Below are 56,370 nucleotides of genomic sequence, written 5' to 3'. Positions count from 1 at the left end.
CAAACCCCTGGGCTCGTACATCCTCTCCAACATGAGCCGCCAGATGATCCACCTCGGCCGCCCCGAGGACGCCCTGGAACTCATCCACCTCGCCCAGTACGGCAGCCGCGACTGCGCCGGCCCCCGCACCCAGGCCATGCTGTATGCGATGGAGGCCCGCGCCTACGCCAACATGGGCCAGCCCAGCCGCTGCAAGCGGGCCGTCCGGATGGCCGAGGACACCTTCTCCGACATCGTCTTCGCGGACGAGCCCGAGCCCGACTGGATCGGCTTCTTCTCCGAGGCCGAACTCAACGGCGAGAACTCCCACTCCTACCGCGACCTGGCCTACGTCGCCGGCCGCAGCCCCACCTACGCCTCGCTCGCCGAACCGGTCATGCAGAAGGCCGTCGACCTCTTCGCCAAGGACGAGGTGCACCAGCGCTCGTACGCCCTCAACCTCGTCGGGATGGCCACCGTCCACCTCCTCCAGCGCGAACCCGAGCAGGCCACCGTCCTCGTGGACCAGGCCCTCGACGTGGCGCGAAAGGTGCGCTCCGAACGGGTGAACACCCGCCTGCGCAAGACCGTCGACACCGCCGCCCGCGAATACGGCGACGTCGCCGAGGTCGTCCGCCTCACCGACCTCCTCGCCTCCCGCCTGCCCGAGGCCGCCGAGGCCGTATGAGCCGTCCGGGCCGTCCGGCCCGTGGGCCGGCGGATCCCGGCCGGGGCCCGTCGCGCGCCCGGGCCCGTTCATGGACGCGTAACACGTCCGACCTCTTCGTCACCGCCGCGAAACAACCGGCGGCGCCGCCGGAAACCGGCCTGCGCGAATCTCATGGCCAATAACCGGCCGGCGCGGCCGGCCCACCCACAGGCCGCCCGCCCCCGCGCCGCCGAGGTTCCACGGTCGCCCGCACGCGAACGTACCGACGACGAGGAGACGCCGATGGCATCAGCCATCACGACCCTCGCGGCAGACGCGCCCACGCTCTCCGCCGCGAACACCGGGTTCATGCTCATCTGCTCCGCCCTGGTCATGCTGATGACCCCGGGACTCGCCTTCTTCTACGGGGGAATGGTCCGGGTCAAGAGCAGCCTCAACATGCTGATGATGAGCTTCGTCAGCCTGGGGATCGTCACGATCCTGTGGGTGCTCTACGGCTTCAGCCTCGCCTTCGGTTCCGACATCGGCTCCGTCATCGGCTGGAACGCCGACTACGTCGGCCTCAGCGGCATCGGCCTGACCGAACTCTGGGACGGCTACACCATCCCGGTCTACGTCTTCGCCGTCTTCCAGCTCATGTTCGCCGTCATCACCCCCGCCCTGATCAGCGGCGCCCTCGCCGACCGCGTCAAGTTCGGCGCATGGGTCCTGTTCACCGCGCTGTGGGTGACCGTCGTCTACTTCCCCGTCGCCCACTGGGTCTGGGGCGCCGGCGGCTGGCTCTTCGAACTCGGCGTGATCGACTTCGCCGGCGGCACCGCCGTCCACATCAACGCGGGCGCCGCCGCCCTCGGCGTCATCCTCGTCATCGGCAAGCGCGTCGGCTTCAAGAAGGACCCGATGCGCCCGCACAGCCTCCCGCTCGTGATGCTCGGCGCCGGCCTCCTGTGGTTCGGCTGGTTCGGCTTCAACGCCGGCTCCTGGCTGGGCAACGACGACGGCATCGGCGCCGTCATGTTCGTCAACACCCAGGTCGCCACCGCCGCCGCGATGCTCGCCTGGCTCGCCTACGAGAAGCTGCGCCACGGCTCCTTCACCACCCTCGGCGCCGCCTCCGGCGCGGTCGCCGGCCTCGTCGCCATCACCCCCGCCGGCGGCTCCGTCAGCCCGCTGGGCGCGATCGCGGTGGGCGCCATCGCCGGTGTGCTGTGCGCCATGGCCGTCGGCCTGAAGTACCGCTTCGGCTACGACGACTCCCTCGACGTGGTCGGCGTCCACCTCGTCGGCGGCATCGCCGGCTCGCTCCTCGTCGGCCTCTTCGCCACCGGCGGCGTCCAGTCCGACGCCGCGGGCCTCTTCTACGGCGGCGGCCTCGAACAGCTCGGCAAGCAGGCCATCGGCGTCTTCGCCGTCCTCGCCTACTCCCTGGTCGTCTCCGCCGTCCTCGCCCTGCTCCTCGACAAGACCATCGGCATGCGCGTCAGCGAGGACGTCGAGGTCTCCGGCATCGACCAGGCCGAGCACGCCGAGACCGCCTACGACTTCAGCGGAGCCGGCGGTGGCGCCTCCCTCCGCTCCACCGCCGCTGCCGCCCCCGCACCCGCCGCGAGCAAGAAGGTCGACGCATGAAGCTGATCACCGCCATCGTCAAGCCCTACAAGCTGGACGAGATCAAGGAAGCCCTCCAGGCCTTCGGGGTGCAGGGCCTGACCGTCACCGAGGCCAGCGGCTACGGCCGCCAGCGCGGCCACACCGAGGTCTACCGGGGCGCCGAGTACACCGTGGACCTCGTCCCGAAGATCCGCATCGAGGTCCTCGTCGACGACGACGACGCCGAGGAACTGATCTCCGTGATCGTCAGCGCCGCCGCCACCGGCAAGATCGGCGACGGCAAGGTGTGGAGCGTCCCCGTGGACTCGGTCGTACGGGTCCGCACCGGCGAGCGCGGCGCCGACGCGCTCTAGGTGACGGGAGCTCCTGGGTGACGAGTGTCGAGAACACGACCACCGACCCGGTCGAAGGACCGGACGGCTCGGGAGCCGGCGGATACGCCGAGGCCCGGCTGCGACTCCTCGGACAGGAGTCGCGGCCCGGGCCCGCCCGGCGTTCCGCCCTGTCCGGGCTCACCGACCGCTGGCTGACCGGACTGTTCGCCCCGGCCGCCCGCGACAGCGGCGTACGGGGCGCGGCCCTCGTCGCCGTCGGCGGCTACGGCCGGGGCGAACTCTCCCCGCGCAGCGACCTGGACCTGCTGCTCCTGCACGACGGCAAGGCCGACCCGGGCGCGCTGGCCGCGCTCGCCGACCGGCTCTGGTACCCGGTGTGGGACCTCGGCCTCGCGCTGGACCACTCCGTACGCACCCCCGCCGAGGCCCGCCGCACCGCCGCCGAGGACCTCAAGGCCCACCTCGGCCTGCTCGACGCGCGGCTCGTCGCCGGGGACGCCGGGCTCCTCGCCGGGCTGCGCACCTCGATCCTGGCCGACTGGCGCAACCAGGCCGCCAAGCGGCTGCCCGCGCTGCACGCCCTGTGCCGGGAGCGGGCCGAACGCTCCGGGGAACTGCGCTTCCTGCTGGAACCCGACCTCAAGGAGGCCCGCGGCGGCCTGCGGGACGTCACGGCGCTGCGGGCCGTCGCCGCGTCCTGGCTGGCCGACGCCCCGCGCGAGGGACTGGCCGAGGCCCGGCGGCGACTGCTCGACGCCCGGGACGCCCTGCACCTGGTGACGGGCCGGGCGACCGACCGGCTCGCCCTCCAGGAACAGCCCCAGGTCGCCGCCCGGCTGGGGATGCTCGACGCCGACGCCCTGCTGCGCGAGGTGTACGAGGCGGCGGGCGTCGTCGCGTACGCGGGCGACGTCACCTGGCGCGAGGTCGGTCGGGTCCTGCGGGCGCGGGCCGCCCGGCCGAGGCTGCGCGGGCTGCTGGGGACACGGGGGGTCCCGGCGGCCGAGCGCGCGCCGCTGGCCGAAGGGGTGGTCGAGTCCGACGGGGAGGCCGTCCTCGCCCTGGCCGCCCGCCCCGACCGGGACCCGGTCCTGCCCCTGCGCTTCGCCGCCGCCGCGGCGCAGGCGGGGCTGCCCGTCTCGCTCCACGCCGTACGCCGGCTCGCGGCGCAGGCCCGGCCGCTGCCGGTGCCCTGGCCGGCGGAGGCCCGGGAACAGCTCGTCACCCTGCTGGGCGCGGGCGAGCCGACCGTCGGGGTGTGGGAGGCCCTGGAGGCCGAGGGGCTGATCGCCCGGCTGCTGCCCGACTGGGAACGCGTACGGTGCCGGCCGCAGCGCAACCCGGTGCACACCTGGACCGTGGACCGGCACCTGATCGAGACGGCCGTGCGGGCCTCGGCCCTGACCCGTCGGGTCGGCCGCCCGGACCTGCTGCTGATGGCGGCCCTGCTGCACGACATCGGCAAGGGATGGCCCGGCGACCACTCGGTGGCCGGCGAGACCATCGCCCGCGACGTCGCCGTCCGCCTCGGCTTCGACGCCGCCGACACCGCCGTCCTGGGCACGCTCGTACGCCGCCACCTGCTGCTCGTCGACACCGCCACGCGGCGGGACCTCGACGACCCCGCCACCGTCCGGGCCGTCGCCGAAGCCGTCGGGTCCACCGGCACGCTGGAGATCCTCCACGCCCTCACCGAGGCCGACGCCCTCGCCACCGGCCCGGCCGCCTGGAGCACCTGGCGGGCCTCCCTCGTCGCCGACCTCGTGGCCCGGGTGGCCGCCGTCCTCAGCGGGGCCCCGCCCGCCGCCCCGGAACCGGAGATCCCGACCACCGACCAGGAACGGCTCGCGGTGGAGGCGCTGCGCACCGGGGAGCCGGTCCTCGCGCTGCACGCCCGCAGGGAGGAGGACGAGGCCGTCGGGGTGGAACTCGTCGTCGCCGTCCCCGACCAACCCGGGGTGCTCCCGGCGGTGGCCGGGGTGCTGGCCCTGCACCGGCTGACCGTACGGGCGGCCGACCTGCGCTCCCTGGAGCTGTCCGACCTGCCGGGGGAGGTCCTCGTCCTGCGGTGGCGGGTCGCGGCGGAGTTCGGCGCCCTGCCCGAGGCCTCCCGGCTGCGCCGCGACCTCGTACGGGCCCTGGACGGCTCCCTCGACGTCCCGGCGAAGCTGGCGGACCGCGAGGCGGCGTACCCGAGGCGGCGCGGGGTGGTCCCGCCGCCGCCCCGCGTCACGGCCGTCCCGGACGTCTCCTCGCTGGCCACCGTCCTGGAGGTGCGGGCCCCCGACGCGGTCGGCCTGCTGCACCGCATCGGGCGGGCCCTGGAATCGGCCGGCGTGCGGGTGCGCAGCGCGCACGTCTCCACGCTGGGCGCCGACGCCGTCGACACCCTCTACGTGGTGGACGCCGACGGCAAGCCCCTGCCCCCGCCCGAGGCCGGCGCCCTGGCCCGCAGGGTGCAGGAGGCCCTGGGCTGAGCGCCCCCGCCCGCCCGGACACCGCCCGGCGGGATCGCCCCCGTACCTTCTTCGCGACGGTCGGGGGCGGGCCCGCCCGGCGGCCCGATACCCTGGGGGCGACCACAACACCCCCGACCCGAGGAATCGCGACCACCGTGTTCGATACGCTCTCCGACCGCTTGGCGAATACCTTCAAGGGCCTGCGCGGCAAAGGCCGGCTGTCCGAGGCTGACATCGACACCGCGGCCCGGGAAATCCGTATCGCGCTCCTCGAGGCCGACGTCGCCCTTCCGGTCGTCCGCGCCTTCATCGCGAACGTCAAGGAACGCGCGCGCGGTGAAGAGGTCAGCAAGGCCCTGAACCCGGGCCAGCAGGTCCTCAAGATCGTGAACGACGAGCTCGTCACGATCCTGGGTGGCGAGACGCGGCGCCTGCGCTTCGCCAAGACCGCCCCCACCGTGATCATGCTCGCGGGTCTCCAGGGTGCCGGTAAGACCACCCTCGCGGGCAAGCTCGGCCTCTGGCTCAAGGGCCAGGGCCACACCCCGCTGCTCGTGGCCTGTGACCTCCAGCGCCCCAACGCCGTCAACCAGCTCTCGGTCGTCGCCGAGCGCGCGGGCGTCGCGGTCTACGCGCCGCAGCCCGGCAACGGCGTCGGCGACCCGGTCCAGGTGGCCAAGGACTCCGTCGAGTACGCCCGCACCAAGCAGCACGACATCGTCATCGTCGACACCGCCGGTCGCCTCGGCATCGACGCCGAGCTGATGCAGCAGGCCGCCGACATCCGCGACGCGGTCTCGCCCGACGAGATCCTCTTCGTCGTCGACGCCATGATCGGTCAGGACGCGGTCAACACGGCCGAGGCCTTCCGCGACGGCGTGGGCTTCGACGGCGTCGTGCTCTCCAAGCTCGACGGCGACGCCCGCGGTGGTGCCGCGCTCTCCATCGCGCACGTCACCGGCAAGCAGATCATGTTCGCCTCGAACGGCGAGAAGCTCGACGAGTTCGACGCGTTCCACCCCGACCGCATGGCGGGCCGGATCCTCGACATGGGTGACATGCTCACCCTGATCGAGCAGGCCGAGAAGACCTTCAGCCAGGCCGAGGCCGAGAAGATGGCGGCCAAGCTGGCGAAGGGGCCGAAGGAGTTCACGCTCGACGACTTCCTCGCCCAGATGGAGCAGGTCCGCAAGATGGGCTCCATCTCCAAGCTCCTCGGCATGCTGCCGGGCATGGGCCAGATCAAGGACCAGATCAACAACATCGACGAGCGCGACGTGGACCGCACGGCCGCGATCATCAAGTCGATGACCCCGGCCGAGCGCCAGGACCCGCACATCATCAACGGCTCGCGCCGCGCCCGTATCGCCAAGGGTTCCGGTGTCGAGGTCAGCGCCGTGAAGGCGCTGGTCGAGCGCTTCTTCGAGGCCCGCAAGATGATGTCCCGCATGGCCCAGGGCGGCGGCATGCCCGGCATGCCCGGCATCCCGGGCATGGGCGGCGGCCCCGGCCGGCAGAAGAAGCAGGTCAAGCAGGCCAAGGGCAAGCGCAAGAGCGGCAACCCGATGAAGCGCAAGGAAGAGGAGGCCGCGGCCGCGGCCCGGCGCGAACAGGGTCCGCAGGCGATCGAGCCCGCCGGCAACCCGTTCGGCCTCCCGGCGGGCGGCGGTCAGCCGGGCCAGGACTTCGACCTGCCGGACGAGTTCAAGAAGTTCATGAAGTAGCGGGGACGGGCGCGGCGGGCACGCGTCGCGCGCGAGGGCCCCGGCCGGGGCGGTGACCGATACGGTCCCCCCGGCCGGGGCCCTCGGCCTTTCCCGGCCCCCCACCCCGGAAGGTGTCGGCCCCCGGCCCCGGTGGGCGTCGGCCCCGGCCCTCCGTCCCCGCGCGGGCAGGCAGTCGATTTGTCGCTTATGGTCGGCCGGGAGGACGGCATAAGGAGGCCCCGTGCCCAGCCCCACCCCCGTACCGCCGCGCGACCGGGCCGACACCCCCTGGCGCTCGGAAGGCGCCCCGCCCGCCCCGCCGCCCAAGAAGAAGATGCCCGGCGGCTGGCGCGGACTGATCCTCGCCGCCCTGATCGTCTACCTGATCACCAACGTCGTCCTGTCCTTCTTCAACGAGGGCGACGGACCCACGATCTCGTACACCGAGTTCAGCAAACAGGTGACCGACGGCAACGTCTCCAAGATCTACTCCAAGGGCGACGCCATCCAGGGCGAGCTCAAGAGCGCGCGGCCCGTCCCCGGAGGCAAGGGCGACTACACCAAGTTCGTCACCCAGCGCCCCGCCTTCGCCGACGACCAGCTCTGGGCCGGCCTCACCTCCAAGGGCGTCACCGTCACCGCCTCCCCGGTCGTCGAACAGCGCAGCTTCCTCGCCAACCTGCTCATCTCGCTCGCCCCGATGCTGCTCCTGGTCGGCCTGTGGCTGCTCATCGCCCGCCGGATGGGATCCGCCATGGGCGGCGCCGGCGCGCTCGGCCGCAAGACCCCGCCCAAACCCGTCGAGCTGGAGGGCGGCAAGCGCACCACCTTCGAGGACGTGGCCGGCATCGACGAGGTGGAGGGCGAGCTGAGCGAGGTCGTCGACTTCCTCAAGAACCCGCAGCAATACCACCGCATGGGCGCCCGCATGCCCGGCGGCGTCCTGCTCGCCGGCCCGCCCGGCACCGGCAAGACCCTGCTGGCGCGCGCCGTCGCGGGCGAGGCCGGGGTGCCGTTCTTCTCGGCCTCCGCCTCCGAGTTCATCGAGATGATCGTCGGCGTCGGCGCCTCCCGGGTCCGCGAACTCTTCTCCGAGGCCCGCAAGGTGGCCCCCGCGATCATCTTCATCGACGAGATCGACACCATCGGCCGGGCCCGCGGCGGCTCGGCGGCCATGGGCGGCCACGACGAGCGCGAGCAGACCCTCAACCAGATCCTCACCGAGATGGACGGGTTCTCCGGCTCCGAGGGCGTCGTCGTCCTCGCCGCCACCAACCGCGCCGACGTCCTGGACCCCGCCCTCACCCGCCCCGGACGCTTCGACCGCACGGTCGCCGTCTCCCCGCCCGACAAGGCCGGCCGCGAGGCCATCCTGCGCATCCACACCCGCGACATCCCGCTCGGGCCCGACGTGGACCTCGCGCAGGTGTCCCGCACCACCCCCGGCATGACCGGCGCCGAACTCGCCAACCTGGCCAACGAGGCCGCCCTGCTGGCCGTCAAGCGCAAGCAGGACGCCGTCACCCAGGCCGACCTCTCCGACGCCCTGGAGAAGGTCCAGCTCGGCGCCGAACGCCCCCTGGTCATGCCCCTGGAGGAGCGCCGCCGCACCGCCTACCACGAGGGCGGCCACGCCCTGCTGGGCATGGTCCAGCCCGGCGCCGACCCCGTACGCAAGATCACCATCGTGCCCCGGGGCCGGGCGCTCGGCGTCACCCTGTCCACCCCGGACGCGGACCGCTACGCGTACACCGAGCCCTACCTGCGCGGGCGGATCATCGGGGCCCTCGGCGGAATGGCCGCCGAGCACGTGGTCTACGACGTGATCACCACCGGCGCCGAGAGCGACCTCGAACAGGTCACCAACATCGCCCGCGGCATGGTCGGCCGTTGGGGCATGAGCGAGCGCATCGGCCGGCTCACGGCGATCCCCTCCGACGCCCAGAGCGCCTACGGGCTCTCCGCCGCCCCCGCGACCCTCGACGCCGTGGACCACGAGATGCGGCGGATCGTCGACGAGTGCTACGAGGAGGCCTGCCGCCTCCTGCGCGAGCACCGCCCCAAACTCGACGCCCTCGCCGAGGCGCTGCTCGCCAACGAGACCCTGGACGAGCGGGCCGCGTACGAGGCCGCCGGCATCCCCCGGCTGATCAAGTAGCCCGGGCGGTCGGCCGTCCCGGGCCCGTTACGCCACCCGGGCGACGACGTACCGGAAGATGTTCGGCAGCCAGACGGCGCCGTCGGTCCGCTCGTACGGGTGAAGCGCCTCCGCGAGCTCCTTCTCCGCCAGGGCCGGATCGGCCGCGCCGTCGTAGAGCCCCGTCGACAGCAGGCCCCGTACGGCGCTGTCCGCGTCGGCGTACCCGAACGGGCAGAACACCCGCCCCGAGCCGTCCGGCACCAGCCCGGCCCGCGCCACGGCCGCGTCGAGGTCCCGGGCCCGCGGGCCGCCGCCCAGCACCGCCGGGACCGTGCACCGCTCCGCCGGGCCCCAGTCGGCCAGCACCACCGCACCGCCCCGGCGCACCGTCGGCAGGGCCGCGGCCAGCGCCCCCGGGGCGGGCGAGAAGGCCAGCAGGACGTCGTAGGGGCGCGCTCCGGGCGCCGTGGGCACCGGGGGAGCCGCCACCACCTCCAACAGCCGCTCGCGCGCGAGGGCCCGGCGCGCCGGATCCGCCTCCACACCCGTGGCGGCGGCCCCGCGCCCGGCGGCCAGCAGCAGGGCCAGTCCGGCCCCGCAGTCCAAACCCAGCAGCCGGTCGCCCGGCCCGATCTCCAGCCGGTCGTAGACCGCCTCGTACAGCGGTACCAGCATCCGTTCCTGGATCTCCGCCCAGTCCCGGGCGACGAGCGTCGCCGTCGGCGTCGGTGTCATCGAAAGAGCGCTCCTGATTCCGTCTCGCCCCCTTGCCCCCGTTGCCAGAGAACTCCCCATTCGCCCCCGCGTCCATAGGAGCGCGCCACCCGATTCACGCTCGACGCGCCGGGCGCCGTACCATTCGCGCCATGGCAAAGGCACCCGTTCTCACCCCGCAGGCGGAGGATTTCCCCCGCTGGTACCAGGATCTGATCAACAAGGCCGAGCTGGCCGACAACGGTCCGGTCCGCGGCACCATGGTCATCCGACCGTACGGCTACGGCCTGTGGGAGCGGATGCAGCAGGAGATGGACGCCCGCATCAAGGGCGTCGGCGCGCAGAACGCCTACTTCCCGCTGTTCATCCCGCAGTCCTACCTGACCCGTGAGGCGGAGCACGTCGAGGGCTTCGCGCCCGAGCTCGCGGTCGTCACGCACGGCGGCGGCAAGGAGCTGGAGGAGCCGGTCGTCGTCCGGCCCACCTCCGAGACGATCATCAACGACTACTTCTCCAAGTGGGTCCAGAGCTACCGCGACCTGCCCCTGCTGATCAACCAGTGGGCCAACGTGGTCCGCTGGGAGATGCGCCCCCGCGTCTTCCTGCGCACGAGCGAGTTCCTCTGGCAGGAGGGCCACACGGCCCACGCCACGTACGAGGACGCCCGCGACTACGCCGCGCGCATCCACACCGAGGTCTACGGCGACTTCATGAAGAACGTGCTCGGCATCGACGTCGTGCTCGGCCGCAAGACCGCCAAGGAGCGCTTCGCCGGCGCCATCAACACCCTCACCCTCGAGGGCATGATGGGCGACGGCAAGGCCCTCCAGATGGGCACCAGCCACGAGCTGGGCACCAACTTCGCCAAGGCCTTCAACACGCAGTACCTGTCGAAGGAGGGCAAGCAGGAGCTCGTCTGGCAGACCTCCTGGGGCGTCTCCACCCGCATGGTCGGCGGTCTGATCATGTCCCACGGCGACGACAACGGTCTGCGGGTCCCGCCGCGCCTGGCGCACGTCCAGGTCGTCGTCATGGCGATCAAGGGCGACGAGGCCGTGGCCAAGGTCCGCGAGCTGGGCGACCGCCTGAAGGCCGCCGGCCTGCGCGTGTTCGTCGACGACCGCGTCGACACCCCCTTCGGTCGCCGCGCCGTGGACTGGGAGCTCAAGGGCGTACCGGTCCGCATCGAGATCGGCCCCCGCGACCTGGAGGCCGGCACCGCGATGCTCGCCCGCCGCATCCCCGGTGGGAAGACCCCGGTCAACATCGACGAGCTCGCCGACCTGCTGCCCAAGGTCCTCGACGAGGACCAGGCGCAGCTGCTGCGCGAGTCCCGCGAGCGCCGCGAGTCCCGCACCACGGACGTCGCGACCATCGAGGAGGCCGCCGAGGCCGCCGTCGCCGGCGGCTGGGCGCGCATCCCGTGGGCCGACCTGGGTCCCGAGGGCGAGGCCAAGCTGGCCGAGCAGGCCGTCTCCGTACGCTGCCTGATCGCCGAGGACGGGTCCGTGCCGACGGCCGACGACGCCCCCGGTACGCTCGCGATCGTCGCGCGCTCCTACTGATCGACACCGGCACCCCCGGCGCGCGGCGAACGGCCGCACGCCGGGGGCTGGTTTTTGTCCGTCGGCGTTACGTACCGACTCCTCCTGGGATCGACGCACCCGTCCTCGTCAGGACGCATCAGAGTGAACTGACTGGTACGTGCAAAAAATTTGGAATGGCCCGGAATCGGAACACCGAGGCCCCTCGGCTCGTTGTCACGACGTGAGCACGACACCACCTGTTCTCGCCGCAGAGCTGGCGCAGGCGTGGGCCGACATTCAGCGGTACCACCCCGAGCTGCCTGACCTTGCCGCGCCCGAGTCCCTGATCGGAGAGTCCTCGTCCGCCTGTGGCGCGGCGCTCTCCTTCGAGCGACTGCTGCACGAGGCAGTCCACGGAATCGCCGCAGCCCGCGGCGTCCGGGACACCTCGCGAGCCGGCCGCTACCACAACCGCAGATTCCTCGCGATCGCCGAGGAGATGGGGCTGGACCACTCCGACGAGCCGCACGCCAGCAGCGGCTTCTCGCTGGTCACCCTCAACCCCGAGGCGAAGAAGCGCTACCGCCCCACCATGGAGCGGCTCCAGCGCGCCCTGAAGGCCCATACGGTCGCCACCGCGGCCGACACCAAGCGCAGCTTCCGCGGTCCGGCCGCCCGGCACGGATCCTCGGGCGGCGGCGTGCGCGTCAAGGCCGTCTGCGACTGCGGGCGCAACGTGCGCGTGGTCCCCTCCGTACTGGCCCAGGCGCCGATCGTGTGCGGCGGCTGCATGAAGCCCTTCCGGATCCCGGAGGTCGCCACCGCGGCGGCTTCCTGACGCCGCCGGCACGACGACGGGGCGCAGGGCCGTGAGGGCGATCGTGCCGCCGGGTCCGCGCGCCGCCGCGGGCCCGGGTGTCACCCGGACGCGGGGAGGTCCGCCCGGCCGGACCTCCCGACCCCGCGCGGGCGGGCGTGCCGTGGGCGTATGGCACAATGGACAGCTGTACTCGACAGTCGCATAGGACCCCTCTCTCCTCCGGCTGACGCGTCCATCGGGCATCCGAGTACCGCAACCCCACGTGGCATCTCAAAGTGCCCAACCACGTCAAGTTCAGGAGACACCACTCCAGTGGCAGTCAAGATCAAGCTCAAGCGCCTCGGCAAGATCCGCTCCCCGCACTACCGCATCGTCGTCGCCGACGCTCGCACCCGCCGGGACGGTCGCGCGATCGAGGAGATCGGCATCTACCAGCCGACCTACAACCCCTCGCGCATCGAGGTCAACGGCGAGCGCGCGCAGTACTGGCTGTCCGTCGGCGCCCAGCCGACCGAGGCCGTCCTCGCCATCCTGAAGCTCACCGGTGACTGGCAGGCCCACAAGGGTCTCCCGGCCCCCGCGCCGCTGCTCCAGCCGGCGACGAAGGAAGACAAGCGTCGTTCCTTCGACGAGTTCGCCAAGGCCCTCGAGGGCATCGGCGAGGCCAAGGGCGAGGCCATCACGCAGAAGAAGAAGGCCGACAAGAAGGCGGACGAGGCTGACGCCGCCGCCGAGTCGACCGAGGCCTGATCATGCTCGAGGAGGCTCTTGAGCACCTCGTAAAGGGCATTGTGGACAACCCCGACGAAGTGCAGGTCGCCTCGCGCAACCTGCGTCGCGGCCAGGTGCTCGAGGTCCGGGTGCACCCCGACGACCTCGGGAAGGTGATCGGCCGCAACGGCCGCACCGCGCGTGCGCTGCGTACCGTCGTGGGCGCCATCGGCGGCCGGGGGATCCGCGTCGACCTCGTCGACGTGGACCAGGTCCGCTGAGCAGTTGAATCACCGGCACGGGCCGGGGAGGGCACACGTTGCCCGCCCCGGCCCGTCGTCGTCTGAACAGGAGAGAGACAGTGGAGCTGGTTGTCGCGCGGATCGGCCGCGCCCACGGGATCAAGGGTGAGGTCACCGTCGAGGTGCGTACGGACGAGCCGGAGCTGAGGCTCTCGCCCGGCGCCGTCCTGCGCACCGATCCGGCGTCGACGGGTCCGCTGACCGTCGCGACGGGCCGGGTGCACAGCGGCCGGCTCCTGCTGCGCTTCGAGGGCGTCAAGGACCGCACCGGCGCCGAGGGGCTGCGCAACACCCTGCTGATCGCGGACGTGGACCCGACGGAGCTGCCGGAGGAGCCCGACGAGTACTACGACCACCAGCTGATGGACCTGGACGTGGTGCTGGAGGACGGCACCGAGGTCGGCCGGATCACCGAGATCTCGCACCTGCCCTCGCAGGACCTGTTCATCGTGGAGCGCCCGGACGGCACCGAGGTGATGATCCCCTTCGTGGAGGAGATCGTGGCCGAGATCGACCTGGAGGAGCAGCGGTGCGTCATCACCCCGCCGCCCGGTCTGATCGACGACCGCGCCGAGGTCGTCTCCACCCGTGACGCCGAGGCCGGCGCGCCGTCCGGGGACGAGGCCTGATGCGGCTCGACGTCGTCACCATCTTCCCCGAGTACCTGGAGCCGCTGAACGTCTCCCTCGTCGGCAAGGCGAGGGCGCGCGGGCAGCTCGACGTACACGTGCACGACCTGCGGGAGTGGACGTACGACCGGCACAACACCGTCGACGACACCCCCTACGGCGGCGGCCCCGGCATGGTCATGAAGACCGAGCCGTGGGGCGAGGCCCTGGACGCGGCCCTGGCCGACGGCTACGAGTCCGGGGCGCGCGGCCCCGTCATGGTCGTCCCCACCCCCAGCGGGCGGCCCTTCACCCAGGAACTGGCCGTCGAACTCTCCGAGCGGCCGTGGCTCGTCTTCACCCCCGCGCGCTACGAGGGCATCGACCGCCGGGTCATGGACGAGTACGCGACGCGCATGCCGGTGTACGAGGTCTCCATCGGCGACTACGTGCTGGCGGGCGGCGAGGCCGCCGTCCTGGTCATCACCGAGGCCGTGGCCCGGCTGCTGCCCGGCGTCCTCGGCAACGCGGAATCGCACCGGGACGACTCCTTCGCCCCCGGCGAGATGGCCAACCTGCTCGAAGGCCCCGTCTACACCAAGCCCCCGCAGTGGCGCGGTCGGGGCATCCCCGAGGTGCTGCTCAGCGGGCACCACGGGAAGATCGCCCGCTGGCGCCGGGACGAGGCCTTCCGCCGGACGGCCCGCAACCGGCCCGACCTGATCGAGCGTTGCGAGGCCTCCGCGTTCGACAAGAAGGACCGGGAGATCCTGAGCATCCTGGGCTGGCGTCCGACCTCCGACGGTCGATTTTGGCGCAGGCCGCAGGCCGTGGAAGAATAGGCGGCTGCTGTGTGCTCGCGTGCGCCCCTGCCACAGGGGGACCGTCGCCCGCGACGTGACACGGCTCCCGAATTCTCTACGGAAATCCGCACCGGCGACCTGTGGCGTCGTGCGAAGAAAGCAGACGAACAACATGTCTCACCTGCTCGATGGCGTCAACGCCGCCTCCCTGCGCTCGGACGTCCCGGCGTTCCGTCCCGGTGACACGATCAACGTGCACGTTCGCGTGATCGAGGGCAACCGCTCCCGTATCCAGCAGTTCAAGGGCGTTGTCATCCGTCGCCAGGGCTCTGGCGTCTCCGAGACCTTCACCGTCCGCAAGGTCTCCTTCAGCGTCGGCGTGGAGCGTACCTTCCCGGTCCACTCCCCGATCTTCGAGAAGATCGAGCTCGTCACCCGCGGTGACGTGCGTCGCGCCAAGCTGTACTTCCTCCGTGAGCTCCGCGGCAAGGCCGCGAAGATCAAGGAGAAGCGCGACCGCTGATCTCCTCTCCGGATCCCGGAGGCGGCCGGATAGGCTCGCCCCCGATGGACACCGAAGCAGAGCTCACACAGCGCGGCCACTCCTCCCCCGAGAAGGGGGAGGGGAGGTCGCGTTTCGTGTTTTCCGGGTCCTGGCGGCGTGCGGGGCTGCTCGGCGGGGCGTGCGCCGTCTTCCTGTTGCTGCTGAGCAACTTCGTCGTCCAGCCGTTCCTGATCCCGAGCCGCTCGATGGAGCCGACGCTGAAGGTCGGCGACCGGGTCCTGGTGAACAAGCTGGCGTACCGTTTCGGCGACCGGCCCCAGCGCGGCGACGTGGTGGTCTTCGACGGCACCGGCTCCTTCGTGCGGGAGGGCGTCGGGGGCAATCCCGTCGGCGAGGCCCTGCACGGGGCGCTCTCGGCGCTCGGACTTGCGGAGCCCGCCGACACCGACTTCGTCAAGCGGGTCGTGGGGGTCGGCGGCGACGACGTGGTCTGCTGCGACACCGACGGCCGGATCCGCGTCAACGACGTCCCCGTGACGGAGTCCTACCTCTTCCCCGGGGACACCCCCTCGAAGGTGCCCTTCCGGATCCGCGTTCCGCTGGGCACCCTGTGGGTCATGGGAGACCACCGGTCCCAGTCCCGGGACTCGCGCGACCACCTGGGAGAGCCGGGCGGGGGGATGGTGCCGGTGGAGAAGGTCGTCGGGCGCGTCGACTGGCTGGGATGGCCGGTGTCGCGCTGGGGTTCGCTGCCCGAACCGGGGCCGGGGTCCGGGGGATCCCGTGGGTAGCCGGGGGCGTCCCCGGGGCGGACGCGGGCGCGGACCCGGGCAGGAGCCGGCGCGCGGGCCGGAGCGGAAGCCGGGCGCGGAGACGGGCGCGGAGACGGGCGCGGTGCCGGGCGCGGAGGCGGGTGGGCCGCACGGGCGGGAGCCGGGCCGGGGCCGGGCCCCGGGCTCCGGGCGGCCTTCGGATCCGACGTCCGGGCGGCCGTCCGGACGGGTGCGGGGGCGAGACGCGGACCGGGAAGCGGGTCGTCGGGACGCGGGCGGGGGTGCGGGCGGGAACCCCGGGGCCCCGGGCGCTGCCGGTTCCGGCGGTGACGACGCCGCCGTGGAGCCGGGCGGGCGGGCCGAGCGGCGCCGCACGGCCCGCAAGGTGCGCCGGCGTCGACGTACCAGGCGGGTCGGCGAACTGCCCCTGCTCGTCGGAGTGGCGCTGTGCATCGCGCTCGTCCTCAAGACCTTCCTCGTCCAGGCCTTCTTCATCCCGTCGGGATCGATGGAGCAGACGATCCGGATCGGCGACCGCGTCCTGGTGGACAAGCTGACCCCCTGGTTCGGTTCCAAGGTCGAACGCGGCCAGGTCGTCGTCTTCCGCGACCCCGGGGGCTGGCTCAGGGGCGAGGCGGCCCATTCCGCCCCCGACCCCATCGGAGTCAAGCAGATCAAGCAGACGCTGACCTTCATCGGTCTGCTGCCCTCCGCCGACGAGCAGGACCTGATCAAGCGGGTCATCGGCATCGGCGGGGACACCGTCAAGTGCTGCGACGCCCGGGGCCGGGTCACCGTCAACGGGGCGCCGCTCGATGAGCCTTACGTGTCACCCGGCAACGCGCCCTCGGAGATCCGCTTCGAGGTCACCGTGCCGCAGGGCCGGCTCTTCGTGATGGGCGACCACCGCGCCGACTCGTCCGATTCCCGCTACCACCTCGACGAGGCGTTCGAGGGGACGATCGACGAGAATGGCGTGGTGGGACAGGCCGTGGTGATCGCCTGGCCGTTCGACCACTGGCGGAGGCTGGAACAGCCCGCGATCTTCCTCACCGTGCCCGATCCGGTACGGAACGGTCGGCGGCGCGAGGCCGGCCGGCGCCGTCGGGGCACGCCGTTCGCATAGTGTGTCCTGGGTCTCCCGCGCCTTAGGGAACTCCCGCTCGTTAAGGGAGGGGAGGGCCCTCGTCTGTTTCGGCGTGGGCGGCGATTTTTCCGAACGAGGAGTGGATGTGGGGGACGTGGCGGTGGGCGCGCGATCCGGACGCGACGAAGGCGAGGAGCGGCCGGACGATGCCGTCGATCACGAAACCGAGGAGGGCGAGGACGCCGAAGGCGCGCACCGCTCCTTCTGGAAGGAGCTTCCGCTCCTCATCGGTATCGCCCTGCTGCTCGCCCTGTTGATCAAGACCTTCCTGGTCCAGGCGTTCTCGATCCCGTCCGACTCGATGCAGAACACCCTGCAGCGCGGGGACCGCGTGCTGGTGGACAAGTTGACCCCCTGGTTCGGGTCGGAGCCCGAGCGCGGCGAGGTCGTCGTCTTCCACGACCCGGCGGGCTGGCTGGACGGGGAGCCCACCCCGGAGCCGAACCTCGCGCAGAAGGCCCTCAGCTGGATCGGCCTCATGCCGTCCGCCGAGGAGAAGGACCTGATCAAGCGCACGATCGCCATCGGCGGGGACACCATCGAGTGCAAGAAGGGCGGACCCGTCGTCGTCAACGGCAAGGCGCTCGACGAGCCGTACATCTTCCCCGGGAACACCCCGTGTGACGACGCGCCCTTCGGTCCCCTCACCGTGCCCAAGGGCAAGATCTGGGTGATGGGCGACCACCGCCAGAACTCCCGGGACTCGCGCTACCACATGCAGGACTCCACCCAGGGCTTCGTGCCGGTGGACAAGGTCGTCGGCCGTGCCGTCGTCGTCGCCTGGCCGGTCACCCGCTGGTCGACGCTGCCCGTCCCCGACACCTACGACCAGCCGGGCATCGGCAACCAGGTCAAGGCGGCCGCGCTGGGCCTGGACGCCGCCGGACTGGCGCCCGTCGGGCTCGGCCCGGCCGCCCTCGGACTGGCGGGCGCGGTGCCCGTCGTCCTGTGGCGCCGGCGGAGGCTGACCAAGGGACGTACCGCCGGGTAGGGTGCCGCCCAGGCCGACGATCTCCGAGGTGTGGGGGCGCTGCAATGGGCGGTACGCAGGCAAGAGGGACAAGCGGTAACAACTCCAGACGCGGTACCCGTGATGGCCGCGGCGGCCTCGGCAACGTCTTGTCGGGGATCGTCGTGGCCATCGGCTTCGTGCTGTTCGTCGGCGGATTCGCCTGGGGAGCCCTGCTGTACCAGCCGTACACGGTGCCCACGGACTCGATGGCGCCGACGGTGAACCCCGGGGACCGGGTGCTGGCACAGCGGATCGAGGGCTCCGAGGTCCGCCGCGGGGACGTGGTCGTCTTCACCGACGCCGCGTGGAGCGCCACGCCGATGGTCAAGCGGGTCGTCGCCGTCGGCGGCGACCGGGTGGGCTGCTGCGGCCCGAACGGCAGGCTGACCGTGAACGGCACGGAGATCGACGAGCCGTACATCGCGCCGGCGGACACCACGACGCCGGGCAGGACCGCCGCCTCCGGCACCGTGTTCGAGGTGACCGTGCCCGAGGGGAACCTCTTCCTGCTCGGCGACCGGCGCGGGAACTCGCTCGATTCCCGCTCGCACCTCCAGGAGGCCGGTCAGGGCACTGTGCCCCGCTCCGCGGTCGACGCCCGGGTCGACGCGCTGGCGTGGCCGGACGCGCGGATGCTGGACCGGCCGAAGGCCTTCGAGGCGCTGCCCGGCGGAACCTCCCGACCCGGTCCGCTGCGCCTCCAGGTGATCGCGGTGGTGGTCGGCGCCGCGCTGGTCCTGCTGGGGGCCGCGTACGGGCCGCTGGCACGGGCCCTGGGCGGCGGACGCCGACGGGAGCGCGCCGATGCCCGCTGAGCCGCACGAGGACGAGGAGGGAGCCCCGATGGGCGACGGGTCGCACGAGGCCGAGGGGGGCATCCCAATGGACGATGGGCCGCACGAGGTCGAGGGGAGCGCCGTGATGGACGACGGGTCGAGCGGCGCGGGCCGGCGCGAGGTGTCCCGGGTGATCCTGCTGGATCCCGAGGACCGGATCCTGCTGCTCCACGGCTTCGAACCGGACGATCCCACCACCAGTTGGTGGTTCACGCCCGGCGGCGGGCTGGAGGGCGACGAGACGCACGAGCGGGCGGCGCTGCGCGAGCTCGCGGAGGAGACGGGCATCACGAAGGTGGACCTGGGGCCGGTGCTGTGGCACCGGTACTGCGCCTTCCCCTTCGACGGCAGGCGCTGGGAGCAGGACGAGCGGTACTTCCTCGCCCGGACCGAGCAGACCGCGACCGAGATGGGCGGCCTGACCGAGCTGGAACGGCGCAGCGTCACGGGGGCGAGATGGTGGACCTCCGAGGAACTGTCCGCGACGCGTGAGACGGTGTACCCGACCAGACTCGCCGAGCTGTTGCGCACACTGCTCGACGACGGTCCTCCGGGTGTTCCGGTGGTCCTCGCCCCGGAAATCGTTTAGGGGCGGGGGGCGCCGGCGCACAATAGGGGGACGCACGGCTGAAGGGGAACATGCCATGAGCGCCGAGGACCTCGAGAAGTACGAGACCGAGATGGAGCTGAAGCTCTATCGGGAGTACCGCGACGTCGTCGGGCTGTTCAAGTACGTGATCGAGACGGAACGTCGTTTCTACCTCACCAACGACTACGAGATGCAGGTGCACTCGGTCCAGGGCGAGGTCTTCTTCGAGGTCTCGATGGCGGACGCCTGGGTCTGGGACATGTACCGGCCCGCCCGCTTCGTGAAGCAGGTGAGGGTCCTGACCTTCAAGGACGTGAACATCGAGGAGCTCAACAAGAGCGACCTCGAACTGCCGGGCGGCTGAGCCACCGGGCGGGCGCAGGGGGGAGCGGGCCGGGCGGTGCCCGGGCCGTCTCACCCGCACGGGTGAGCGGGTTGTCCACAACGCCCCGGTTGTCCACCAAGATCCACACGGTGGGCGGGGAAGCGGGATGGTCGGTGCCGGAGGTGGTGCCGAATGAACGCGAAGGGCGTGGCACGACAGGCGTTGGGCCGCTACGGCGAGGACCTCGCCGCACGCCGGCTGACCGAGGCCGGGATGACGGTGATCGCCAGGAACTGGCGCTGCCGCGCCGGTGAGATCGACATCCTGGCGCGCGACGGGGACGCCCTCGTCGTGTGCGAGGTCAAGACCCGCCGCGGCGGGCTCTTCGAACACCCCATGGCCGCCGTCCGGGCGGGCAAGGCCGAACGGCTGCGCCTGCTCGCCGCGCGCTGGCTCGCCGACCACGGGGGGCCGCCGCCGGGCGGGGTGCGGATCGACCTCGTCGGCGTCGTACTGCCCCGCCGGGGCGCGGCCCTCGTGGAGCACGCGCGGGGGGTGGCGTGATGGGCTTCGCGCGGGCCTGCTCGGTCGCCCTGGTGGGCGTCGACGGCGTAGTGGTGGAGGTGCAGGCCGATCTGGAGCCGGGAGTCGCCGCCTTCACCCTGGTGGGACTGCCCGACAAGACCCTCGTGGAGAGCCGCGACCGGGTCCGGGCCGCGGTGGCGAACTCCGGCGCCGCGTGGCCGCAGAAGAAACTCACCGTAGGGCTCAGCCCCGCCTCCGTGCCCAAGTCCGGAGCCCATTTCGACCTCGCCGTCGCCGCGGCCGTCCTCGGCGCCGCCGAGGTCGTCGACCCCGGGGCCATCGCCGACCTCGTCCTGATCGGGGAGCTCGGCCTCGACGGCCGGGTCCGCCCCGTGCGCGGCATCCTGCCCGCCGTACTCGCCGCCGCGGAGGCCGGCTACCGGCAGGTGGTGGTGCCGCAGCAGTGCGCCGCCGAGGCCGCGCTCGTCCCCGACGTCTCGGTGCTCGGCGTCCGCAGCCTGCGCCAGCTCATCGCGGTCCTGACCGACGGGGTGGTGCCCGAGGAGGAGCCGACCGGCCCGCGGGACGGGCCCGACCCGATGCTCGCGGGCCTCGCAGTCCCGGGAGCCGGTCTCGGTACGGGCCTGGCCCGCGGCCGGGGCGAGAGCGGGGACTTCCCCGACCTGGCCGACGTCGCCGGCCAGGGGTACGCCCGCCGCGCCCTGGAGGTGGCGGCCGCCGGAGGCCACCACCTCCACCTCAGCGGACCCCCGGGCGCCGGCAAGACGATGCTCGCCGAGCGGCTGCCCTGGCTCCTGCCCCCGCTCGACCGGCGGGACTCCCTGGAGGTCTCCGCCGTCCACTCCGTGGCGGGCATCCTGCCCCCCGGCGAACCCCTCGTCACCAGGCCCCCGTACTGCGCCCCGCACCACTCGGCGACCACCCAGTCGTTGGTGGGCGGAGGGGCCGGGGTGCCCCGGCCCGGCGCGGTGTCCCTGGCCCACCGCGGCGTCCTCTTCCTCGACGAGGCCCCGGAGTTCAGCCCGAGGACGCTGGACGCCCTGCGCCAGCCGCTGGAATCCGGGCACGTCGTCATCGCCCGCGCGGCGGGGGTGGTGCGGCTCCCGGCCCGGTTCCTGATGGTGCTGGCCGCGAACCCCTGCCCCTGCGGACGCCACACCCTGCACGGCACCGGCTGCGACTGCCCCGCGTCGGTGGTCCGCCGCTACCAGGCCCGGCTGTCGGGGCCGCTGCTCGACCGGGTGGACCTCCGGGTCGAGGTCGAGCCCGTCACCCGCTCCGACCTGCTGGGGCGCGGCGGCCGGGGGGAGGCCACCGCGGTCGTCGCGGACCGGATCCGGGAAGCCCGCGAGCGCGCCGCCGCCCGGCTCGACGGCACCCCCTGGCGACTGAACTCCGAGGTCCCGGGCCACGAACTGCGCACCCGCAGGCCGGCCGGACCGGGGGCGTTGGCCCGGGCTGAGCGGGACATGGAGCGCGGTCTGCTCACCGCCCGGGGGCTCGACCGGGTGCTCCGCGTCGCCTGGACGGTGGCCGATCTGCGCGGGCGCGACCGGCCCGACGCGCAGGACGTGGCCGTCGCGTTGGAGCTGCGCACCGGGATCGCCCGCGGGACGCCCCTGGACCCCGGAGCGGCGGCATGAGCGCCGACGCGCGGGTGGATCCCGGGCCCGACCGCGCGTTCCTGGCCCGCGCCGCGCTGACCCGGGTACTGGAGCCGGGGGACGAGCACGGCGGGCGCTGGCTGCGGGAGTTCGGCGCCGAGGAGGTGATGCGCCGGCTCACCGCGGAGGACCCGAGGCCCGCCGGCCTGGACGGCGTGGGCCCGCAGCGGCTCGCCGGATACCGCAGGCGGGCCGCCCTCGCCGACCCCCGCCGCGACCTCGCGAGCGTCGCCGGGGCGGGCGGCCGGTTCGTCTGCCCCGGGTCCCCGGAGTGGCCGACCCAGCTCGACGACCTCGGCGACGCCCGCCCCGTCGGACTGTGGCTGCGGGGCACCCCGAACCTGCGGACCTGGGCGCTGCGTTCCGTGGCCGTGGTCGGAGCCCGCGCGTGTACTCCGTACGGGGCGCACATGGCGCAGACCCTCGCCGCGGGGCTCACCGAGCGGGGCTGGGTGGTGGTGTCCGGCGCCGCCTACGGGATCGACGCCGCGGCGCACCGCGGGGCCCTCGGAGCCGGGGGCGCGACCGCCGCGGTGCTCGCCTGCGGGGTGGACGTGGCCTACCCCCGGGGACACGCCGCGCTCCTCGACGGCATCGCCCGCCAGGGGCTGGTACTGGGCGAACTGCCTCCCGGCAGCCACCCCACCGCCAGTCGCTTCGTCCTGCGCAACCGCGTGATCGCCGCCCTGACCCGGGGGACGGTGGTCGTGGAGGCCGCCCACCGCAGCGGCTCCCTGGTCACCGCCCGCCGGGCCCAACGGCTGGGGCGCCTGACCATGGGCGTCCCCGGCCCCGCCACCAGCGGCCTCTCGACGGGGGTGCACGAGCTGCTGCGCGGAGAGGCGGCACTGGTCACGGACCCCGCCGAGATCATCGAACTGGTCGGCGAGATGGGGGAGTTGGCCCCCGAGCGGCGCGGCCCCGTCCTGCCCCGCGACCTCCTGGGCCGGGAGTGCGCGCGGGTGCTGGAGGCGCTCCCGGCCGGGCGGCCCGTCGACCTCGACGAGATCGCCCTCGCGGCCGGCACCGGAACCGATGAAGTCATCGGCAGACTGTACGAACTTCACTCTCTGGGGTTCGTCGAACGGCAGGGCGACGGCTGGCGGTTGACCAGGCCGGCGGCCGGACCGGGGGTGCAATCCGCCGCCGCCCGGCGAGGCGCTCGTTGACCTGGGGCGTTCCGGTGAAAGAGTGAAGGCGATGAGAGACGCGGTCCTCCCGGTCACAGCCACCGGGACCGTGCGCGAGGCGCCGGTCCCGGGTCGTCCGCGCGAGCCGCGGCGCCCCGGGGCCCCCGCGCGATCCCGTACTCTTCGCGCACCGCGACACTTCCGTCACGCTACGCTCCCAAGGAATCCGGCTCCGGCAAAGGCGAAGCATGCCCCAGCACACCTCAGGGTCCGACCGCGCCGCGGTGCCCCCCGCTGCCCGTGGCAGCGAGCGGTCCACCGCGCCCTCGTCCCTGGAGGTCCTCTGGCGCTCATACAAGGAATCCGGTGACGAGCGGCTGCGGGAGCAGTTGATCCTGCACTACTCGCCCCTGGTGAAGTACGTGGCCGGCCGGGTCAGCGTGGGCCTTCCGCCCAACGTCGAACAGGCCGACTTCGTCTCCTCCGGCGTCTTCGGCCTGATCGACGCGATCGAGAAGTTCGACATCGAACGGTCCATCAAGTTCGAGACGTACGCCATCACCCGGATCCGCGGCGCGATGATCGACGAGCTGCGCGCCCTGGACTGGATCCCGCGCTCGGTGCGCCAGAAGGCGCGCTCCGTCGAACGGGCCTACGCCACCCTGGAGGCCCAGCTGCGGCGCACCCCGACCGAGAGCGAGGTCGCGAGCGAGATGGGCATCGGCGTGGAGGAACTCCACACCGTCTTCAGCCAGTTGTCCCTGGCGAACGTGGTCGCCCTGGAGGAGCTGCTGCACGTCGGCGGCGAGGGCGGGGACCGCCTCTCCCTGATGGACACCCTGGAGGACCACGCCGCCGACGATCCGGTGGAGGTGGCCGAGGACCGCGAGCTGCGCCGCCTCCTCGCCCGGGCCATCAACACCCTCCCCGAGCGGGAGAAGACCGTGGTCACCCTCTACTACTACGAGGGCCTGACCCTCGCCGAGATCGGCAACGTGCTGGGCGTCACCGAGAGCCGCGTCAGCCAGATCCACACCAAATCGGTCCTCCAGCTCCGGGCGAAACTTGCCGATGTCGGACGGTGAGCGGCCGACGCCGCGACCGACCTTGCGCACCCTCCGTACAGTGGTGACGTGCCCAGGATTCGAGCGGCCTCCGTGGCCGAGCACCGGTCGATGCAGCGTGGCGCCCTCTTGGACGCCGCGCGCTCCCTGCTGTCCGAAGGCGGTACGGAGGCGCTGACCTTCCCCGCCCTCGCCGAGCGCACCGGGCTCGCCCGGTCGTCCGTCTACGAGTACTTCCGTTCCCGCGCGGCCGTCGTCGAAGAGCTGTGCGCCGTGGACTTCCCCGTGTGGGCGGCCGAGATCGAGGCGGCGATGGCGGCCGAGCCCTCGCCCGAGGGGAAGATCGAGGCGTACGTGCGCAGCCAGCTCGCCCTGGTCGGGGACCGCCGTCACCGCGCGGTCGTCGCGATCTCCGCCGGCGAGCTCGACGCGGGCGCCCGGGAGAAGATCCGCGCCGCGCACGGCGGCCTCGTGGCGATGATCGTCGAGGCCCTCGAAGCACTGGGCCTGGCGCAGCCGAGGCTCTCCGCGATGCTGCTCCAGGGAGTCGTGGACGCCGCCGTGCGCCGTGTGGAGCTCGGCGCCGCCGAGGACCCGGACGTGATCATCGAGACCGCCGTCGCCATGGCCCTGTGGGGCGTGCGCGGCCAGGCCGACGACCGGGTCTGACCCGGCCCGCGACCTACCCCGGCCCCGATCCCGCCCCCGGTTCCGGCCCCGTTTCCGGTCCGGGGTCCGGGGGCGGCTCGATCGGCAGCAGCCGGGGCGTGGGGCGCGCCAGCAGGCCCAGCGGGTCGCGGTACTCGCGCTCGCCGGCCAGCAGCCCCCAGTGCAGGCACGGGGTCGCGCAGTGCGACCCCGGCGCGAGCACCGCCACCACCTGCCCGGCCGTGACGCTCTCGCCCTCCGCGACGAGCGGCCGCACCGGCTCGTACGTCGTCCGCAGGCCGCCGGGCAGGGTGAGCGAGAGGACGCCGCGCCCCGCGACCGGTCCGGCGTGGTGGACCCGGCCCGGGCCGACCGCCCGTAGCTCCGTACCCACGGGGGCGGACAGGTCCACCCCGCGGTGGCCGGCGGCGTAGGGCGTCGGCGGCGGGTCCCACCACCGCGCGACGGACAGGGGAGCGGGCAGCGGGCGCACGGGTGCGCGGGCCGGAGCGCGGGCCGCGAGGAGGCGCGTGGCGGGATCGGCGGTGGGCACCGGTGCGGGCGCCGCGGAGAGCCCCGGGCCGAGGCCCGCGGCGAGCCCTGCGGTGAGCGTGAACAGCAGGATCGGCAGCAGTGTCGTCATGCCCCACAGGGTCCCGCGCGGACCGGGCCCGCCGCCCGGACCTGTGGATGGCGGGCGGGCTGTGGACAACGGCGTCACCCGGCATACCGCCGGGTCCCGTACACTTCTTGTGGCGATCCGGGTCACCGGGTCGACTTCGCACGCCCCAGCGCCGACCGGTTCCGGTCAGGTGAACAGCGTCTCTCGGTCCCTCCACGGGGCAGGGCGCGGCGGGGCGTCAGGAACCAAAACCGAGAAACAAGGAGATGGCCATGGCCGTCGTAACGATGCGGGAGCTGCTGGAAAGCGGCGTCCACTTCGGTCACCAGACCCGTCGCTGGAACCCGAAGATGAAGCGCTTCATCTTCACCGAGCGCAACGGCATCTACATCATCGACCTGCTCCAGTCGCTGTCGTACATCGACCGCGCCTACGAGTTCGTGAAGGAGACCGTCGCGCACGGTGGCTCCATCATGTTCGTCGGTACGAAGAAGCAGGCCCAGGAGGCCATCGCCGAGCAGGCGACGCGCGTCGGCATGCCGTACGTCAACCAGCGTTGGCTCGGTGGCATGCTCACCAACTTCTCCACCGTCTACAAGCGCCTCCAGCGTCTGAAGGAGCTTGAGGCGATCGACTTCGAGGACGTCGCCGCCTCGGGTCTCACCAAGAAGGAGCTCCTGGTCCTCTCCCGCGAGAAGACCAAGCTGGAGAAGACCCTCGGTGGTATCCGCGAGATGTCGAAGGTCCCCAGCGCCGTCTGGATCGTCGACACCAAGAAGGAGCACATCGCCGTCGGTGAGGCGCGCAAGCTCCACATCCCGGTCGTCGCGATCCTCGACACCAACTGCGACCCCGACGAGGTCGACTACAAGATCCCGGGCAACGACGACGCGATCCGCTCCGTCACCCTGCTCACCCGCGTGATCGCCGACGCCGTCGCCGAGGGCCTCATCGCCCGCTCCGGTGCCGCGACCGGTGACTCGAAGCCGGGCGAGAAGGCCGCCGCCGAGCCGCTCGCCGAGTGGGAGCGCGACCTGCTCGAGGGTGAGAAGAAGGCCGACGACGCCGAGGCCCCCGCGGCCGACGCCGCTGTCGAGGCCCCCGCGGCCGAGGCCGTCGTCGAGGCTCCGGCCGCCGACGCCGAGCAGGCCTGACCCACTGGGAGCGCCCGGCGTTCACCCGCCGGGCACTCGCAGCACGGACGATGACGGCGGGGGAGCCGCGCCACGAGCGCGGCGCCTCCGCCGTTCACCCGTAGATCTACGACTTCGAGAGAGAATCACAGACTCATGGCGAACTACACCGCCGCTGACGTCAAGAAGCTCCGCGAGCTCACCGGCGCCGGCATGCTGGACTGCAAGAACGCGCTCGTCGAGGCCGACGGTGACGTCACCAAGGCCAACGAGATCCTGCGCGTCAAGGGCCTGAAGGGTGTCGCCAAGCGCGAGGGCCGTTCCGCCGAGAACGGTGCCGTCACCTCCCTGATCGCCGCCGACGCCACCTCCGGTGTGCTGCTCGAGCTCAAGTGCGAGACCGACTTCGTCGCCAAGAGCGAGAAGTTCCTGGCCGTCGCCGACCAGCTCGCCGCCCACGTCGCCGCCACCACCCCGGCGGACATCGAGGCGCTGCTGGCGTCCGAGATCGAGGCCGGCAAGACCGTCCAGGCCTTCGTGGACGAGGCCAACGCCAACCTCGGCGAGAAGATCGTCCTCGACCGCTTCGCGCAGTACGAGGGTGCCTTCGTGGCCTCCTACATGCACCGCACCATGCCCGACCTGCCCCCGCAGATCGGTGTCCTGGTCGAGCTGGACAAGGCCGACGCCGACCTGGCCAAGGGCATCGCCCAGCACATCGCCGCGTTCGCGCCGAAGTACCTGACCGCCGAGGACGTTCCGGCCGAGGTCGTCGAGTCCGAGCGCCGCGTCGCCGAAGAGGTCACCCGCGCCGAGGGCAAGCCCGAGGCCGCGATCGCCAAGATCGTCGAGGGTCGCGTCAACGGCTTCTTCAAGGACGTCACGCTGCTCGGCCAGCCGTACGCCCTGGACAACAAGAAGTCCGTCCAGAAGGTCCTGGACGAGGCCGGTGTCACCCTGAAGCGCTTCACCCGCATCAAGGTCGGCATCTGAGTCCGTCCGTACGCGACGGACACCGGACCCCGGTAGGGTCTGAGGCAGTCGTCCGCGCTCGCGCGAGACGACCGCAGATCTGACGAGGAGGCCATTGCCGTAGAGGGAACCGCGAGGACCCACCGGCAATGGCCTTCTTCGTATGTGCACGAGGAGATCTCCATGAATCAGGGCGTGGACCCCCACACCGCTTCCGACGACAAGAGCGACCACGAGAAGAAGGGTCGCCGCTTCATGCTGAAGCTGTCCGGCGAAGCCTTCTCCGGCGGCGGCGGGCTGGGTGTCGACCCCGACGTCGTGCACGCCATCGCCCGTGAGATCGCGGCCGTGGTCCGTGACGGCGCGGAAATCGCGATCGTCATCGGCGGCGGCAACTTCTTCCGCGGCGCCGAACTCCAGCAGCGCGGCATGGACCGGGCCCGGTCCGACTACATGGGCATGCTCGGCACCGTCATGAACTGCCTCGCCCTCCAGGACTTCCTGGAGAAGGAGGGCATCGACAGCCGGGTCCAGACCGCCATCACCATGGGCCAGGTCGCGGAGCCGTACATCCCGCTCCGCGCCGTGCGCCACCTGGAGAAGGGCCGCGTCGTGATCTTCGGCGCCGGCATGGGCATGCCCTACTTCTCCACCGACACCACGGCCGCCCAGCGCGCCCTGGAGATCGACGCCGAGGCCCTCCTCATGGGCAAGAACGGTGTCGACGGGGTCTACGACTCCGACCCGAAGACCAACCCGGACGCGGTGAAGTTCGACGCGCTGGAGTACAGCGAGGTGCTGTCCCGGGACCTCAAGGTCGCCGACGCCACGGCCATCACGCTGTGCCGTGACAACCAGCTCCCGATCCTGGTCTTCGAACTCCTCGCCGAGGGCAATATCGCCCGCGCCGTCAAGGGTGAGAAGATCGGCACGCTCGTGAGCGACCAGGGCACCCGGGTCTGAGCACTCCGACACCGGGCCCGAACGGGCCCGGTCCGGGCGGCTCGCCCCGCCCCGCCCGCCTGAACCATCCATATCTGACATGCAGGAGCACGTGGTGATCGAAGAAATCCTCCTCGAGGCCGAGGAGAAGATGGAGAAGGCCGTCGTCGTCGCCAAGGAAGACTTCGCCGCGATCCGCACCGGTCGTGCGCACCCGGCGATGTTCAACAAGATCGTGGCGGACTACTACGGTGCCATCACGCCCATCAACCAGCTGGCCTCCTTCGCGGTGCCCGAGCCGCGCATGGCGATCGTGACGCCGTTCGACGCGTCGGCCCTGCGCAACATCGAGCAGGCCATCCGCGACTCCGACCTCGGCGTCAACCCGAGCAACGACGGCCGCATCATCCGGGTGACCTTCCCCGAGCTGACGCAGGACCGCCGCAAGGAGTACATCAAGGTCGCGAAGAACAAGGCCGAGGACTCCAAGGTCTCCATCCGCTCCGTGCGCCGCAAGGCCAAGGACGCCCTTGACAAGCTCGTCAAGGACAAGGAGGCCGGCGAGGACGAGGTGCGTCGCGCCGAGAAGGAGCTGGACGACACCACCGCGAAGTACGTCACGCAGGTGGACGAGCTGCTCAAGCACAAGGAAGCCGAGCTCCTCGAGGTCTGATGAACGACTCTCCCTGGGCCGCCGAGCCGGCGGCGGCGGGTCCCGCATACGATGCGCTGGTGGGCCCGCAGACTCGGCCCATGTCCATCGTGCCCGATGCCGCCGGCCGTGACCTCGACGACCGGGAAGCACGCGTTCGGGGGGCCGCCTTCGCCGGCGGCCCCCCGCTCCGCGCCGAGACGCTGCCGCAGGAGCCCATGCCCAGCCCCCCGCCTCCGCCTTCGCAGGCACCGCAGAACTCCTCACCCCCGCCGCAGAAGAAGCGGGCGGGGCGGGACCTGCGGGCCGCCATAGGGGTCGGCGTCGGCCTCGGCGCGGTCATCTTCGCCTCCCTGTTCATCGTCAAGGCGGTCTTCGTCGGCGTCGTCGTCGTCGCGGTCGTCGTGGGCCTGTGGGAGCTGACCTCCCGGCTCCAGGAGAAGAAGGGCATCAAGGCTCCGCTGGTGCCCCTCGCGGTCGGCGGCGCGGCGATGGTCATCGCCGGCTACGTCCGAGGGGCCGAGGGCGCCTGGGTGGCCATGGCGCTCACCGCCCTGGCGGTCCTGGTGTGGCGGATGACGGAACCGCCCGAGGACTACCTCAAGGACGTCACGGCGGGCGTCTTCGCGGCGTTCTACGTGCCCTTCCTCGCGACGTTCGTCGCGATGCTGCTCACCGCCGCCGACGGCCCGCAGCGCGTGGTCACCTTCCTGGTCCTGACGGTGGTCAGCGACACGGGCGCCTACGCGGTCGGCTGGCGCTTCGGCAAGACGAAGCTGGCCCCGCGCATCAGCCCCGGCAAGACCCGCGAGGGGCTCTTCGGAGCGGTGGCCTTCGCGATGGTGGCCGGCGCCCTGTGCATGGAGTTCCTGGTCGACGGGGGCGCCTGGTGGCAGGGGCTGCTGCTGGGCCTCGCGGTCGCGGTCAGCGCCACCCTGGGCGACCTCGGGGAGTCGATGATCAAGCGGGACCTCGGGATCAAGGACATGGGCACCCTGCTCCCCGGGCACGGCGGCATCATGGACCGGCTCGACTCGCTGCTGCCGACGGCCCCGGTCGTCTGGCTGCTGCTGGCCGCCTTCGTCGGCACCGGCTGATTCGACCGGGCGGGTTATCCTGATAAGCGCGTCACCTCCGGGTGGCGCGCTTTCCCCGTTCGGCGGGGTGGACCCGTGAGGTCTCCGGGCACCGGTCGTGCCATCGACAATGCTCCGCAGCCGCGGAGGTCGCCCGCGCAAGGGCTCGTAACGCTGAGGAGTACCACCCATGGCCCCCCGCCCCGTTCCGGGAGAGCTGACGTTCGTCGCACCCCGTGGAGCCAAGAAGCCCCCGCGGCACCTCGCCGACCTGACCCCGGCCGAGCGCCGCGAGGCGGTGGCCGCGATCGGCGAGAAGCCGTTCCGGGCCAAGCAGCTCTCCCAGCACTACTTCGCCCGCTACGCGCACGACCCGGCCGAGTGGACCGACATCCCGGCCGCCTCGCGCGAGAAGCTCCGCGAGGAGCTGCTGCCGGACCTGATGAACGTGGTGCGGCACATCAGCTGCGACAACGACACCACCCGCAAGACGCTGTGGAAGCTGCACGACGGCACCCTCGTGGAGTCCGTGCTGATGCGCTATCCCGACCGGGTGACGATGTGCATCTCCTCGCAGGCCGGCTGCGGCATGAACTGCCCGTTCTGCGCCACCGGCCAGGCGGGGCTCGACCGCAACCTGTCGACCGCCGAGATCGTCCACCAGATCGTCGACGGCATGCGCGCCCTGCGCGACGGCGAGGTCCCGGGCGGTCCGGCCCGCCTGTCCAACATCGTCTTCATGGGCATGGGCGAGCCGCTCGCCAACTACAAGCGCGTCGTCGGCGCCATCCGCCGGCTCACCGACCCGGAGCCCGACGGCCTGGGCCTGTCGCAGCGCGGCATCACCGTCTCCACCGTGGGCCTGGTCCCGGCCATGCTGCGCTTCGCCGACGAGGGCTTCAAGTGCCGCCTCGCGGTGTCGCTGCACGCCCCGGACGACGAGCTGCGCGACACCCTCGTCCCCGTGAACACCCGCTGGAAGGTCCGCGAGGTCCTCGACGCGGCCTGGGAGTACGCGGAGAAGTCCGGCCGCCGCATCTCCATCGAGTACGCCCTGATCCGCGACATCAACGACCAGGCCTGGCGCGGCGACCTCCTCGGCCGACTGCTCAAGGGCAAGCGCGTACATGTCAACCTGATCCCGCTGAACCCGACCCCGGGTTCGAAGTGGACCGCCTCGCGCCCCGAGGACGAGAAGGCCTTCGTGGAGGCCATCGCCCGCCACGGCGTGCCGGTGACCGTCCGCGACACCCGCGGTCAGGAGATCGACGGCGCCTGCGGTCAGCTCGCGGCCTCGGAGCGCTGATTTTCGGCCGCGAAGGCGCACTATCGGCCACGGGGTACCCTGTGGCCGAACCAATTTCATATTCCGACAGGGGAGCGCCACAGCGCTGAGAGTGCGGTAACCGTCATCCGCAGACCCTCTGAACCTCGCCCCGGTCATTCGGGGTAGGAAGTTCGGTCATCACTCAAGCTGTTGCGCCCTGCCCGGCGTCCGCTCCACGAGAGCGCCGGGCAGGGCCGCGTCTTCTCCTGGTCATCCAGGAGGAATACACCAGTGAGCACCAACAGGAAGATCGCGGGCGCCCTGCTCGCGGGCGCCCTCGGCGTCACCACCCTCAGCGCCTGCGGCGGCGGCGAGGCCAAGGACAAGTCGGCCGGCGCGAGCGACGCCCCGAAGTCCAAGACGGTCACGCTCGTCTCCCACGACTCCTTCAACGTCTCCGACGCGGTCCTGAAGGACTTCGAGCAGCAGAGCGGCTACACCGTCAAGGTCCTGAAGTCCGGGGACGCGGGCGCCGCCCTCAACCAGGAGATCCTCACCAAGGGCTCGCCGCGCGGCGACGTCTTCTTCGGCGTGGACAACACCCTGCTCTCGCGCGCCCTCGAAAACGGCATCTTCAACGCCTACGAGGCCAAGGGCCTGGACGCCGTGGCCTCCGAGTACGTGCTCGACAAGGGCCACCGCGTCACCCCGATCGACTCCGGTGACGTCTGCGTCAACTACGACAAGGCCTACTTCGCCGACAAGAAGATCGCCCCGCCGCAGACGCTGGACGACCTGATCAAGCCCGAGTACAAGAACCTGCTGGTCACCGAGAACGCCGCGACCTCCTCGCCCGGACTCGGTTTCCTCCTCGCCACCGTCGGCAAGTACGGCGAGGACGGCTGGAAGGACTACTGGAGCAAGCTCAAGGACAACGGCGTCGAGGTCGTCGACGGCTGGGAGCAGGCCTACAACGAGCGCTTCTCCGGTTCCGCCGGCGGCAAGAAGGCCAAGGGCGACCGCCCGCTGGTCGTCTCCTACGCCTCCAGCCCGCCGGTCGAGGTCATCTACGCCGAGCCGCAGCCGGCCGAGGCCCCCACGGGCGTCGCCACCGGGACCTGCTTCCGCCAGATCGAGTTCGCGGGCCTGCTGAAGGGCGCGAAGAACGAGGCGGGCGGCAAGGCCCTCATCGACTTCCTGGTCGGCAAGAAGTTCCAGGAGGACATGCCGCTCAACATGTTCGTGAACCCGGTCCTCAAGGGCGCGGCCCTGCCCGAGGCCTTCACGAAGCACGGCGTGGTCATCGAGAAGCCGGAGACGGTCGCCCCCGACGAGATCGCCAAGAACCGCGAGCAGTGGGTCAAGGCGTGGTCTTCGCTCGTCGTCAAGTAGAGCGATCCGTGAGGACCCCGAAGGAGAGCGGGCGGGCCACGGCCGTCCGGCTGGGCCTGATGGCCGTGCCGCTCGCCTTCTTCGGGCTGTTCTTCGCCTACCCCGTGGCCGCGATCGTCGGCCGCGGACTGAAGACCGACCAGGGGTGGCAGTTCGGCCGGATCGGCGAGGTCCTGGGCCGCCCGGACATCGCCGACGTGCTGTGGTTCACCACCTGGCAGGCGCTCGCCTCGACCGCGCTGACCCTGCTGGTGGCCCTGCCCGGCGCGTACGTCCTGGCCCGTTTCTCCTTCCCCGGCAAGCAGCTGCTGCGGGCGCTGGTGACGGTCCCGTTCGTGCTGCCGACCGTGGTCGTCGGCACGGCCTTCCTGGCGCTGGTCGGCCGGGGCGGGCTGCTCGACGAGGTGTGGGGGGTCCGCCTCGACACCACCGTCTGGGCGATCCTGCTCGCCCACGTCTTCTTCAACTACGCCGTGGTCGTCCGGACCGTCGGCGGGCTCTGGGCGCAGCTCGACCCGCGCCAGGAGGAGGCCGCCCGGGTGCTGGGCGCCGGGCGGTTCGCGGCGTGGCGGCGGGTGACGCTGCCCGCCCTCGGGCCGGCCGTGGCCGCCGCCGCGCTGATGGTGTTCCTGTTCACGTTCACCTCCTTCGGCGTCGTGCAGATCCTCGGCGGTCCGGCGTACTCCACGCTGGAGGTGGAGGTCTACCGGCAGACCGCGCAGCTGCTGGACCTGTCGACCGCCGCCGTGCTGACGATGGTGCAGTTCGTCGCCGTCGCCCTGATCCTCGCCGTCCACGCCTGGACGGTGCGCCGGCGCGAGACCGCGCTGCGGCTCGTGGATCCGTCGACGACCGCGCACCCGCCGCGCGGGTGGGCCCAGCGGGGCCTCTTGGGCGGGGTGCTGCTCACGGTGGCGCTGCTGATCGTGGCGCCGCTGGCCGTGCTGGTGGAACGGTCCTTCGACGCGCCCGGCGGATACGGGTTCGGCTTCTACAGGGCCCTCCAGGAGGTGGGCGCCGGGGGCGGGACCTTCCTGGTCCCGCCGCTGGAGGCGATCTGGAACTCGCTGGGGTACGCGCTGGCCGCCACCGCCATCGCCCTGGTCGTCGGCGGTCTCGCGGCCGCCGCGCTGACCCGGCGCGCGGGCCGCTTCGTACGGGGCTTCGACGCGCTGCTGATGCTGCCGCTCGGGGTGTCCGCGGTCACCGTGGGCTTCGGGTTCCTGATCACCCTGGACGAGCCGCCGCTGGACCTGCGGACCTCGTGGATCCTGGTGCCGCTGGCCCAGGCCCTCGTGGGCGTGCCCTTCGTCGTGCGGACCATGCTGCCGGTGCTGCGCGCCGTGGACGGCAGGCTGCGGGAGGCCGCGGCGGTGCTCGGCGCCTCCCCGTTGCGGGCGTGGCGCGAGGTGGACCTGCCGATGGTGCGGCGGGCGCTGCTGATCGCGGCCGGCTTCGCCTTCGCGGTCTCGCTGGGCGAGTTCGGGGCGACCGTGTTCATCGCGCGCCCCGACCATCCGACGCTGCCGGTGGCCGTGGCGCGGCTGCTCGGGCGGGCCGGCGAGATGAACTACGGCCAGGCCATGGCCCTGAGCACGATTTTGATGCTGGTGTGCGCGGTGTCCCTGCTGGTGCTGGAGCGACTGCGACCCGACAAGACCTCGGGAGAGTTCTGATGACCCTGCTCCGGCTCGAAGGGGTGTCGGTCGACTTCGGCGACCGGGCGGTCGTGGACGCGGTGGACCTGGAGGTCGCCGAGCACGAGACGGTGTGCGTGCTGGGGCCGAGCGGCAGCGGCAAGTCCACCCTGCTGCGCGTGGTGGCCGGGCTCCAGCGGGTGTCCCGGGGACGGGTGCTGCTCGCCGGCGCGGACCAGGCGGCGGTCCCCGTCCACCGGCGGGGCGTCGGCCTGATGTTCCAGGACCACCAGCTCTTCCCGCACCGCGACGTCGCCGGGAACGTCGCCTTCGGCCTGAGGATGCGCGGCTCCGCCCGGCGGGAGCAGGCGGAGCGGGTCGCGGAGCTCCTGGACCTCGTCGGGCTCCCGGGCGCGGGGGGCCGGGCCGTCGCCTCCCTGTCGGGGGGCGAACAGCAGCGGGTGGCCCTGGCCCGGGCGCTGGCCCCCTCGCCCCGGCTGCTGATGCTGGACGAACCCCTCGGCCAGCTGGACCGCGGGCTGCGCGAGCGGCTCGTCGTCGAGCTGAAGGAGCTGTTCACCCGGCTGGGCACCACCGTCCTCGCCGTCACCCACGACCAGGGCGAGGCCTTCGCGCTGGCCGACCGGGTGGTGGTCATGCGGGACGGGCGGATCGCCCAGACCGGCACCCCGCTGGAGGTGTGGAGCCGGCCCGCGTCGGAGTTCGTGGCCCGCTTCCTCGGCTTCGAGAACGTGGTCCCGGCGACGGTGACGGCGGACGGCCGCGCCGACACCCCGTGGGGTTCGGTCCCGGTCCCGGCCGGCTCTCCGGCGGGGGAACAGCGGCTGCTGGTCCGCCCGGCCGGGGTCGTCGTCGGCGGGGAGGGCGCCCTGCGCTGCGAGGTGGTCTCGCGCACCTTCCGCGGCACGCACGTGGCCCTGCTCCTGCGGCCCGGGTCGGGTCCGGCGCTGGAGGCCGAGTGCGAACTCGCGGCCGCGCCCGCCGTGGGGGAGCGGGTCGGGGTCACCTTCGCCCCGTCCCAGGTGGTGGTCCTGCCGGAGGTCGGGCCGCAGGCCCCGTAGGACCGGGCGCCGTGCGGCACCGACCGGTCGTACGGTGCTCCGTACGGCGCCGATCAGCCGCACGACCGACCCGGCCGACCGGCCCGTCCCCGGCTCAGGCCGCCCGGATGCCGTCCACCGCGATCGGCAGGTGGCGCGGGCCGCGCAGGACCGCGTTCTGCCGGTACGGGGGCGGGTCCGCCAGCAGGCGCGGGTTCTCCAGCCGGCGCGCCAGTTCGCTCAGCGCGAGCTGCGCCTCCTGCCGGGCCAGCGGGGCGCCGAAGCAGCTGTGGATCCCGCTGCCCAGGCCCAGGTGCTGGATGTCGGGCCGGTCCGGGTCGAAGCGGTCCGGGTCCTCGAAGCGCAGCGGGTCGCGGTTGCCGGCGGCCAGGACCAGCCACAGCGAGGCGCCCTTGGGGACGGTCACGCCGCGCACCTCGATGTCGGCGAGGGTGGTGCGCTGCGGGACCAGCTGCACCGGGGGCTCGTAGCGCAGCAGTTCCTCCACGAGCGGGACGGACAGCTCCGGGTCCTCGCGCAGCCGCTCCAGCACCTCGGGATGGCGCAGCAGCGTCAGCATCCCGTTGGTGATCAGGTTGACGGTGGTCTCGTGACCGGCGATGAGCAGCAGCGCGGCGGTGCTCAGCACCTCCATCGTGGTCATGGTGCCGTCCGGCCCGTTTCCGGTGGCCAGCTCGGAGAGCATGTCGCCGGTCGGGTTCTTGCGCCGCTCCTCGATCAGCCCCGCGAGGTACATCCCGAGCTCCATGCGGGAGTCGTGCGTACGCTTCTGGCGCTCCCGGGGGTCGGCGTCCGGATCGGGGTCCAGGCTCGCGGCGAGGGTGTCGGCCCAGACGTGGAACTTCGGCTCGTCCTCGCTCGGCACGCCCAGCAGCCGGCAGATCACCGTCACCGGGAACGGGTACGAGAACTGCTCGACCAGGTCGATCTCCGACGCGTTGCCGGTCTCCTCGATCCGGTCGATCAGCCCCTTGACGATGTCGTGCAGCTCGCCGCGCATGTCGTGGACGCGGTGCGGGGAGTGCGGCGGTCCGAAGGGCCGGTTGGTCATGCGGCGCAGCCGGTCGTGCTCGGGCGGGTCGAGTTTCAGGAAGGACGGCGGCAGCGCCGTCTCCTCCTCTCCCTCTTCCTCGGCCAGCGGGTCGTGTGCCGACGCGGCCAGGTTGCGGGCGTCGGAGCTGACCCGCGGGTCGTGGAGCAGACCCTCGATGTCGTAGAACGTGCTGACGACGTACGGCCCGGAACCGTCGTGGTAGACCGGCGTCTTGCGGAGTTCCGTGTAGAGCGGGTACGGGTCGGCCCGGTTGGAGTAGTCCAGGATCTGCCGCAGGATGTCTTGGCTCATGGAGGATCCTCAGTGACGGGCGGGGGTGAAGGTGATGCGCCGGTCGGCCGGTGAATATCCCGAGAGCGTGATCGTCGGGCCGTGCGTGGGCACCGACGGGTCCGGGAAGTCGGCGGGCAGCGTCTTGTGGCCCTCGGGGCGCCGGTCCATCGTCGGGAACTCCGGCGGGAACGGGGCGGTCTCCTCGATCTGGCGCTGGTAGAACTCCAGCCAGCGACAGTTGTCGAAGGTCACCGCGCCGATGACCCGGCCCTGGTAGCCGTAGACGCCGGTGAAGCGCCGCTCGTCGCGGGAGCCCTGCGTGATGACGATCTCCGTGCCCATCGACGGGACCCCGACGGACTTGACGTTGATGCCGAACTGCGAGGACCAGAACGCCGGGACCCACAGGTGGGGGCGCCGGTCCGCGCTCTCGCTGAGCATGTTGTGCGCGGCCGTCTCGGCCTGCGCCACGGCGTTGCCCCAGTGCTCCAGGGAGAGGAACTGGTAGCCGAACAGGGCGTGCGGGGAACGCGCCACGTCACCGGCCACGTAGATGTCGTCCGTGACGATGCCGCGGATGTCGAACGCCCGGCAGCCCGCGTCGCAGGCGATGCCCCGCGGACCCGCTCCGAGGCCGGAGTCGGCCAGCCATTCGGTGTTGCGCATCGCGCCGAGCGAGACGATGACCACCTGGGCCTCGACGGTGCTGCCGTCGGACAGGTGCGCCGCGCGCACCCGCCCCGAGGAGTCGCCCTCCAGTCCGGTGACCATGACCCCCGTACGCAGGTCCACGCCGTGCTCGCGGTGCAGCTCCGCCGCCACCTCGCCGATCACCCCGCCGAGGGCGCCGACCAGCGGGGCCGCGCCCCGTTCGGCGACGGTCACCGCGAGGTCGCGCTCCCGGCAGGCGGAGGCGATCTCCGAGCCCGTGAACCCGGCGCCGATCACCAGGACCCGGTCGGGGCGGGCCGCCAGCGCCCGCTCCAGCCCCACGGCGTCGTCGCGGGTGCGCAGGACGAAGACCCCGCCGAGCGCGGCCTGGTCCTCGTGCGGCCAGGGCCGGGCCCGTACCCCGGTAGCGATCAGCAGCCGGTCGTACTCCACCTCGTCGCCGTCGGCGAGCCGGACCCGGCGGGCCTTCATGTCCAGACCGGCGGCGGGCACCCCGAGGCGCCACCGCGCGTCGATGTCCCGGCGCCGGGGCAGGGCCGTCCGGTCGGCGGTGGCCCTGCCCAGCAGTACCTGCTTGGACAGCGGGGGACGGTCGTAGGGCTCGTACGGCTCGTCGCCGATCATGGTCAGCGACCCCGTGAACCCCCTGTCCCGCATGGTTTCGGCGGCCCGCAGGCCGGCCAGGGAGGCACCGACGACGACGATGCGCCCCTCGCGCTTGAGCCGCTCCAGTGCCGCGTCACCGCTCACTGTTCGCCTCCGGTGTCGCGAGGGCCCCGTTCATCGTGTCCATGAGGATGGCCCGGACGGGACAGGCGTGGACGGCGCGCACGACGTGGTCGTGCTGGTCGTCGTCGGGCTGCGGGTCGTAGAGCAGCGACTCGTCGCCGTGCATGGCGAAGACGTCGGGCGCGAGGAAAGCGCACTGCGCGTATCCCTGACAGCGGTTGAGGTCGACGACAAGCCTCATGAGGCATCAGCCCTTCCGTGACCCGATGACCCCCCGACCCCCGCCGTCCGCCCCGTTCTCCATCATGCGCGAGGGTGTCGTCCGCCGCCTGCCGAGCACGCGAGCGCTGTTCGGCGGGCCCGTGCGGCTACGCGGGTCGACGCAGCTTGGCGCGCAGGATGTGCAGGCTGACGACCAGCACCCACACCGGGAAGATCATCTCGGACCAGGGGACGCCCGATCCGATCACGATCAGCACCAGGCCCGCCGCGTACCCGAAGAGGGCGAGCGGGCGGGGGAAGACGCCGAGGCGCCGCCCGATCGTGGAGGTCGCGAAGACGAAGACGGCCGCCATCCGCATCGCGTAGGTGGTCAGGACCGTGTACGCGAAGGACCGGCCGAAGGACACGGAGGACGTGGCCTCCTGGAGGACCGTTCCGGCCGCGCCGGCGGCGACGAACAGGCTGGCCGTGAACACGAAGCCGCTGCCCAGGAACGCGGTGGCGACGAACCGGTCCTCCGCGTCGCCCGAGTGGTCGCGCAGCGCGCCCATGAACCACAGGAAGAAGATCCCGGCGAAGGGCACGATCTCCAGGGCCACCTGGACGGCCCAACGTCGGCTCGGATCGATGGTCGCGCCCTGCGGGTCGCCCGCGGGGACCGCGAACCGCATCAGCACGATCGCCGCCGCCAGCAGCAGGGCGAAGGCGATGCCGGCCGCTCCGGCCGCCCGCGGGGTGCTCATCCGCTGCTCGGTGAGGGACTCCATGCCTCCAGCAGGCGCCGCGCGCCGCGGGGCCGCCAGTCACGGGGGACCGGCGGGGTGAACCGCCGCCCGACCGGCCCAACGAAGGGGCCGGTAGGGCGGCGGTCCGGTTCAGCCGACCGGTGTCGGCACCCGCTCCTCGCTCGGCTCCTCGGCCCCCTCGTGGTTGCCGAACCAGGCCACCGCCACCGCGCCGGCCACGGCCAGCACGAAGCCGACGACGGCCAGCCAGGCCAGGCCCGGCCGGGAGGCGTCACCGAGCCAGAGCACGCCGATCGCCCCGGGGAGCACGGTCTCGCCGACGACCAGCGCCGCCGTGGCGCCGTTCACGGAGCCGATCTGCAGGGCGACGGTGTGCAGGTACATGCCGCCGAAGCCCGCCACGAGGACCGCGTACAGGGCCGGGTCCCCCAGCAGGGCGCCCAGGTCGAACGGGTCGATGCCGTTCAGGATGCGCACGCCGACGCCCAGCGCGCCGAAGGCCAGGCCCGACAGCAGACCGGCGAGGATCGCGGCCCGCCCGCCGAGGAACCGGACGGCGACGGTGCCGCCGACGATGATCAGCAGGGTCACCGCCAGGAGCCACCAGTGGGTGGACATCGGGGCGTGGTGGCCGCCCTCGTGCCCGGCCGCCGTCGCCAGCAGCACCAGCGCGGCGCAGACCACGCCGATCGAGGTCCACTCCTTGCGGGTGAGCCGGATCCCCAGCATCCGGACGCTGAGCACGGCGGTGATGACCAGGTTCGCGCTGATGACCGTCTGGGAGAGGAACAGCGGCAGCATCCGCGCCGCGAGCGCCCCCAGCCCGAAGCCGACGAAGTCCAGGATGGTGCCGACGATGAACTCCCAGGTCATCGCGGCCTTGGCGGTGGAGGTGAGGTTCGGGCCGCCGTGTGCGGTCACTCCGGCGGCGGCCGGTGACATGCGGGCGGCACGACGGGATCCCACGGCTTGCAGGACGGATCCCGTGCCGTAGCAGATGGATGCCGCGACAGCGGTCAGCAGGCCTATGAGCACAGAGGGCTCCGTTCACGTCTGGCAGGTTTCGCGTTACCTCTGCCAGACGTGAGAACGGCGCGGGAAGTTGCCTGTGGTCGTCAACCGATCGCGGCGAGTGCCGCCGGGACCTCGTCCACCGAGTCCACGAGCGCGATCCGCGACTCCATGGCCCGGCCGCGCGCCAACGCTTGGAGCAGGGGCCAGGCCGGCAGGTGCTCCGTCCAGTGGGCCCGTCCCACCAGGACCATCGGGGTCGGCCGGCGCTCCGCGGAGTCGTAGAAGTTCGGCGTCGCGTTGTCGAAGACCTCCTGCACCGTGCCCGCCGCGCCCGGCAGGAACACCACGCCCGCGTTGGAGCGGGCCAGCAGGCCGTCCTCGCGGGTGGCGTTCGCGAAGTACTTGGCGACCTGACCGGCGAAGGCGTTCGGCGGCTCGTGCCCGTAGAACCAGGTGGGGATGCCCACCGAGTCCCCGCCGGCCGGCCAGCGCTCCCGTACGGCGAAGGCGGCGCGCGCCCAGTCGGAGATCGAGGGGGTGAAGGAGGGGACCTTGGCCAGCAGCTCCAGGGCTTCGGCGAGGGCCTCGTCGGGGGCCGGGGCCAGGTAGGCGCCGAGGTTCGCGGCCTCCATGGCGCCCGGGCCGCCGCCGGTGGCGACGGTCAGCCCGGTCCGCGCCAGCACCCGGCCCAGCCGTGCCGCGCCCTCGTACTCCCGGGTGTCCCGGGCCATGGCGTGGCCGCCCATGACGCCGATCACACGCGCGCCGACGAGGTGTTCGTCGAGGGCGTCGGAGATCGCGTCGTCGTGGATGGAGCGCAGCATCGAGGAGAAGACGTCGCCGTCGGCCTTCGTCTCCTGGAACCAGGCGTACGCGCGGGCGTCGGGGGTGTCCTCGTAGCCCTCGGCCAGTCCGGCGAAGAGTTCGCCGGCCGTGTACAGCAGGCCCCGGTAGGGGTTGAACGGCAGGTCGGGGACGGGCGGGAAGACGAGCGCGCCGTCCGCGCGGACCTTCACCGAGGCGTCGGGTTCCATGGCGCAGCCGAGGAACACGGCCGATGAGGTGTCGGCCGACAGCAGGGCGAAGGTCCGCTCCAGCAGGTTGACCGACTGGACGCGGTAGCCGCTCAGCGAACCCCGGGCCGCGACCCGGTCGAATTCGGCGAGCGTCTCGATCTCGATGTCTGCGTTGACCATTCGGCCCACCCTAAGGGCCGCACCCGTCAGCGGGTCAACGCCAGGGACGTCAGCTGTGCCACACCCCACACGAGCGGCGCGCAACCGGCGAGCAGGGCGCCGGCCCGCAGGGTCGCGGCCGTACGCAGGACCGTGCCCGGGGCGCCGAGGTCGAGCAGGGCCGCCCGGGCGGCGGAACGGTCGTGGCGGGCTTCGAGGGTCGAGGTGAACAGGGTGGCGGCCGCGCAGAGCGCCACCAGCAGGGCGGCCGGTCCCGTCAGCGGGCCGAGCGGGGCGAGGGCGGGCCCGCGCAGGGCCACCACGGCGGCCGCGCCGATCGCGCACAGCACCCCGAGGGGGCGGCCCAGCCGGGGTGCCTCCTCCTGGAGGGCCCGCCCGGCCAGGAGCCGCAGGGCCCCGGGGCGCGCGAGCTGCACCAGGGTGCCGCAGGCGTAGGCGAGGCCCGGCCCGGCGAGGGCGAGTCCGACCGCGATCAGGGTCCAGCCGGCCGGCACCGCCGGGCCGCCGGGTCCCGCGTAGGCCAGGACGGCGAGCCCGCAGGCGGTGATCGCCACCCCCCAGGGCACCCCGCTCTGCGGGGTCAGGCCGTCGCGCGCGGGGCGGGGGCGCAGGGCGAGCGCCGTCGCGAGCGAGGCCGCAAGGGGGGTCAGGGCCAGGAGGGTGAGGGCGGCGGCCACGGGCAGCGGCTGTTCGGCGTGGAGCATCCGGGCGCCCGCGCCGTCGAAGGGCAGTCCGGAGACGTCGCCCCGCAGGTGCAGGAACACGGCGAGGGCCACGACGCTGCCGAGCGTGCAGGCCACGGCGGTGGAGACGGCCGCGACCAGGCTGAGCGTGACGGGTCCCAGTCCGGCGGCGTCCATGCCCTCGCGGGGGCGGGTCGCCGGGTCGGTCCGGGCCACGGCGAGGGCCAGGTGGACGGTGGCGGCGAGCGGGACCAGGGCCCACAGCAGCCGGGGGAACGATCCGTCGGCTCCGGCGGTCGCCCCCGCGAGGACGTACAGCAGCAGGAATCCGCTGCCCGCCGCGGCGGCGGCGACCAGCAGGCGGCGCAGCTGGACCAGGGGGTGGGAGCCGCGTACTAGGCGGAGAGCGAGCACGCGGCCTGGTCCTCCGTGGTCCGGGGGGAGTCGGGGGCGGTCGCCGTCGAGGCCGGGCGGCCGTCGAGCAGGTCCAGCCGCCGGTCGGCCTCGCGGGCCGTCTCCTCGTCGTGGGTGGCGAGCACCACGGTGATGCCGTGCGAGCGGGCGGCCGTGGTCAGCGTACGGAGCAACAGCGCGCGCTCGGCGCGGTACAGCGGGGCGGTGGGCTCGTCGGCGAAGAGCACCGCGGGCTCGGCGACGAGGGCGCGGGCCAGGGCGATGCGCTGGGCCTCGGAGCGGGTGAGCGCGCCGGGGCGCTTGCGGGCGAACGCGCCGAGGTCGAGGCGGTCGAGCCACTCGCCGGCGACGTGCCGGGCGGCGCGGTGGGAGGCGCCCGCGAGCAGCAGCGGCAGGGAGACGTTCTCCCAGACCTTGAGCTCGGGCACGAGCAGCGGATCGGGGCCGATCCAGGCGAAGCGGTCGCGGCGCAGCCGCTCGCGGGCCGTCGCGCGCAGGGTGTGCAGGGGGAGGCCGTCGAACCAGACCTCGCCCTGTTCGGGGACGAGTCGGCTGGCCAGGCAGTGCAGCAGGGTGGTCTTCCCGCTGCCTCGGGGGCCCGTCACGGCGAGGATCTCTCCCTGCCGGACTCCGACGGAGACGCCGATCAGGCCGGGCGAGCCGCTGTGGGAGTAGTGAAGGGACCGTGCCCAGAGCACATCGTCGGCAGGCGGGGCATTGTCCGGTGGAGCCACCATGGCGTACACCTCCGTCCGGGGGAACGAAGCGGAGCCCTTTCGGTCACTGGCGCCGCACTGAGATGTAAAGAGATGAACGTCTTGGATGGTGACAGCACACGGCCCGGACCCCCTCGTTCTCACTCGAACGGGGGATCCGGGCCAGGTGATCGGACTATCGCGGCGGACGCGGGGCCGGGCGCTCACGCCCTCGCGGCTCGGTCCGCGGCTCGTCCTACAGCTTGGTCCACGCCTCGGTGAGCACCGAGCGCAGGATGCCTTCGATCTCGTCGAAGGTGCCCTGGTCGGCGATCAGCGGCGGGGCCAGCTGGATGACCGGGTCGCCACGGTCGTCGGCGCGGCAGTACAGGCCGTTGTCGAAGAGGGCCTTGGAGAGGAAGCCGTAGAGCACGCGCTCGGTCTCCTCGTCCGTGAAGGACTCCTTGGTGACCTTGTCCTTCACGAGCTCGATGCCGTAGAAGAAGCCGTTGCCGCGGACGTCGCCGACGATCGGAAGGTCGTGCAGCTTCTTCAGGGTGTCGAAGAAGTTGCCCTCCTGGTCCAGCACGTGCTGGTTCAGGCCTTCCTTGTCGAAGATGTCGAGGTTGGCGATGGCGACCGCGGAGGACACCGGGTGTCCGCCGAAGGTGTAGCCGTGCAGGAAGGTGTTGTCGCCCTTGTAGAAGGGCTCCGCGATGCGGTCCGAGACGATGCAGGCGCCGATCGGGGAGTAGCCCGAGGTCATGCCCTTGGCGCAGGTGATCATGTCCGGCACGTAGCCGAACTTGTCACAGGCGAACATCGTGCCGAGGCGGCCGAAGGCGCAGATCGTCTCGTCGGAGACGAGCAGCACATCGTAGGTGTCGCAGATCTCGCGGACGCGCTGGAAGTAGCCGGGCGGCGGCGGGAAGCAGCCACCGGCGTTCTGTACCGGCTCCAGGAAGACGGCGGCGACGGTGTCGGGGCCCTCGAAGAGGATCTGCTGCTCGATCTGGTCGGCGGCCCAGCGGCCGAAGGCCTCGGGGTCGTCGCCGTGGATCGGGGCGCGGTAGATGTTGGTGTTCGGCACCTTGTGCGCGCCGGGGACCAGCGGCTCGAAGGGGGCCTTCAGGGCCGGCAGGCCGGTGATGGACAGCGCGCCCTGCGGGGTGCCGTGGTAGGCGACCGCGCGGGAGATGACCTTGTACTTGGTGTGCTTGCCCTGCAGCTTGAAGTACTGCTTGGCGAGCTTCCAGGCCGTCTCGACGGCCTCGCCGCCGCCGGTGGTGAAGAAGACCTTGTTGAGGTCGCCCGGGGCGTAGTCGGCGAGGCGCTCGGCGAGCTCGACGGCCTTGGGGTGCGCGTACGACCACACGGGGAAGAACGCGAGCTCCTGGGCCTGCTTGTACGCGACCTCGGCCAGCTCCTTGCGGCCGTGACCCGCGTTGACCACGAACAGTCCCGCGAGACCGTCCAGGTAGCGCTTGCCCTTGTCGTCGAAGATGTAGGTGCCCTCACCCCGCACGATGGTGGGGACGGGCGCGTTCTCGTACGACGACATGCGGGTGAAGTGCATCCACAGGTGGTCGTAGGCGGTCTTGGAGAGGTCTTGGCTCACGGGCTATCGAGTTCCCCACATGTAGGTCTGCTTCTTCAGCTTCAGGTAAACGAAGCTTTCGGTTGATCGCACGCCGGGGAGCGTGCGGATCTTCTTGTTGATCGTTTCGAGCAGGTGGTCGTCGTCCTCGCAGACGATCTCCACCATCAGGTCGAACGACCCCGCGGTCATCACCACGTACTCGCACTCGGCCATGGCGGTGAGTGCGTCCGCCACCGGGTCGAGGTCTCCCTCGACGTTGATGCCGACCATGGCCTGGCGTCGCAGGCCCACGGTGAGCGGGTCGGTGACGGCGACGATCTGCATGACGCCCTGGTCAAGCAGCTTCTGCACGCGTTGGCGCACCGCCGCCTCGGACAGGCCGACGGCCTTGCCGATCGATGCATAGGGACGGCGACCGTCCTCCTGCAGTTGCTCGATGATCGCCAGGGACACAGCATCGACCGAAGGGGACGGTTGTCTGTTCCTGGAATCTGCGCTTCGACTGACCACGACCTCACTGTGCACGAGGAGTCGTCTGTTCCGCAACCCGTAAGCGATGAAATCCGTTGTCGAGCGTCTTCGATTGCACGGATTTCGTAGTTGGCGGCATCTGGCCCTGTCGAAAGCGTCGCCAGAGGGGCTAGTCTTTGGTAGTCGTCTCAATCGTTGGACATGTGATCAGGAGAGTGGCTGTAGTGACCACCGAACTGCGTCGTCTGCGCAACTACATCGGCGGGGAGTTCAAGGACGCCGCCGACGGGCGGACCACCGACGTGGTCAACCCCGCCACCGGCGAGGTGTACGCGACCGCGCCGCTGTCCGGGCAGGCCGACGTGGACGCCGCCATGGCCGCGGCCGCCGCCGCCTTCCCGGGCTGGCGCGACACCACCCCCTCCGAACGGCAGAAGGCCCTGCTCAAGATCGCGGACGCCTTCGAGGCGCGCGCCGACGAGCTGGTGGCCGCCGAGTCGGAGAACACCGGCAAGCCGCTGGGCCTCACGGCGAGCGAGGAGCTGCCGCCGATGGTGGACCAGATCCGCTTCTTCGCCGGCGCCGCGCGCCTGCTCGAAGGCCGTTCGGCCGGCGAGTACATGGACGGGATGACCTCGATCATCCGCCGCGAGCCGGTCGGCGTCTGCGCCCAGGTCGCGCCGTGGAACTACCCGATGATGATGGCCGTGTGGAAGTTCGCTCCCGCCATCGCCGCGGGCAACACGGTCGTCCTCAAGCCCTCGGACACCACCCCGGCCTCCACCGTCCTGATGGCCGAGATCATCGACTCGATCCTGCCCAAGGGCGTCTTCAACGTCGTCTGCGGCGACCGCGAGACCGGCAAGGCCATGGTCGAGCACTCCACCCCGGCGATGGCCTCCATCACCGGTTCGGTGCGCGCCGGCATGCAGGTCGCCGAGAGCGCCTCCAAGGACGTCAAGCGCGTCCACCTGGAGCTCGGCGGCAAGGCCCCCGTCGTGGTCTTCGAGGACGCCGACCTCGCGAAGGCCGTCGAGGACATCGCCGTCGCCGGCTACTTCAACGCCGGCCAGGACTGCACCGCCGCCACCCGCGTGCTCGTCCACGAGTCGATCCACGACGAGTTCGTCGCGGCGCTGGCCAAGGCCGCCTCCGAGACGAAGACCGGCGCCCCGGACGACGAGGACGTGCTCTACGGCGCGCTGAACAACCCGAACCAGCTGGCGCAGGTCGCGGGCTTCATCGAGCGCCTGCCCGCCCACGCCAAGGTCGAGGCGGGCGGCCACCGCGTCGGCGACAAGGGCTACTTCTACGCCCCGACCGTCGTCTCCGGCCTCAAGCAGGACGACGAGATCATCCAGAACGAGGTCTTCGGCCCCGTCATCACCGTCCAGTCCTTCAGCGACGAGGCCCAGGCCCTGGAGTACGCGAACGGCGTCGAGTTCGCCCTCGCCTCCTCCGTCTGGACCAAGGACCACGGACGCGCCATGCGCATGTCCAAGAACCTCGACTTCGGCTGCGTGTGGATCAACACCCACATCCCGCTCGTCGCCGAGATGCCCCACGGCGGCTTCAAGAAGTCCGGCTACGGCAAGGACCTCTCCGCCTACGGCTTCGAGGACTACACCCGCATCAAGCACGTCATGACCTCGCTCGACGGCTGACCCTTCGGGGACTGACCACCACAGTTCCCGCCGGGGGCGGGCAGTAGACACCTTGTCTATTGCCCGCCCCTTCGCCGTGTTCGAGGCTGTGCCCATGCCTCAACTCGCCTTCTCCCGCCGCGCGGTGCTGCGCGGCCTCGGTGCCGCAGGCCTGGCGGCGGGCCTCGTCGGCTGCGGAGTTCCCGCCGCCTACGTCCCCGAGGGCCACCGGCGCGGACCGGACCGGTCGGCCGAGGACCGGAGCGTGGCCTTCTCCAACTGGCCCCTCTACATCGACACCGACGAGGACGACGAGGAGTCGCGCCCCACCCTGAAGACCTTCTCGGAGCGCACCGGCATCGAGGTCCGCTACAGCGAGGAGATCAACGACAACGACGAGTTCTTCGGCAAGGTCAGCCCGGCCCTCATGAACCGCCAGGAGACCGGCCACGACCTCGTCGTCGTCAGCGACTGGATGGCCGCCCGCTTCGTCCACCTGGGCTGGGCCCAGAAGATGGACCGCTCCGCACAGGCCAATGTCGCCCGCCACCTCGACCCCCAGCTGCGCTCACCCGCCTTCGACGAGGGCCGGCTGCACACCGTCCCCTGGCAGTCCGGCATCACCGGCATCGCCTACAACCGCAAGGCCCTGGGCCGCGAGATCCGCTCGGTCGCCGACCTGTGGCACCCGGACCTGGCGGGCAAGGTCACCCTCTTCTCGGGACTTGACGAGTCCTTCGCCCTGCTCATGCAGGGCAACGGCGTGGACGTCACCCGCTGGACCGACTCCGACTTCCACCGGGTGTGCGACCAGGTGGCCGACCTCGTCCGGCGCAGGCACATCCGCCGCTTCACCGGCAACGACTACACCTCGGACCTGAGCAAGGGCGACGTCCTGGCCTGCCAGGCGTATTCCGGCGACGCCATCCAACTCCAGGCCGACAACCCCGACATCGAGTTCGTGGTGCCCGAGGAGGGCGCCGAACTCTGGGCGGAGAGCCTGCTGGTCCCCAACCTCGCCCGGCACAAGGCCAACGCCGAGGCCCTCGTCGACCACTACTACGACCCCGAGGTGGCCGCCGAACTCGCCGCCGCCGTCAACTACGTCTGCCCCGTGCCCGCCGCCCGCGAGGTCCTCGCCGCCTCCCCGGACAAGGAGACCGCAACGCTCGCCGAGCATCCGCTGATCTTCCCGGACGAGGCCATGCGCAAGCGGCTCGTGGTCGCCCGGGACATCTCCTCGGCCGAGCGCCCGTCCTTCGCCAAGCGCTGGAACTCCCTCGTCGGCCTGTGACCGCGCGGCGCCCGCCACGCACCCGCCCCGCTACTCGGCGAAGGCCGCCGACACGATGCCGAACGCCACCTTGTTCATGTCCCGCCCCTTGGCATCGGTGGAGTTCACCGAGTACACCAGCGTGCGGGACAGGTCGCGCGTGGCACCGATCGCGGTGTTGTAGCCGTGCCGACCGCCGGTCTTGCCCCAGGCCACCGTGCCGTCCGCCAGGACGAACCGCCTCAGCCCGGCGGTCTGATCGGCGGGCGCCCCGGTGGTGACGTCGGGAACGGCCGGAACGGTGAACATCTCCTCCAACTGCCTCGCCGGCACCACCCGTCCGCCGAACAGGGCCTTCGTGAACCGCTCCAGGTCGGCGGTGGTCGATATGAGGTCCCCGGCGGCCCACTCCCACGAGGAACCCCACACGCTCACGTCGACCAGCTTCCGCGTCCCGTCGGGCGAGGTCACCGCCTGGTAGCCGTGGTTGTGCGGGCCCGGGATCCGCGTCTGCGTACGGCCCGGCAGCGAGGTGTCGCGCAGCCCGAGGGGCTCCAGGATCCGCGCCGTCAGCGCCTTCTCGTACGAGGTGCCCGTCACCTTCTCGATGAGGACGCCCAGGACGGTGTAGTCGATGTTGAGGTAGTGCTGCCGGGTGCCCGGGTCGAACTCGGGCCCCTTGGCGACCGCGTTCGCGATCATCCGGCGCGGGTCCTCCACGTCGAAACGGTGGGCGTAGGCGTCCGCGAAGGTGTCACCCGGGCTGTCGGCCGGCCGGATGCCGCTCGTGTAGTTCAGCAACTGCCGCACGGTGACCGGCTTGAAGCTCGCCGGCAACAACCCCGGCAGGTACTCCTGCACCGTCCCCTCCAGCCGGATGCGGCCCTCGGCGACCAACTGGAGCACCACCGCCGCCGTGAACGTCTTCGTCACCGACCCGGCCCGGAAGCGGCCCTCCGCGATCGCCGCCCGGCCCGTACGGACGTCCGCGACACCGGAGGCGCCCCGCCAGCTCCCGCCCGTACCGCCCACCCGCACCAGCGCGGCCGTCGCGTCCGCGTGATCGGCGCCCAGACCCGCGATGGCCTTCTCCAGCGCCGCCGCGTTCGGCGGGGTCACCACCGACGGCTGCGGCGCCGGCGCCGAGGCCCCGGCTGCGACACCGGCCCTCCCGGACGCCGCCTGCGCCCCCGCCACCGGCCCCGCGCCGATGCCCACGACCAGCGCGGCGGCGATCAGCGTGCGCGTCGTTGCCCTCATGACGTCCCCTGTGAGATCCGCGGGGCCCGCTGCCCCGATGACTCCATGCTGCCGCCGGCGCGGCCGGCGCGGATCACCACCGAGAGGGGTCTTCACCGGTGTGACGAATAGCCGGCGCGAGGGAGTCGACACGCCGTCCCCTCCCTCTCCGGAGGGAGAGACCCGAGAGGGAGGAGGCGAGGGGAAGCATGGACATGGCGCCGCCGCGGGCATGCCACGGCGCAGCCGCGCCGCCGCTACGACGACGCCGAACCCGCCGCGATCAACCCCGTCTCGTACGCGCAGATCACCGCCTGGATCCGGTCCCGCAGCCCCAGCTTCGCCAGCACGTTCCCCACGTGCGACTTCACCGTGTGCTCGCTCACCACCAGCGCCGCCGCGATCTCCGCGTTCGACAGCCCCCGCCCCAGGTGCAGCAACGTCTCCCGCTCGCGCGCCGTCAACACCTCCAACCGGTCCGCCGCCAGGTCCGGGCCCGCCGGCGGCCGCGCCGTCACCGCCGTGTACTCCTCGATCAGCCGCCGCGCCACCGACGGCGCCAGCAGGGACTCGCCCGCCGCCACCACCCTCACCGCGTGCACCAGATCGTCCCGCCGCACGTCCTTCAGCAGGAAGCCACTCGCCCCCGCGTGCAGCGCCTCGTACACGTACTCGTCCGAGTCGAAGGTCGTCAGCATCACCGTCCGGCACGCACCGCGCGCCGAGATCGCCCGACAGGCCTCGATCCCGTCCAGCACCGGCATCCGCACGTCCAACAGCGCCACGTCCGGGGCGAGCCGCTCCACGGCCGCCACCGCCGCCGCGCCGTCCCCGACCTCCGCCACGACCTCGATGTCCTCCTGGACGTCCAGGATCATCGCGAAGCCGCTGCGCACCAGCTCCTGGTCGTCGGCCACCACCACACGGATCGTCAAGTCCCCACCCCCAGCGGCGAGGTTACAAGGGTGACCCGCACCGCGTACCCCCGCCCGTCCGGGCCCGGACCGCTCCACGCCGTCCCCGCGTGCGCCGCCGCCCGCTCCCGGATCCCGATCAGGCCGTGCCCGCCGCCCGGGGCTCCGCCGGGTCCCCGGCCGTCGTCCGTCACCGTCACCGTGAGCTCGTCCGGCCCGTACGCGAGCGCCACCCGCGCCGAGGCGGCGCCGGCGTGCCGCACCACGTTCGTGAGGGCCTCCTGCACCACCCGGTACACCGTCGTCCCCAGCCCGGCCGACACCTCGCGCACCGCGCCGGTCCGCTCGTACGCCACCCGAAGACCGCCGGCCCGGACCCGGTCCAGCAGCTCCGGCAGCGCGGCGATCCCCGGCTGAGGGGCGCGCGGCGCCCCCGCGTCGGTGCGCAGCACGCCCAGCATCGCGCGCAGCTGGCCCATGGCGTCCCGCCCCGTCTCCGCGATCGCATCGAAGGCGGCCTCGGCCCGCTCCGGCGCCCTGCGGACGGCCACGGGGCCCGCCTCCGCCTGCACGACCATGATGCTGACCGCGTGCGACAGGATGTCGTGCATCTCGCGGGCGATCCGGGCCCGTTCGCGCGCGGCGGCCTGTTCCGCCTCGATCCGGTTGGCCCGCTCCAGTTCGGCGGCGCGGGCCTCGACGGCCTCGGTGTAGGCCTGCCGCGTGTACTGCAGGCGCCCCAGCGCGTAGGCCGCCCCCGAGACGAAGAGCGTGAACAGCAGCTCCCGCGCCGTCCCCGTTTCCCAGCCCACCGACAGCGCGACCGCCGCCGCGGTGCCCAGCCCCACGGCCGCGCGGACCCGCGGGGCGCACATCAGGGCGACGGTGTAGAAGGCGATCAGCCCCGCGTACGGCAGCGGTTGCCCGGGCCCCTCGAAGGCGACCCTGTACACCCCGCCGAGGACCACGTTCGCGCACAGCACGGTCACCGGCGCCCGGCGCCGCCAGATCAGTGGCACCACGGCGGCCGTGGTCATCGCGTACGAGGTCCAGGTCGCGGCCGGGAGTTCGGGCGAGCGGGGCACCACGAACGGCATCGTGACGGCCACCTGCACCAGCAGGGTCAGCCCGAGGTCCCGCCGGCGGGGATCCGCCCCGAGGACCCCCTCCCGAAGGGCCCGTATCACCGCCCGAGTCCGGCTCTGACCTCGGCCAACGCGTCCACCCGGTTGGTGGTGACGGAGTCGGCGCCGGCCTTGACGACGGCGCGCATCGAGGCCTTCGTGTCGGGCGTCCACGCCGACACCAGCAGACCGTCCCGGTGCAGCGCGTCGGTCAGTTCCCGGCTGACCAGCCCGAAGCGGTAGTTCAGCCAGCGCGGGGCCACCGCGTCGAGCAGCACCCGCCGCGGCGGCGACAGGGTGGTCCAGGTCAGCGCGATCTCCGCCCCCGGATCGGCGGCGCGGACGGCCAGCATGGTGTTCGGGCCGGCGCAGTAGTACGTACGGTCGCGCGCCCCGCACTCGCGCACCAGGTCGACGACGGTGCGCACCGACTCCGTCGAGGCGCCCGGCAGGTCGAGCATCACCCGGCCGGCGCCGGCCGCCATCAGCGCCTCGCGCAGGGTCGGGACCCCGCCCCCCGTCAGTTCCCGCAGCTGGGAGGAGGTCACCGCGTCCAGCCGTACGTCGTGCCCCCACAACCGCAGGAGGGTCTCGTCGTGGAGCAGGACCGGCACCCCGTCACGGGTCAGCCGTACGTCGAGCTCGACCGCGTCCGCTCCGCGATCGAAGGCGGAGCGGACGGAGGCGAGGGTGTTCTCACGGAAGCGGTAGGGATCGCCGCGGTGGCCGACCGAGATAAGGGTGCTCATGCCCCCCATTCTCGGGGGGACTTCAGCGGGCGAGCCAGGCGTCGGTGTACGTGTCGATCTCCGCGTTCAGCTTCGCCTTGCCGGCCTCGTCCAGGAAGGAGGCCTCGACGGCGTTCTTCGCGAGCCGGGCGAGACCGCGCTCGTCGAGGTCCAGGAGGCGGGCGGCGACCGCGTACTCGTTGTTGAGGTCGGAGCCGAACATCGGCGGGTCGTCGCTGTTGATGGTGACGAGCACGCCCGCGGCCACCATCTCCTTGACGGGGTGCCGGTCGAGGTCGGTGACGGCGCGCGTGGCGATGTTGGAGGTCGGGCAGACCTCCAGGGCGATCCGGTGCTCGGCGAGGTACTTCAGCAGCTCCGGGTCCTGCGTGGCGCTCGTGCCGTGACCGATGCGCTCGGCGCCCAGCTCGCGGAGGGAGTCCCAGATCGTCTCCGGGCCGGTGGTCTCGCCGGCGTGCGGGACGCTGTGCAGGCCGGCGGCGCGGGCCCGGTCGAAGTAGGGCTTGAACTGCGGGCGCGGGACGCCGATCTCGGGGCCGCCCAGGCCGAAGGAGACCAGGCCCTCGGGGCGCAGGTCGACGGCGAGGCGCGCGGTCTCGGCGGCGGCCTCCAGTCCGGCCTCGCCGGGGATGTCGAAGCACCAGCGCAGGATGACGCCGAGTTCGGCCTCGGCGGCCACGCGGGCGTCCTCGATGGCGGCCATGAAGGCCTTCTCGTCGATGCCGCGGCGGGTGGAGGAGTACGGGGTGATGGTCAGCTCGGCGTACCGGATGTTCTGCCGGGCCATGTCGCGCGCGACCTCGAAGGTCAGGGTGCGGACGTCGTCGGGGGTGCGGACCAGGTCGACCACCGACAGGTAGACCTCGATGAAGTGGGCGAAGTCGGTGAAGGTGAAGTAGTCGGCCAGCGCCTCGGGGTCGGTGGGGACCTTCGAGTCGGGGTGGCGGGAGGCGAGTTCGGCCACGATGCGGGGGGAGGCGGAACCGACGTGGTGGACGTGGAGTTCGGCCTTGGGCAGCCCCGCGATGAAGGGGTGCAGGTCGGTCATGGGTGGGCCTCCGGGAGACGCGGGTGCGGGCGGTTCGTCCTCATCGTAGGCAGAGCCGTCACTGTCGGTGGCAGCGCTCGGCACGGCCGTACGAAGAGGAGGGCGCCGCACGAGCGCGAGGTCACCGCGGGGCGGCCTTGAGCAGCGTCGCCACCATGTACTCCCCGCCCGGCTCCGCGCGCGCCGCCGGAACCCAGACCAGCCCCACCATCCGGGGGCACGCGCACTCCAGGTCCGCGTCCACCCCGAGCCGCGGCTCCCCGGGGGCGACCTCCACCCGGTAGCAGGAGGTCCGGCCGGAGGGGTACGGCGCGTCGAACGCGTACCGCACCTCCAGGGCGCGCAGCCCCGTCTCCTCCGCCACCTCCCGCCGTACGGCCGCCTCCGGATCCTCGCCGGGCTCCACGCCGCCGCCCGGCAGGGTCCAGTACTCCTCCCCGTCGTGCAGCCCGGACGGGCCCCGGTGCCGCTCGCGCACCATCAGGACGCGGCCGTCGCGGACGATGACCGCGGCGACCCGGCGCCGCTCCGCCGGGTTCACGCGGCCTCGGCGCGCAGGCGTTCGCGGGCCTCCATCAGCGCGAAGCCGAGCAGGTTCAGCCCGCGCCAGCGGGCGGGGTCCAGTGCCCGGTCGTCGTCGGCGGCGAGGCCGATGCCCCAGATCCGGTCGAGCGGGCTCGCCTCGACCAGGACGCGCGAGCCCGTGCCCAGCAGGTAGGCGCGCAGGGCCGGGTCCGAGCCGAACTTGTGCACGCTGCCCTCCACGACCAGGGCGAACCGCTCCCGCTCCCAGACGGCGTCGTCGAAACCGCGGACCATCCGGCCGGCCGTCTTCGCCGCCCCCGGGGTCTTCGCCTCCAGGGCCGCACGCTCGGCCGCGGCGTCCCCGAAGAGGCGGGCCTTGCCGGCCATCATCCAGTGTTCCGCCGTGGCGTACCGGACCTCACCCACGGTGAAGGCGGAGGGCCACCACTGGCTGAGGCAGCTCGGGCCGAGCCGGCCGTCCGCCTGCGGTCGGTGCCCCCAGAAGGGCAGGAACTTCACCCGTTCACCCCGGCTGACCTGCCCGATCAACGTGTCGATCATCTCCATGCACGCGAGTCTGACAGCCACCACGGACACTTCGTACGGGATTTCGGTCGCGCCTCGACACATGGTCGACCGATTCCGTCGCGTAATCAAAAGGCAACAACGGAATCCCTTGGCTGAGGAGAACGCCTCTGCCAGGATCGGCACTCAATTCGAGCTGTAGCTACGGAGAGCGTGAGAGCGTGATGGGCAACCGCTTCCAGGTCAAGGACCGCTTCGCAGACGGCGCGCAGTACATCGACGGGCGCCTGAGGTCGGGTACCTCAGGACGTTCGCACACCGTGATCGATCCCGCCACCGGGGAGGAGGTCCTCACCTACGAACTGGCCGGCACGGCCGACGTGGACGAGGCCGTCGCCGCCGCCGCGCGGGCCTTCCCGGCCTGGTCGGCCGCCACTCCCGGGGAGCGCTCGGACGCGCTGCACCGGCTGGCCGGCGTACTGGCCGCGCAGGCGGAGGACTTCGCGTACGCCGAGTCCCTGCAGTGCGGCAAGCCGCTGAGGCTGACGACGGAGTTCGACGTACCGGGCACCATCGACAACACCGCCTTCTTCGCGGGCGCGGCCCGCCACCTCCAGGGACAGGCGGCCGGCGAGTACAGCGCGGACCACACCTCCTACGTGCGCCGCGAGGCGATCGGGGTCGTCGGCTCCATCGCCCCCTGGAACTACCCGCTCCAGATGGCCGCGTGGAAGATCCTCCCGGCCGTGGCCGCGGGCAACACGATCGTGCTGAAGCCGGCCGAACTCACCCCCCTGACCTCCCTGATGTTCGCCCAGGCGGCCAAGGAGGCGGGACTGCCCGACGGCGTGATCAACATCGTCACCGGCGCGGGCCGCGACGCGGGGGAGCACCTGGTCGGCCACCCCGACGTGGTCATGACCTCCTTCACCGGCTCCACCGCCGTCGGCAAGCGGGTCGCGGAGATCGCCACCGCCACCGTGAAGCGGCTCCACCTCGAACTCGGCGGCAAGGCCCCCTTCGTGGTCTTCGACGACGCCGACCCGGAGGCCGCCGCCCACGGGGCCGTGGCCGCCTCCCTCATCAACACCGGACAGGACTGCACGGCCGCCACCCGCGCCTACGTCCAGCGCCCCCTCCACGACGCCTTCGTCGCGCGGGTGGCCGAGTTGATGGAGGGCGTCCGCGTCGGCGACCCGTTCGCCCCCGACACCGACCTCGGACCGCTGGTCTCGCACGCCCAGCGCGACCGCGTCGCCGGGTTCGTCGAGCGGGCCCGCTCGTACGCCACCGTCGTCACCGGCGGCGAGGTCCCCGGCGGGGACCGGGCGGCGGGCGCCTACTACCGCCCCACCCTCATCACCGGCGCGGCGCAGGACAGCGAGGTGGTCCAGTCCGAGATCTTCGGGCCGGTCCTGGTCGTGCTGCCCTTCGACACCGACGAGGAGGGGCTGGCGCTGGCCAACGACACCCCGTACGGGCTCGCCGCGTCCGCCTGGACCCGCGACCTCTACCGGGCGGGCCGCGCCACCCGAGAGCTGAAGGCAGGCTGCGTGTGGGTCAACGACCACATCCCGATCATCAGCGAGATGCCCCACGGCGGTTACAAGGCCAGTGGGTTCGGCAAGGACATGAGCGCCTACTCATTCGAGGAGTACACGCAGGTCAAGCATGTGATGTTCGACAATACTGCGGTCGCCGCGAAGAACTGGCACCGCACGATCTTCGGGGACCGCACCTGACCGCACGCGGCTACCACCGCGTGGCCGACTCCGCCTGACCAGCGGCACACCCATCCCGAAAGGGCACAGCTCATGGAGCAGTTCGAGCCCGGCAGCCTCTCGGCGCCGCAGCTGGCCGCGATGCGGCGCAGCCTCACCAGCGGGCGCGGGGCCCTCACCCGTCGTTCTCTCCTGCGCGCCTCCGGTCTCGGAGCGCTCACCCTCGGGGGCCTGTCCTCCCTCACCGCGTGCGGGATCCCGCCCGCCAAGCGCGAGGGCGGACAGGCGGCCGCCTCCGACGACCACTCGGACCGGGAGAAGGAGCTCGTCTTCTCCAACTGGACCGAGTACATGGACACCAGCGAGGACGAGAAGTCCCGTCCCACGCTGGAGGAGTTCACCAAGCGGACCGGCATCGAGGTCAAGTACACCGAGGACATCA

At 72.2% G+C, this 56,370-nt stretch carries 55 protein-coding genes, 1 pseudogene and 1 riboswitch (2 of these 57 running past the window's edge); of the genes and pseudogenes, 37 read left to right on the top strand and 19 right to left on the bottom strand.

What is annotated here, in order from left to right; translation table 11 throughout:
* From AB0D01_RS21510 to ftsH, 6 genes are all read left to right on the top strand, one after another.
* A protein-coding gene (locus AB0D01_RS21510; protein WP_363057538.1) for a hypothetical protein crosses the window boundary here: on the top strand, positions 1-667 show its end. Its footprint begins 833 nt before the window's first position; 667 of the gene's 1,500 nt are visible here — the last part of the coding sequence; the start codon falls outside the window, past its left edge; the stop codon is at positions 665-667.
* A 264-nt stretch (positions 668-931) separates the two neighbouring features.
* On the top strand, positions 932-2,278 hold the full coding sequence (locus AB0D01_RS21505; protein WP_363057536.1) for an ammonium transporter: 1,347 nt from the start codon (positions 932-934) through the stop codon (positions 2,276-2,278).
* Entirely contained in the window at positions 2,275-2,613 is a 339-nt protein-coding gene (locus tag AB0D01_RS21500; RefSeq protein WP_249768000.1) for a P-II family nitrogen regulator, read from the top strand. Before AB0D01_RS21505 ends, AB0D01_RS21500 begins: the two co-directional genes overlap by 4 nt.
* A gap of 17 nt (positions 2,614-2,630) precedes the next feature.
* The gene (locus tag AB0D01_RS21495; RefSeq protein ID WP_363057534.1) at positions 2,631-5,072 is read left to right on the top strand and encodes a [protein-PII] uridylyltransferase; all 2,442 of its coding nucleotides are present in this window, start codon (positions 2,631-2,633) and stop codon (positions 5,070-5,072) included.
* A 137-nt stretch (positions 5,073-5,209) separates the two neighbouring features.
* Complete coding sequence (gene ffh, locus AB0D01_RS21490) at positions 5,210-6,778, top strand: signal recognition particle protein (protein WP_363057532.1); 1,569 nt, start codon at positions 5,210-5,212, stop codon at positions 6,776-6,778.
* Positions 6,779-7,094: 316 nt separating this feature from the next.
* Entirely contained in the window at positions 7,095-8,918 is a 1,824-nt protein-coding gene (gene ftsH / locus AB0D01_RS21485) for an ATP-dependent zinc metalloprotease FtsH (protein WP_363057614.1), read from the top strand.
* 27 nt (positions 8,919-8,945) lie between these two features.
* Here the strand turns inward: ftsH and AB0D01_RS21480 are convergent, their stop codons facing one another.
* Complete coding sequence (locus AB0D01_RS21480; RefSeq protein ID WP_363057531.1) at positions 8,946-9,635, bottom strand: methyltransferase type 11; 690 nt, start codon at positions 9,633-9,635, stop codon at positions 8,946-8,948.
* Between the two features lie 131 nt (positions 9,636-9,766).
* Between AB0D01_RS21480 and proS the strand changes: the two genes are divergently transcribed.
* From proS to AB0D01_RS21390, 18 genes and pseudogenes are all read left to right on the top strand, one after another.
* Positions 9,767-11,179: a proline--tRNA ligase gene (gene proS, locus AB0D01_RS21475; RefSeq protein ID WP_363057529.1), complete on the top strand. Its 1,413-nt coding sequence runs from the start codon at positions 9,767-9,769 to the stop codon at positions 11,177-11,179.
* A gap of 202 nt (positions 11,180-11,381) precedes the next feature.
* Positions 11,382-11,978 carry a hypothetical protein gene (locus AB0D01_RS21470; RefSeq protein WP_363057527.1) on the top strand — a complete coding sequence of 199 codons (597 nt, stop codon included), beginning with the start codon at positions 11,382-11,384 and terminating at the stop codon, positions 11,976-11,978.
* A gap of 294 nt (positions 11,979-12,272) precedes the next feature.
* Positions 12,273-12,710: a 30S ribosomal protein S16 gene (gene rpsP / locus AB0D01_RS21465; protein ID WP_363057525.1), complete on the top strand. Its 438-nt coding sequence runs from the start codon at positions 12,273-12,275 to the stop codon at positions 12,708-12,710.
* A gap of 2 nt (positions 12,711-12,712) precedes the next feature.
* Positions 12,713-12,952 (top strand): RNA-binding protein, encoded by a 240-nt coding sequence (locus AB0D01_RS21460; RefSeq protein WP_030011889.1) that lies wholly within the window; start codon positions 12,713-12,715, stop codon positions 12,950-12,952.
* A gap of 80 nt (positions 12,953-13,032) precedes the next feature.
* Positions 13,033-13,602 (top strand): ribosome maturation factor RimM, encoded by a 570-nt coding sequence (rimM, locus tag AB0D01_RS21455; protein WP_363057523.1) that lies wholly within the window; start codon positions 13,033-13,035, stop codon positions 13,600-13,602.
* The gene (gene trmD, locus AB0D01_RS21450; RefSeq protein ID WP_363057521.1) at positions 13,602-14,423 is read left to right on the top strand and encodes a tRNA (guanosine(37)-N1)-methyltransferase TrmD; all 822 of its coding nucleotides are present in this window, start codon (positions 13,602-13,604) and stop codon (positions 14,421-14,423) included. The genes rimM and trmD overlap by 1 nt, the downstream gene beginning before the upstream one ends.
* Positions 14,424-14,556: 133 nt before the next feature.
* Positions 14,557-14,907 carry a 50S ribosomal protein L19 gene (gene rplS, locus AB0D01_RS21445; RefSeq protein WP_007266830.1) on the top strand — a complete coding sequence of 117 codons (351 nt, stop codon included), beginning with the start codon at positions 14,557-14,559 and terminating at the stop codon, positions 14,905-14,907.
* Between the two features lie 44 nt (positions 14,908-14,951).
* The gene (gene lepB / locus AB0D01_RS21440) at positions 14,952-15,680 is read left to right on the top strand and encodes a signal peptidase I (RefSeq protein WP_363057519.1); all 729 of its coding nucleotides are present in this window, start codon (positions 14,952-14,954) and stop codon (positions 15,678-15,680) included.
* A 211-nt stretch (positions 15,681-15,891) separates the two neighbouring features.
* Positions 15,892-16,956, top strand: a pseudogene (gene lepB / locus AB0D01_RS21435) (signal peptidase I); the annotation flags it as partial.
* Positions 16,904-17,800, top strand: coding sequence for a signal peptidase I (gene lepB / locus AB0D01_RS21430; RefSeq protein ID WP_363057612.1), 897 nt, complete (start codon positions 16,904-16,906; stop codon positions 17,798-17,800). The pseudogene lepB (AB0D01_RS21435) and the gene lepB (AB0D01_RS21430), both read left to right, overlap by 53 nt.
* Positions 17,801-17,844: 44 nt before the next feature.
* Positions 17,845-18,636: a signal peptidase I gene (lepB, locus tag AB0D01_RS21425; RefSeq protein ID WP_363057517.1), complete on the top strand. Its 792-nt coding sequence runs from the start codon at positions 17,845-17,847 to the stop codon at positions 18,634-18,636.
* A 106-nt stretch (positions 18,637-18,742) separates the two neighbouring features.
* Positions 18,743-19,246 carry an NUDIX hydrolase gene (locus AB0D01_RS21420; RefSeq protein WP_363057610.1) on the top strand — a complete coding sequence of 168 codons (504 nt, stop codon included), beginning with the start codon at positions 18,743-18,745 and terminating at the stop codon, positions 19,244-19,246.
* Between the two features lie 55 nt (positions 19,247-19,301).
* Positions 19,302-19,610 (top strand): DUF2469 domain-containing protein, encoded by a 309-nt coding sequence (locus AB0D01_RS21415; RefSeq protein ID WP_003965949.1) that lies wholly within the window; start codon positions 19,302-19,304, stop codon positions 19,608-19,610.
* Positions 19,611-19,763: 153 nt separating this feature from the next.
* Positions 19,764-20,135 (top strand): YraN family protein, encoded by a 372-nt coding sequence (locus AB0D01_RS21410; protein ID WP_363057515.1) that lies wholly within the window; start codon positions 19,764-19,766, stop codon positions 20,133-20,135.
* Positions 20,135-21,760, top strand: coding sequence for a YifB family Mg chelatase-like AAA ATPase (locus AB0D01_RS21405; RefSeq protein WP_363057513.1), 1,626 nt, complete (start codon positions 20,135-20,137; stop codon positions 21,758-21,760). Before AB0D01_RS21410 ends, AB0D01_RS21405 begins: the two co-directional genes overlap by 1 nt.
* On the top strand, positions 21,757-22,950 hold the full coding sequence (gene dprA, locus AB0D01_RS21400) for a DNA-processing protein DprA (RefSeq protein WP_363057511.1): 1,194 nt from the start codon (positions 21,757-21,759) through the stop codon (positions 22,948-22,950). The genes AB0D01_RS21405 and dprA overlap by 4 nt, the downstream gene beginning before the upstream one ends.
* Positions 22,951-23,159: 209 nt before the next feature.
* The gene (whiG, locus tag AB0D01_RS21395) at positions 23,160-23,996 is read left to right on the top strand and encodes an RNA polymerase sigma factor WhiG (RefSeq protein WP_363057509.1); all 837 of its coding nucleotides are present in this window, start codon (positions 23,160-23,162) and stop codon (positions 23,994-23,996) included.
* Positions 23,997-24,086: 90 nt separating this feature from the next.
* Positions 24,087-24,644, top strand: a complete 558-nt coding sequence (locus AB0D01_RS21390; protein ID WP_363057608.1) for a helix-turn-helix domain-containing protein — start codon at positions 24,087-24,089, stop codon at positions 24,642-24,644.
* Positions 24,645-24,657: 13 nt separating this feature from the next.
* On the opposite strand, the gene AB0D01_RS21385 is transcribed toward AB0D01_RS21390, so the two are convergent.
* On the bottom strand, positions 24,658-25,266 hold the full coding sequence (locus AB0D01_RS21385) for a M23 family metallopeptidase (protein ID WP_363057507.1): 609 nt from the start codon (positions 25,264-25,266) through the stop codon (positions 24,658-24,660).
* A gap of 251 nt (positions 25,267-25,517) precedes the next feature.
* On the opposite strand from AB0D01_RS21385, the gene rpsB reads away from it, so the two are divergent.
* The 9 genes from rpsB to AB0D01_RS21340 all read left to right on the top strand — a co-directional run bounded on the left by rpsB (position 25,518) and on the right by AB0D01_RS21340 (position 35,398).
* Complete coding sequence (gene rpsB / locus AB0D01_RS21380; RefSeq protein ID WP_363057505.1) at positions 25,518-26,399, top strand: 30S ribosomal protein S2; 882 nt, start codon at positions 25,518-25,520, stop codon at positions 26,397-26,399.
* Between the two features lie 135 nt (positions 26,400-26,534).
* Positions 26,535-27,371 carry a translation elongation factor Ts gene (tsf, locus tag AB0D01_RS21375; RefSeq protein ID WP_363057503.1) on the top strand — a complete coding sequence of 279 codons (837 nt, stop codon included), beginning with the start codon at positions 26,535-26,537 and terminating at the stop codon, positions 27,369-27,371.
* 162 nt (positions 27,372-27,533) lie between these two features.
* Entirely contained in the window at positions 27,534-28,313 is a 780-nt protein-coding gene (gene pyrH, locus AB0D01_RS21370; protein WP_363057501.1) for a UMP kinase, read from the top strand.
* A 94-nt stretch (positions 28,314-28,407) separates the two neighbouring features.
* Positions 28,408-28,965: a ribosome recycling factor gene (gene frr, locus AB0D01_RS21365; RefSeq protein WP_363057499.1), complete on the top strand. Its 558-nt coding sequence runs from the start codon at positions 28,408-28,410 to the stop codon at positions 28,963-28,965.
* Entirely contained in the window at positions 28,965-30,041 is a 1,077-nt protein-coding gene (locus AB0D01_RS21360; protein ID WP_363057497.1) for a phosphatidate cytidylyltransferase, read from the top strand. Before frr ends, AB0D01_RS21360 begins: the two co-directional genes overlap by 1 nt.
* Positions 30,042-30,210: 169 nt before the next feature.
* A complete protein-coding gene (gene rlmN / locus AB0D01_RS21355; protein ID WP_363057495.1) occupies positions 30,211-31,326 on the top strand; it encodes a 23S rRNA (adenine(2503)-C(2))-methyltransferase RlmN in 1,116 nt (371 codons plus the stop codon).
* A 58-nt stretch (positions 31,327-31,384) separates the two neighbouring features.
* Positions 31,385-31,494: riboswitch (TPP riboswitch) on the top strand.
* Between the two features lie 84 nt (positions 31,495-31,578).
* Positions 31,579-32,679 (top strand): thiamine ABC transporter substrate-binding protein, encoded by a 1,101-nt coding sequence (locus AB0D01_RS21350; protein WP_363057493.1) that lies wholly within the window; start codon positions 31,579-31,581, stop codon positions 32,677-32,679.
* A gap of 59 nt (positions 32,680-32,738) precedes the next feature.
* Positions 32,739-34,355 carry an iron ABC transporter permease gene (locus AB0D01_RS21345; RefSeq protein ID WP_363057607.1) on the top strand — a complete coding sequence of 539 codons (1,617 nt, stop codon included), beginning with the start codon at positions 32,739-32,741 and terminating at the stop codon, positions 34,353-34,355.
* Positions 34,355-35,398, top strand: a complete 1,044-nt coding sequence (locus AB0D01_RS21340) for an ABC transporter ATP-binding protein (protein ID WP_363057491.1) — start codon at positions 34,355-34,357, stop codon at positions 35,396-35,398. Before AB0D01_RS21345 ends, AB0D01_RS21340 begins: the two co-directional genes overlap by 1 nt.
* Before the next feature lie 94 nt (positions 35,399-35,492).
* On the opposite strand, the gene AB0D01_RS21335 is transcribed toward AB0D01_RS21340, so the two are convergent.
* The 10 genes from AB0D01_RS21335 to AB0D01_RS21290 all read right to left on the bottom strand — a co-directional run bounded on the left by AB0D01_RS21335 (position 35,493) and on the right by AB0D01_RS21290 (position 45,221).
* Entirely contained in the window at positions 35,493-36,743 is a 1,251-nt protein-coding gene (locus AB0D01_RS21335) for a cytochrome P450 (protein ID WP_363057489.1), read from the bottom strand.
* A gap of 9 nt (positions 36,744-36,752) precedes the next feature.
* Positions 36,753-38,147 (bottom strand): FAD-dependent oxidoreductase, encoded by a 1,395-nt coding sequence (locus AB0D01_RS21330; protein ID WP_363057487.1) that lies wholly within the window; start codon positions 38,145-38,147, stop codon positions 36,753-36,755.
* Positions 38,137-38,367 (bottom strand): ferredoxin, encoded by a 231-nt coding sequence (locus AB0D01_RS21325; RefSeq protein WP_363057485.1) that lies wholly within the window; start codon positions 38,365-38,367, stop codon positions 38,137-38,139. The genes AB0D01_RS21330 and AB0D01_RS21325 overlap by 11 nt, the downstream gene beginning before the upstream one ends.
* A gap of 127 nt (positions 38,368-38,494) precedes the next feature.
* On the bottom strand, positions 38,495-39,115 hold the full coding sequence (locus AB0D01_RS21320) for a hypothetical protein (RefSeq protein ID WP_363057483.1): 621 nt from the start codon (positions 39,113-39,115) through the stop codon (positions 38,495-38,497).
* A gap of 108 nt (positions 39,116-39,223) precedes the next feature.
* Positions 39,224-40,129, bottom strand: a complete 906-nt coding sequence (locus tag AB0D01_RS21315) for a hypothetical protein (protein WP_363057481.1) — start codon at positions 40,127-40,129, stop codon at positions 39,224-39,226.
* An 80-nt stretch (positions 40,130-40,209) separates the two neighbouring features.
* Positions 40,210-41,304, bottom strand: coding sequence for an LOG family protein (locus tag AB0D01_RS21310; RefSeq protein WP_363057479.1), 1,095 nt, complete (start codon positions 41,302-41,304; stop codon positions 40,210-40,212).
* Between the two features lie 26 nt (positions 41,305-41,330).
* Positions 41,331-42,401, bottom strand: a complete 1,071-nt coding sequence (locus tag AB0D01_RS21305; protein WP_363057477.1) for a hypothetical protein — start codon at positions 42,399-42,401, stop codon at positions 41,331-41,333.
* Positions 42,383-43,138 (bottom strand): ATP-binding cassette domain-containing protein, encoded by a 756-nt coding sequence (locus AB0D01_RS21300; RefSeq protein ID WP_363057475.1) that lies wholly within the window; start codon positions 43,136-43,138, stop codon positions 42,383-42,385. The genes AB0D01_RS21305 and AB0D01_RS21300 overlap by 19 nt, the downstream gene beginning before the upstream one ends.
* 214 nt (positions 43,139-43,352) lie before the next feature.
* On the bottom strand, positions 43,353-44,714 hold the full coding sequence (locus AB0D01_RS21295; RefSeq protein ID WP_361597958.1) for an aspartate aminotransferase family protein: 1,362 nt from the start codon (positions 44,712-44,714) through the stop codon (positions 43,353-43,355).
* Between the two features lie 3 nt (positions 44,715-44,717).
* On the bottom strand, positions 44,718-45,221 hold the full coding sequence (locus AB0D01_RS21290; protein WP_007266859.1) for an Lrp/AsnC family transcriptional regulator: 504 nt from the start codon (positions 45,219-45,221) through the stop codon (positions 44,718-44,720).
* Positions 45,222-45,391: 170 nt separating this feature from the next.
* Here AB0D01_RS21290 and AB0D01_RS21285 point away from each other — a divergent pair, with 170 nt between their 5' ends.
* Both AB0D01_RS21285 and AB0D01_RS21280 read left to right on the top strand, forming a co-directional pair.
* Positions 45,392-46,831 (top strand): gamma-aminobutyraldehyde dehydrogenase, encoded by a 1,440-nt coding sequence (locus tag AB0D01_RS21285; protein ID WP_363057473.1) that lies wholly within the window; start codon positions 45,392-45,394, stop codon positions 46,829-46,831.
* Positions 46,832-46,925: 94 nt separating this feature from the next.
* Positions 46,926-48,104 (top strand): spermidine/putrescine ABC transporter substrate-binding protein, encoded by a 1,179-nt coding sequence (locus AB0D01_RS21280; RefSeq protein ID WP_363057471.1) that lies wholly within the window; start codon positions 46,926-46,928, stop codon positions 48,102-48,104.
* Positions 48,105-48,134: 30 nt separating this feature from the next.
* On the opposite strand, the gene AB0D01_RS21275 is transcribed toward AB0D01_RS21280, so the two are convergent.
* The 7 genes from AB0D01_RS21275 to AB0D01_RS21245 form a co-directional block, all read right to left on the bottom strand.
* Positions 48,135-49,343, bottom strand: a complete 1,209-nt coding sequence (locus tag AB0D01_RS21275; protein WP_363057469.1) for a serine hydrolase domain-containing protein — start codon at positions 49,341-49,343, stop codon at positions 48,135-48,137.
* Between the two features lie 236 nt (positions 49,344-49,579).
* Positions 49,580-50,257, bottom strand: coding sequence for a response regulator transcription factor (locus AB0D01_RS21270; protein ID WP_363057467.1), 678 nt, complete (start codon positions 50,255-50,257; stop codon positions 49,580-49,582).
* Complete coding sequence (locus AB0D01_RS21265; RefSeq protein WP_363057606.1) at positions 50,254-51,333, bottom strand: histidine kinase; 1,080 nt, start codon at positions 51,331-51,333, stop codon at positions 50,254-50,256. Before AB0D01_RS21265 ends, AB0D01_RS21270 begins: the two co-directional genes overlap by 4 nt.
* Before the next feature lie 86 nt (positions 51,334-51,419).
* The gene (locus AB0D01_RS21260; RefSeq protein WP_363057465.1) at positions 51,420-52,118 is read right to left on the bottom strand and encodes a glycerophosphodiester phosphodiesterase; all 699 of its coding nucleotides are present in this window, start codon (positions 52,116-52,118) and stop codon (positions 51,420-51,422) included.
* Positions 52,119-52,131: 13 nt separating this feature from the next.
* Positions 52,132-53,157: an adenosine deaminase gene (locus AB0D01_RS21255; protein WP_363057463.1), complete on the bottom strand. Its 1,026-nt coding sequence runs from the start codon at positions 53,155-53,157 to the stop codon at positions 52,132-52,134.
* 121 nt (positions 53,158-53,278) lie between these two features.
* A complete protein-coding gene (locus tag AB0D01_RS21250) occupies positions 53,279-53,698 on the bottom strand; it encodes an NUDIX hydrolase (RefSeq protein WP_363057461.1) in 420 nt (139 codons plus the stop codon).
* The gene (locus AB0D01_RS21245) at positions 53,695-54,249 is read right to left on the bottom strand and encodes an NADAR family protein (protein ID WP_363057459.1); all 555 of its coding nucleotides are present in this window, start codon (positions 54,247-54,249) and stop codon (positions 53,695-53,697) included. The genes AB0D01_RS21250 and AB0D01_RS21245 overlap by 4 nt, the downstream gene beginning before the upstream one ends.
* A 182-nt stretch (positions 54,250-54,431) precedes the next feature.
* Between AB0D01_RS21245 and AB0D01_RS21240 the strand changes: the two genes are divergently transcribed.
* Both AB0D01_RS21240 and AB0D01_RS21235 read left to right on the top strand, forming a co-directional pair.
* The gene (locus AB0D01_RS21240) at positions 54,432-55,949 is read left to right on the top strand and encodes a gamma-aminobutyraldehyde dehydrogenase (protein WP_363057605.1); all 1,518 of its coding nucleotides are present in this window, start codon (positions 54,432-54,434) and stop codon (positions 55,947-55,949) included.
* A 72-nt stretch (positions 55,950-56,021) separates the two neighbouring features.
* On the top strand, positions 56,022-56,370 hold the beginning of the coding sequence (locus tag AB0D01_RS21235) for a spermidine/putrescine ABC transporter substrate-binding protein (protein ID WP_363057457.1). It continues 902 nt past the right edge of the window; the window shows 349 of its 1,251 coding nt (coding positions 1-349); the start codon lies at positions 56,022-56,024; its stop codon lies off the right edge, out of view.

Source organism: Streptomyces sp. NPDC048606 (assembly GCF_040650855.1).
In the GTDB taxonomy this organism is placed as follows: domain Bacteria; phylum Actinomycetota; class Actinomycetes; order Streptomycetales; family Streptomycetaceae; genus Streptomyces.
Note: the sequence above shows the minus strand (reverse complement) of the source record. Positions and strands in the feature narration are given on the sequence as shown.

Excerpts from the sequence above, each read along its gene's own strand:
- AB0D01_RS21320 (WP_363057483.1), bottom strand. The coding sequence starts at position 39,115 with ATGGAGTCCCTCACCGAGCAGCGGATGAGCACCCCGCGGGCGGCCGGA.
- AB0D01_RS21300 (WP_363057475.1), bottom strand. The coding sequence starts at position 43,138 with ATGGTGGCTCCACCGGACAATGCCCCGCCTGCCGACGATGTGCTCTGG.
- ftsH (WP_363057614.1), top strand. The coding sequence starts at position 7,095 with ATGCCCGGCGGCTGGCGCGGACTGATCCTCGCCGCCCTGATCGTCTAC.
- AB0D01_RS21325 (WP_363057485.1), bottom strand. The coding sequence starts at position 38,367 with ATGAGGCTTGTCGTCGACCTCAACCGCTGTCAGGGATACGCGCAGTGC.
- AB0D01_RS21310 (WP_363057479.1), bottom strand. The coding sequence starts at position 41,304 with ATGGTCAACGCAGACATCGAGATCGAGACGCTCGCCGAATTCGACCGG.
- AB0D01_RS21415 (WP_003965949.1), top strand. The coding sequence starts at position 19,302 with ATGAGCGCCGAGGACCTCGAGAAGTACGAGACCGAGATGGAGCTGAAG.
- AB0D01_RS21260 (WP_363057465.1), bottom strand. The coding sequence starts at position 52,118 with ATGGGGGGCATGAGCACCCTTATCTCGGTCGGCCACCGCGGCGATCCC.
- AB0D01_RS21240 (WP_363057605.1), top strand. The coding sequence starts at position 54,432 with ATGGGCAACCGCTTCCAGGTCAAGGACCGCTTCGCAGACGGCGCGCAG.
- AB0D01_RS21385 (WP_363057507.1), bottom strand. The coding sequence starts at position 25,266 with ATGACGACACTGCTGCCGATCCTGCTGTTCACGCTCACCGCAGGGCTC.
- whiG (WP_363057509.1), top strand. The coding sequence starts at position 23,160 with ATGCCCCAGCACACCTCAGGGTCCGACCGCGCCGCGGTGCCCCCCGCT.
- AB0D01_RS21460 (WP_030011889.1), top strand. The coding sequence starts at position 12,713 with ATGCTCGAGGAGGCTCTTGAGCACCTCGTAAAGGGCATTGTGGACAAC.
- AB0D01_RS21335 (WP_363057489.1), bottom strand. The coding sequence starts at position 36,743 with ATGAGCCAAGACATCCTGCGGCAGATCCTGGACTACTCCAACCGGGCC.
- lepB (WP_363057519.1), top strand. The coding sequence starts at position 14,952 with ATGGACACCGAAGCAGAGCTCACACAGCGCGGCCACTCCTCCCCCGAG.
- dprA (WP_363057511.1), top strand. The coding sequence starts at position 21,757 with ATGAGCGCCGACGCGCGGGTGGATCCCGGGCCCGACCGCGCGTTCCTG.
- AB0D01_RS21360 (WP_363057497.1), top strand. The coding sequence starts at position 28,965 with ATGAACGACTCTCCCTGGGCCGCCGAGCCGGCGGCGGCGGGTCCCGCA.
- AB0D01_RS21280 (WP_363057471.1), top strand. The coding sequence starts at position 46,926 with ATGCCTCAACTCGCCTTCTCCCGCCGCGCGGTGCTGCGCGGCCTCGGT.
- lepB (WP_363057517.1), top strand. The coding sequence starts at position 17,845 with ATGGGCGGTACGCAGGCAAGAGGGACAAGCGGTAACAACTCCAGACGC.
- AB0D01_RS21255 (WP_363057463.1), bottom strand. The coding sequence starts at position 53,157 with ATGACCGACCTGCACCCCTTCATCGCGGGGCTGCCCAAGGCCGAACTC.
- AB0D01_RS21245 (WP_363057459.1), bottom strand. The coding sequence starts at position 54,249 with ATGGAGATGATCGACACGTTGATCGGGCAGGTCAGCCGGGGTGAACGG.
- proS (WP_363057529.1), top strand. The coding sequence starts at position 9,767 with ATGGCAAAGGCACCCGTTCTCACCCCGCAGGCGGAGGATTTCCCCCGC.
- AB0D01_RS21340 (WP_363057491.1), top strand. The coding sequence starts at position 34,355 with ATGACCCTGCTCCGGCTCGAAGGGGTGTCGGTCGACTTCGGCGACCGG.
- AB0D01_RS21405 (WP_363057513.1), top strand. The coding sequence starts at position 20,135 with ATGGGCTTCGCGCGGGCCTGCTCGGTCGCCCTGGTGGGCGTCGACGGC.
- AB0D01_RS21420 (WP_363057610.1), top strand. The coding sequence starts at position 18,743 with ATGGACGACGGGTCGAGCGGCGCGGGCCGGCGCGAGGTGTCCCGGGTG.
- rpsB (WP_363057505.1), top strand. The coding sequence starts at position 25,518 with ATGGCCGTCGTAACGATGCGGGAGCTGCTGGAAAGCGGCGTCCACTTC.
- AB0D01_RS21505 (WP_363057536.1), top strand. The coding sequence starts at position 932 with ATGGCATCAGCCATCACGACCCTCGCGGCAGACGCGCCCACGCTCTCC.
- AB0D01_RS21265 (WP_363057606.1), bottom strand. The coding sequence starts at position 51,333 with ATGCCGTTCGTGGTGCCCCGCTCGCCCGAACTCCCGGCCGCGACCTGG.
- AB0D01_RS21390 (WP_363057608.1), top strand. The coding sequence starts at position 24,087 with ATGCAGCGTGGCGCCCTCTTGGACGCCGCGCGCTCCCTGCTGTCCGAA.
- AB0D01_RS21480 (WP_363057531.1), bottom strand. The coding sequence starts at position 9,635 with ATGACACCGACGCCGACGGCGACGCTCGTCGCCCGGGACTGGGCGGAG.
- AB0D01_RS21500 (WP_249768000.1), top strand. The coding sequence starts at position 2,275 with ATGAAGCTGATCACCGCCATCGTCAAGCCCTACAAGCTGGACGAGATC.
- rplS (WP_007266830.1), top strand. The coding sequence starts at position 14,557 with ATGTCTCACCTGCTCGATGGCGTCAACGCCGCCTCCCTGCGCTCGGAC.
- AB0D01_RS21275 (WP_363057469.1), bottom strand. The coding sequence starts at position 49,343 with ATGAGGGCAACGACGCGCACGCTGATCGCCGCCGCGCTGGTCGTGGGC.
- trmD (WP_363057521.1), top strand. The coding sequence starts at position 13,602 with ATGCGGCTCGACGTCGTCACCATCTTCCCCGAGTACCTGGAGCCGCTG.
- AB0D01_RS21410 (WP_363057515.1), top strand. The coding sequence starts at position 19,764 with ATGAACGCGAAGGGCGTGGCACGACAGGCGTTGGGCCGCTACGGCGAG.
- tsf (WP_363057503.1), top strand. The coding sequence starts at position 26,535 with ATGGCGAACTACACCGCCGCTGACGTCAAGAAGCTCCGCGAGCTCACC.
- rlmN (WP_363057495.1), top strand. The coding sequence starts at position 30,211 with ATGGCCCCCCGCCCCGTTCCGGGAGAGCTGACGTTCGTCGCACCCCGT.
- AB0D01_RS21345 (WP_363057607.1), top strand. The coding sequence starts at position 32,739 with ATGGCCGTGCCGCTCGCCTTCTTCGGGCTGTTCTTCGCCTACCCCGTG.
- pyrH (WP_363057501.1), top strand. The coding sequence starts at position 27,534 with ATGAATCAGGGCGTGGACCCCCACACCGCTTCCGACGACAAGAGCGAC.